49 protein-coding genes (2 of these 49 cut by a window edge) are annotated in these 57671 nt (G+C 41.1%); 11 read left to right on the top strand and 38 right to left on the bottom strand.

The genetic code is table 11. The annotated features are described in order from the left end of the window. The 8 genes from ACTU7M_RS01930 to ACTU7M_RS01965 all read right to left on the bottom strand — a co-directional run. Nucleotides 1-290: the 5' end (the start) of a hypothetical protein gene (locus ACTU7M_RS01930; RefSeq protein WP_443472685.1), read on the bottom strand. The gene continues 565 nt to the left of window position 1, outside the view; the window shows 290 of its 855 coding nt (coding positions 1-290); the start codon lies at nucleotides 288-290; its stop codon lies beyond the left edge, outside the window. Nucleotides 291-333: 43 nt separating this feature from the next. Beyond that, the gene (locus ACTU7M_RS01935) at nucleotides 334-1548 is read right to left on the bottom strand and encodes a restriction endonuclease subunit S (RefSeq protein WP_443472686.1); all 1215 of its coding nucleotides are present in this window, start codon (nucleotides 1546-1548) and stop codon (nucleotides 334-336) included. Between the two features lie 4 nt (nucleotides 1549-1552). Beyond that, nucleotides 1553-3178: a type I restriction-modification system subunit M gene (locus ACTU7M_RS01940; protein WP_443472687.1), complete on the bottom strand. Its 1626-nt coding sequence runs from the start codon at nucleotides 3176-3178 to the stop codon at nucleotides 1553-1555. Between the two features lies 1 nt (nucleotide 3179). After that, nucleotides 3180-3770 carry a hypothetical protein gene (locus ACTU7M_RS01945; protein WP_443472688.1) on the bottom strand — a complete coding sequence of 197 codons (591 nt, stop codon included), beginning with the start codon at nucleotides 3768-3770 and terminating at the stop codon, nucleotides 3180-3182. A gap of 102 nt (nucleotides 3771-3872) precedes the next feature. After that, nucleotides 3873-6722, bottom strand: coding sequence for a hypothetical protein (locus tag ACTU7M_RS01950; protein ID WP_443472689.1), 2850 nt, complete (start codon nucleotides 6720-6722; stop codon nucleotides 3873-3875). Between the two features lie 57 nt (nucleotides 6723-6779). Next, nucleotides 6780-9554, bottom strand: coding sequence for a type I restriction endonuclease subunit R (locus ACTU7M_RS01955; protein WP_443472690.1), 2775 nt, complete (start codon nucleotides 9552-9554; stop codon nucleotides 6780-6782). 475 nt (nucleotides 9555-10029) lie between these two features. Further along, entirely contained in the window at nucleotides 10030-11274 is a 1245-nt protein-coding gene (locus ACTU7M_RS01960) for a 5-methylcytosine restriction system specificity protein McrC (RefSeq protein ID WP_443472691.1), read from the bottom strand. Beyond that, nucleotides 11274-13514, bottom strand: coding sequence for an McrB family protein (locus ACTU7M_RS01965; protein ID WP_443472692.1), 2241 nt, complete (start codon nucleotides 13512-13514; stop codon nucleotides 11274-11276). Before ACTU7M_RS01965 ends, ACTU7M_RS01960 begins: the two co-directional genes overlap by 1 nt. A 346-nt stretch (nucleotides 13515-13860) precedes the next feature. On the opposite strand from ACTU7M_RS01965, the gene ACTU7M_RS01970 reads away from it, so the two are divergent. Both ACTU7M_RS01970 and ACTU7M_RS01975 read left to right on the top strand, forming a co-directional pair. Then, complete coding sequence (locus ACTU7M_RS01970) at nucleotides 13861-14295, top strand: MarR family winged helix-turn-helix transcriptional regulator (protein WP_443472693.1); 435 nt, start codon at nucleotides 13861-13863, stop codon at nucleotides 14293-14295. Between the two features lie 17 nt (nucleotides 14296-14312). Further along, nucleotides 14313-16145, top strand: coding sequence for an ABC transporter ATP-binding protein (locus ACTU7M_RS01975; protein ID WP_443472694.1), 1833 nt, complete (start codon nucleotides 14313-14315; stop codon nucleotides 16143-16145). 57 nt (nucleotides 16146-16202) lie between these two features. Here ACTU7M_RS01975 and ACTU7M_RS01980 read toward each other — a convergent pair whose 3' ends face one another. From ACTU7M_RS01980 to rlmH, 5 genes are all read right to left on the bottom strand, one after another. After that, nucleotides 16203-16886: a YcjF family protein gene (locus tag ACTU7M_RS01980; protein WP_443472695.1), complete on the bottom strand. Its 684-nt coding sequence runs from the start codon at nucleotides 16884-16886 to the stop codon at nucleotides 16203-16205. 311 nt (nucleotides 16887-17197) lie between these two features. Next, a complete protein-coding gene (locus ACTU7M_RS01985; RefSeq protein WP_443472696.1) occupies nucleotides 17198-17320 on the bottom strand; it encodes a hypothetical protein in 123 nt (40 codons plus the stop codon). 205 nt (nucleotides 17321-17525) lie between these two features. Continuing rightward, entirely contained in the window at nucleotides 17526-18473 is a 948-nt protein-coding gene (locus ACTU7M_RS01990) for a nucleoside hydrolase (protein WP_443472697.1), read from the bottom strand. 90 nt (nucleotides 18474-18563) lie between these two features. Then, nucleotides 18564-19448, bottom strand: a complete 885-nt coding sequence (locus tag ACTU7M_RS01995) for a ribokinase (RefSeq protein ID WP_443472698.1) — start codon at nucleotides 19446-19448, stop codon at nucleotides 18564-18566. 617 nt (nucleotides 19449-20065) lie between these two features. Beyond that, nucleotides 20066-20545, bottom strand: coding sequence for a 23S rRNA (pseudouridine(1915)-N(3))-methyltransferase RlmH (gene rlmH, locus ACTU7M_RS02000; RefSeq protein WP_443472699.1), 480 nt, complete (start codon nucleotides 20543-20545; stop codon nucleotides 20066-20068). A gap of 85 nt (nucleotides 20546-20630) precedes the next feature. Between rlmH and ACTU7M_RS02005 the strand changes: the two genes are divergently transcribed. From ACTU7M_RS02005 to ACTU7M_RS02015, 3 genes are all read left to right on the top strand, one after another. Further along, entirely contained in the window at nucleotides 20631-22010 is a 1380-nt protein-coding gene (locus ACTU7M_RS02005; protein WP_443472700.1) for a TrkH family potassium uptake protein, read from the top strand. An 87-nt stretch (nucleotides 22011-22097) separates the two neighbouring features. After that, complete coding sequence (locus tag ACTU7M_RS02010; RefSeq protein ID WP_443472701.1) at nucleotides 22098-23489, top strand: TrkH family potassium uptake protein; 1392 nt, start codon at nucleotides 22098-22100, stop codon at nucleotides 23487-23489. Between the two features lie 12 nt (nucleotides 23490-23501). Continuing rightward, nucleotides 23502-24170, top strand: a complete 669-nt coding sequence (locus tag ACTU7M_RS02015; RefSeq protein WP_443472702.1) for a potassium channel family protein — start codon at nucleotides 23502-23504, stop codon at nucleotides 24168-24170. 439 nt (nucleotides 24171-24609) lie between these two features. Here ACTU7M_RS02015 and ACTU7M_RS02020 read toward each other — a convergent pair whose 3' ends face one another. Both ACTU7M_RS02020 and trkA read right to left on the bottom strand, forming a co-directional pair. Beyond that, nucleotides 24610-26055: a TrkH family potassium uptake protein gene (locus ACTU7M_RS02020; protein WP_443472703.1), complete on the bottom strand. Its 1446-nt coding sequence runs from the start codon at nucleotides 26053-26055 to the stop codon at nucleotides 24610-24612. A 12-nt stretch (nucleotides 26056-26067) separates the two neighbouring features. Then, a complete protein-coding gene (gene trkA, locus ACTU7M_RS02025; protein ID WP_443472704.1) occupies nucleotides 26068-27420 on the bottom strand; it encodes a Trk system potassium transporter TrkA in 1353 nt (450 codons plus the stop codon). A gap of 433 nt (nucleotides 27421-27853) precedes the next feature. Between trkA and ACTU7M_RS02030 the strand changes: the two genes are divergently transcribed. Continuing rightward, on the top strand, nucleotides 27854-28480 hold the full coding sequence (locus ACTU7M_RS02030; protein WP_443472705.1) for a hypothetical protein: 627 nt from the start codon (nucleotides 27854-27856) through the stop codon (nucleotides 28478-28480). A gap of 44 nt (nucleotides 28481-28524) precedes the next feature. On the opposite strand, the gene ACTU7M_RS02035 is transcribed toward ACTU7M_RS02030, so the two are convergent. The 15 genes from ACTU7M_RS02035 to ACTU7M_RS02105 form a co-directional block, all read right to left on the bottom strand. Then, nucleotides 28525-29424 carry an MBL fold metallo-hydrolase gene (locus ACTU7M_RS02035; RefSeq protein WP_443472706.1) on the bottom strand — a complete coding sequence of 300 codons (900 nt, stop codon included), beginning with the start codon at nucleotides 29422-29424 and terminating at the stop codon, nucleotides 28525-28527. Nucleotides 29425-29511: 87 nt separating this feature from the next. Then, nucleotides 29512-30297 carry an enoyl-CoA hydratase-related protein gene (locus tag ACTU7M_RS02040; RefSeq protein WP_443472707.1) on the bottom strand — a complete coding sequence of 262 codons (786 nt, stop codon included), beginning with the start codon at nucleotides 30295-30297 and terminating at the stop codon, nucleotides 29512-29514. A gap of 33 nt (nucleotides 30298-30330) precedes the next feature. Further along, entirely contained in the window at nucleotides 30331-31473 is a 1143-nt protein-coding gene (locus tag ACTU7M_RS02045; RefSeq protein WP_443472708.1) for an acyl-CoA dehydrogenase family protein, read from the bottom strand. 26 nt (nucleotides 31474-31499) lie between these two features. Next, the gene (locus tag ACTU7M_RS02050) at nucleotides 31500-32684 is read right to left on the bottom strand and encodes an acetyl-CoA C-acetyltransferase (RefSeq protein ID WP_443472709.1); all 1185 of its coding nucleotides are present in this window, start codon (nucleotides 32682-32684) and stop codon (nucleotides 31500-31502) included. A 164-nt stretch (nucleotides 32685-32848) separates the two neighbouring features. Next, nucleotides 32849-33754 carry a LysR family transcriptional regulator gene (locus ACTU7M_RS02055; RefSeq protein WP_443472710.1) on the bottom strand — a complete coding sequence of 302 codons (906 nt, stop codon included), beginning with the start codon at nucleotides 33752-33754 and terminating at the stop codon, nucleotides 32849-32851. Nucleotides 33755-33887: 133 nt separating this feature from the next. Beyond that, entirely contained in the window at nucleotides 33888-34340 is a 453-nt protein-coding gene (locus tag ACTU7M_RS02060; protein WP_443472711.1) for a MaoC family dehydratase, read from the bottom strand. A 32-nt stretch (nucleotides 34341-34372) separates the two neighbouring features. Then, nucleotides 34373-35551, bottom strand: coding sequence for an acetyl-CoA C-acetyltransferase (locus ACTU7M_RS02065; RefSeq protein WP_443472712.1), 1179 nt, complete (start codon nucleotides 35549-35551; stop codon nucleotides 34373-34375). Between the two features lie 17 nt (nucleotides 35552-35568). After that, complete coding sequence (locus ACTU7M_RS02070; RefSeq protein ID WP_443472713.1) at nucleotides 35569-36918, bottom strand: acetyl-CoA hydrolase/transferase family protein; 1350 nt, start codon at nucleotides 36916-36918, stop codon at nucleotides 35569-35571. Nucleotides 36919-36939: 21 nt separating this feature from the next. Continuing rightward, the gene (locus ACTU7M_RS02075) at nucleotides 36940-37932 is read right to left on the bottom strand and encodes an acrylyl-CoA reductase family protein (RefSeq protein ID WP_443472714.1); all 993 of its coding nucleotides are present in this window, start codon (nucleotides 37930-37932) and stop codon (nucleotides 36940-36942) included. Between the two features lie 112 nt (nucleotides 37933-38044). Further along, a complete protein-coding gene (locus ACTU7M_RS02080; RefSeq protein ID WP_443472715.1) occupies nucleotides 38045-38821 on the bottom strand; it encodes an enoyl-CoA hydratase-related protein in 777 nt (258 codons plus the stop codon). Nucleotides 38822-38832: 11 nt separating this feature from the next. Further along, a complete protein-coding gene (locus tag ACTU7M_RS02085; protein WP_443472716.1) occupies nucleotides 38833-39687 on the bottom strand; it encodes a 3-hydroxybutyryl-CoA dehydrogenase in 855 nt (284 codons plus the stop codon). Between the two features lie 49 nt (nucleotides 39688-39736). Further along, nucleotides 39737-40942 (bottom strand): acyl-CoA dehydrogenase FadE, encoded by a 1206-nt coding sequence (gene fadE / locus ACTU7M_RS02090; protein ID WP_443472717.1) that lies wholly within the window; start codon nucleotides 40940-40942, stop codon nucleotides 39737-39739. 413 nt (nucleotides 40943-41355) lie between these two features. Continuing rightward, nucleotides 41356-42468 carry a lactate oxidase gene (locus ACTU7M_RS02095; RefSeq protein WP_443472718.1) on the bottom strand — a complete coding sequence of 371 codons (1113 nt, stop codon included), beginning with the start codon at nucleotides 42466-42468 and terminating at the stop codon, nucleotides 41356-41358. Nucleotides 42469-42504: 36 nt separating this feature from the next. Continuing rightward, nucleotides 42505-43212, bottom strand: coding sequence for an LrgB family protein (locus ACTU7M_RS02100; RefSeq protein WP_443472719.1), 708 nt, complete (start codon nucleotides 43210-43212; stop codon nucleotides 42505-42507). Then, nucleotides 43205-43597, bottom strand: coding sequence for a CidA/LrgA family protein (locus ACTU7M_RS02105; protein WP_443472720.1), 393 nt, complete (start codon nucleotides 43595-43597; stop codon nucleotides 43205-43207). Before ACTU7M_RS02105 ends, ACTU7M_RS02100 begins: the two co-directional genes overlap by 8 nt. Before the next feature lie 441 nt (nucleotides 43598-44038). Here ACTU7M_RS02105 and ACTU7M_RS02110 point away from each other — a divergent pair, with 441 nt between their 5' ends. Next, complete coding sequence (locus tag ACTU7M_RS02110) at nucleotides 44039-44932, top strand: LysR family transcriptional regulator (RefSeq protein WP_443472721.1); 894 nt, start codon at nucleotides 44039-44041, stop codon at nucleotides 44930-44932. A 302-nt stretch (nucleotides 44933-45234) separates the two neighbouring features. Here ACTU7M_RS02110 and ACTU7M_RS02115 read toward each other — a convergent pair whose 3' ends face one another. The 3 genes from ACTU7M_RS02115 to ACTU7M_RS02125 all read right to left on the bottom strand — a co-directional run bounded on the left by ACTU7M_RS02115 (nucleotide 45235) and on the right by ACTU7M_RS02125 (nucleotide 49337). Beyond that, the gene (locus ACTU7M_RS02115; protein ID WP_443472722.1) at nucleotides 45235-46470 is read right to left on the bottom strand and encodes a S1C family serine protease; all 1236 of its coding nucleotides are present in this window, start codon (nucleotides 46468-46470) and stop codon (nucleotides 45235-45237) included. A 159-nt stretch (nucleotides 46471-46629) separates the two neighbouring features. Further along, a complete protein-coding gene (locus ACTU7M_RS02120; protein WP_443472814.1) occupies nucleotides 46630-47442 on the bottom strand; it encodes an MBL fold metallo-hydrolase in 813 nt (270 codons plus the stop codon). A 71-nt stretch (nucleotides 47443-47513) separates the two neighbouring features. Next, a complete protein-coding gene (locus tag ACTU7M_RS02125; protein ID WP_443472723.1) occupies nucleotides 47514-49337 on the bottom strand; it encodes a DUF2207 domain-containing protein in 1824 nt (607 codons plus the stop codon). A gap of 166 nt (nucleotides 49338-49503) precedes the next feature. On the opposite strand from ACTU7M_RS02125, the gene ACTU7M_RS02130 reads away from it, so the two are divergent. The 4 genes from ACTU7M_RS02130 (at nucleotide 49504) to ACTU7M_RS02145 (ending at nucleotide 52262) form a co-directional block, all read left to right on the top strand. After that, on the top strand, nucleotides 49504-50217 hold the full coding sequence (locus tag ACTU7M_RS02130) for a polyphosphate polymerase domain-containing protein (RefSeq protein WP_443472724.1): 714 nt from the start codon (nucleotides 49504-49506) through the stop codon (nucleotides 50215-50217). Nucleotides 50218-50230: 13 nt separating this feature from the next. After that, nucleotides 50231-50902 carry a DUF4956 domain-containing protein gene (locus ACTU7M_RS02135; RefSeq protein WP_443472725.1) on the top strand — a complete coding sequence of 224 codons (672 nt, stop codon included), beginning with the start codon at nucleotides 50231-50233 and terminating at the stop codon, nucleotides 50900-50902. A gap of 18 nt (nucleotides 50903-50920) precedes the next feature. After that, nucleotides 50921-51280: an anti-sigma factor domain-containing protein gene (locus ACTU7M_RS02140; protein WP_443472815.1), complete on the top strand. Its 360-nt coding sequence runs from the start codon at nucleotides 50921-50923 to the stop codon at nucleotides 51278-51280. Between the two features lie 85 nt (nucleotides 51281-51365). Beyond that, complete coding sequence (locus tag ACTU7M_RS02145) at nucleotides 51366-52262, top strand: fructose bisphosphate aldolase (RefSeq protein WP_443472726.1); 897 nt, start codon at nucleotides 51366-51368, stop codon at nucleotides 52260-52262. Between the two features lie 48 nt (nucleotides 52263-52310). Here ACTU7M_RS02145 and ACTU7M_RS02150 read toward each other — a convergent pair whose 3' ends face one another. The 5 genes from ACTU7M_RS02150 to ACTU7M_RS02170 form a co-directional block, all read right to left on the bottom strand. Then, complete coding sequence (locus ACTU7M_RS02150) at nucleotides 52311-53249, bottom strand: two-component system regulatory protein YycI (protein ID WP_443472727.1); 939 nt, start codon at nucleotides 53247-53249, stop codon at nucleotides 52311-52313. Continuing rightward, entirely contained in the window at nucleotides 53239-54555 is a 1317-nt protein-coding gene (locus ACTU7M_RS02155) for a YycH family regulatory protein (RefSeq protein ID WP_443472728.1), read from the bottom strand. Before ACTU7M_RS02155 ends, ACTU7M_RS02150 begins: the two co-directional genes overlap by 11 nt. After that, nucleotides 54555-56402, bottom strand: coding sequence for a cell wall metabolism sensor histidine kinase WalK (gene walK / locus ACTU7M_RS02160; protein ID WP_443472729.1), 1848 nt, complete (start codon nucleotides 56400-56402; stop codon nucleotides 54555-54557). The genes ACTU7M_RS02155 and walK overlap by 1 nt, the downstream gene beginning before the upstream one ends. 4 nt (nucleotides 56403-56406) lie before the next feature. Further along, nucleotides 56407-57114 carry a response regulator YycF gene (yycF, locus tag ACTU7M_RS02165; RefSeq protein ID WP_443472730.1) on the bottom strand — a complete coding sequence of 236 codons (708 nt, stop codon included), beginning with the start codon at nucleotides 57112-57114 and terminating at the stop codon, nucleotides 56407-56409. A gap of 156 nt (nucleotides 57115-57270) precedes the next feature. Next, nucleotides 57271-57671, bottom strand: the final stretch of a protein-coding gene (locus tag ACTU7M_RS02170; protein ID WP_443472731.1) for a L,D-transpeptidase family protein. Its footprint extends 976 nt past the window's final position; the window shows 401 of its 1377 coding nt (coding positions 977-1377); its start codon lies off the right edge, out of view; its stop codon occupies nucleotides 57271-57273.

Raw genomic sequence — 57671 nt, forward strand, 5'->3', positions numbered from 1 at the left:
CTATCTTCTGCAATTTCTCTATCCTTGCTTGTTTCTTTTTTTGTATATTCAATGGTAATTATAATCCCAGCAACTGACGCAATAGAACCTAATATAGCCCCTACATAACTTCCTAAGAAAGACACCCATTCACTATTACTAATATTACTAGGCACATCATTTCCCACTATAAGCTTATCCATAATAAAAGGAAAGCCCACAATAATAAGGATACTAATAAACGACCAGCCCAACCAAATTTTGTACCTTTCCAATATTTTTCCTATCCTACACTTTAAATTATCTTTCATTTCAAATGCACCATATTCTTTCCAATTTAACCGATTCAGTAATTTATACAAACATCTGTTGTATAAATCCTTTTTTCAGTTCTTTTAATTTCAAAATTTTTATCTCAATCGTGATAATCTTTTCTTCCAGCTTATACAAGAAATTAGAGATTTTTTGTTGTTCCTTTTTACATGGCAGTAACACAGCATACTCCTCAAGATCCCCTTTTGAGATATTTGCTTGGGCAGCACCTTGTCCAGATTGAATCATCTTTGCTTCGAAAAGACCATTTTTTAAATACTGATAAATAAATTCATGATTCACTTTCTCACTTTCCAATTTCAAAAGACCTACCCTTTGGTTCAATACACAGTTCTCATCATTAACCATAGAAACCCTACCAACATTACCAGTTAAGGAAATTAATATGTCTCCTTTTTCAAGTAGTTGATGACTTTGTATATTTGGAGGTAACGTATTCATCTTGTTTGTTTCTGAAGTATTAGCATAACGTTGTCCGGTTACATTTGAAATGGTTAATACTTTATATTTTCCGTCTGGATTATATTCATTACTTTTAAACGCATATCCATTAAGCACTGAAGCTACCATCCCTAGACTAACTATATCCCACTCCGAATAATCATTCCCATCTTCATCTTTGAATCGGAGCTCTTGGCTGAAGATTTTTTGCTGCATGACATTCTTTAGTTCTTTGTAGTTAACCAGTTGTCGCTGATGAAGAGCGATAGTGTTGTCTAATTGTTTGAAGAAGATGCCGATTTTCTCTTGTTCCACTACAGATGGTGCAGAATAACTATACTGATTTAACTCATCTCGGTTGATTTTAGGCATACCTGTTCTCATAGATACAGAGACAGAATATTTGTAAAAAGAGGAGCCTTGAATAATGGTGAATAAAAATGTTTGGGATACACCATTCTTTGTATTTAAAACGTAAGAATCTGCACTAGCTAATCCTTCAAAATCAACCATAGCGTACTTCCCAAGCTGAGGATTAATTTTTCCATAAATAACGTCTCCAGGATAAAAATGGAACTTCCCACTAATCAAATTATCTTCTTTGACACTCTTAACATTACCTAGAATTCTCCCCGTAAATGATTCTATATTACCAGGGCCTATATGCGGTAGACTATCATATTCCCCCGTTTTTGGATTAACCATTTCTGTAGAAATATCAACAGTCTCAGACCACTTACGCTGTTCCCAAGCGTCAGTAAAACCGTTAAAGCGAATGGAAGGATTTTTTTTCATTTTGTTACTCATTTCCATCACCAACATTCATCAATTTCGCGAGCGCATTCTGTAATTCTCGTTCTGCTTCTTCATTCGTACCATGCAATTCTCCGAACAGCGCAAATAATTCTTTCTCTGCTTGAATGATTTCTTTTTGTGTCTGTTGGATTGCGGTTGCAACTTCCTCAAGTGAGATTGGTTCTTCTTCTTCGAATGTGTCCACGTAACGTGGGATGTTCAGGTTGTAGTCGTTCTCCTTGATTTCATCTAGAGTCGCTACATAGCTGTATTTGTCGATTGCTTCCCTGTTTTTGTAGGTAGCTACGATCTTTTCCACGTTTCCGTCGGTCAGGTTATTTTGATTCTTGGCCTTCTCAAATTCGTTGGAAGCATCGATGAAGAGAACGGTATTGTCGTCTTGGCGGCATTTCTTGAACACCAAAATACAAGTTGGGATGCTAGTTCCGTAAAACACATTAGCCGGTAATCCGATGATTGCGTCTAAGTAATTCTTTTCTTCAATGAGATATTGTCGGATAATCCCTTCTGCAGCGCCACGGAATAGGACACCATGCGGTAAAACTACTGCCATTGTACCGTTGTCATCTAGGTGATAGATCATATGCTGAACAAAAGCAAAGTCCGCTTTCGATTTCGGTGCTAGTTTGCCATAGTTACTGAAACGCTCATCATCCAAAAACTTCGCATCTGCACTCCATTTTGCACTGTATGGTGGGTTGGCCACAACAGCTTCAAAACGCATGCCATCAAATTGCGGATTTTCCAATGTATCCCCGATTTCAATATCAAAATCATGGAAAGATACCTCATGCAGTAGCATATTCATACGCGCCAAGTTGTAAGTAGTACTGTTTAGTTCTTGTCCATAATAGTGGCGAACATTTGCTTCCTTACCGATTCGAAGCAGCAATGAACCAGATCCACAAGTCGGGTCATAGACATTTTTAAGGTCAGTTTTGTCTCCTGTCACAATTTTTGCCAGAATCTTGGAAACTTGTTGAGGTGTATAAAACTCTCCCGCTTTTTTACCAGCATTCGCTGCAAATTGTCCGATTAAGTATTCGTAGGCGTCACCCAGCACATCGATTTCCGCATCATCATGCATAAAATCTAATGAGTTCAAATTAATCATAACCTTGGATATCAGGCTGGAACGGGCTTTGACAGAATTACCCAAACGCGATGAAGAGAGATCCATATCATCGAACAAGTGAGTGAAATCTTCTTGGCTATCGTGTCCCAATGTAGATTCTTCTATCTTGTTGATGGCTTTCTCAAGTACTTCCACATCGAAATTACCTTGTTCGCCTTTCTCAATTTCCTTAATTAGCGCGGAATACAGGTCATGCGGTTCGATTACGTACCCGATTTGCGCTATTAGTTCTTCCTTCAGTCCCTCTTGGTACTCTGGATCCTTCCATGCCTCTTCATAACTGATGAGGTCCTCTTCCAAAAGTTTGGCAACACGTTGCTCTGTTTTTTCGGAAAGGTAACGGTAGAAAATCAAACCTAAAATATAATTGCGAAACTCGCTGGCATCCATTGTCCCACGTAAATCGTTGGCGATTGCCCAAAGTTTTTTATGTAATTCTGCTTGTTGCACTTTTTGTTTTACTGATGTACTCATTTTAGTTTCTCCCTTGTAGGTATGTATTTAGTAATGCGTGTACGGCTAATTTTTCTAACTTGATTTTTTTCAGCTGCAATAGTTCTCTTTTTTGCTGCAGACGGTAGATGGCCCCCACTCGTTGTTGCTCTGCCAAATAGGGGCATGGCAGTTCAAACTTGCGCAATTGTTGAAGGTTTAAGCGGGATACAAGACTTGCCCCTTGTTCATTCATGGCAATTTGCTTCCTGATCGTATCCGATTCATTGTAGATGTAGCAGAAGTAATCGGGATCTATTTTGTTGCCATCATAAACGATTCGAATATAATTGGATGTCAGCAAGTGTCCAGCATGCTTTTCGCTGACAACCACGGCCTTGTTTGTCATCAGACTGATCAGAAGCATCCCCGCTTCGACAAGCATCACTTCCGCTTCAGTACGGATGACTTTATCATGCTTCCCATCATCCAAATTGGGCTGAAAAGAGTCTACTGAAAAGTGCTTTCCAGAATAGACAATGTACCCAGGCGCGTTCGTGTTATCTACTTCCCTAATCCGCGTCAGTAATTGCCCTTGCTGGAGCGTTGCGATTTCATCAATTCGACATTTCACCCTTTTCCCTCCTTTGTAATTTTTTGAAATATCACACTCTTAAATCCATCATACCTCAAAAAAATACAAAGTCAATAAAAAATCGAGTGTAATTTATCTAAATTACACTCGATTTTTTATGAATATATCTAAACCCAAATTTTTAGCAAGCAGAACGAGCTGTTTTCTCATAATTATATCTTCTTGCTCATTCATTTTTTTGTCAATGAGTTTTTCGATTTCATTCATGAAATCACAGACAATCTCTTTGTTGTATTCGGTAGCAAAGTGATAAAACATATACATAAATAACTGACTATCAACTATACCATTGGGAAGGCTTTTTTCCATCATCAGATTCTTGAAAGACAGTACCAATTCATAATAGGACATTGAATCTTTATCAGGATATGCCACCTGAATATTCTTCACAGCTGTTATCGTATCCATCTCACTAAGTTGGAATTTAGTTGCCAGTTTATACAGTTTTAGGGACAAAATCTGATTTTCCTGTGACACAGCATCCAGTAATTTCCCCACAACCGGACTGGCCATTACTGCGGATTCAGGCACACCATAATAAAGAGCATTGTCTATATTCCCATATAGTGCATCATCTTTGAATGGTATCTGGTAAGCTCTCAACGCTTCTACAATATACCGTTGTGTCGTTGGTTCTGTTTGTTGCGCAGCCAGGATCCTGATTAGCTCCGCTACGTATTTTTTATGGGCACCCTTCACCGTTATTTTCCCAACCAGCGCATCACGCAATCCGGATAGGATACAATCTATAAATCCCTCATCCACTTCCTGAAGGCATCCAATAAAAGTATCCTTGAAGCCAAGATAGTCATTCGTGAAATTTTGAATGAAGCTGTCAGCACCCGATTCCTTTAGCAAAACGCCGACAAACTTCTTAATGTCTTCACTCCAACAAGCGTACAATTGGTGTATGACTTTTTCTTTATCATCCCCCATCATTGTCTGTTTCGCTTGGATATCATACAAATATGTATTTTCAAACTCTCGAATCGCGATTTTTTTCTTCTCTTTGTTCATCTTCCCTAAATTCAGAATGACCTGGAGTGATTCCTTCTGATGTTTGAGGTATAAAGACAACTTGGTATCGTCTATTTTGGTTATTTTTTTGCTTCTATCCAACCGGGAAATACTATCTATTTGGACGTATTCCTTATTGAGAAACTGTACTTGTTGACAGCTGAATGACCACTCCGGGTCATAATAGAAGCGCTGTTGGACGTATTTCAATTGCACTCCTTTTATATTTATAAAGGCTTGCAGCATGTTTACGCTTTGCTTCTTTAATCCTTCTGAAATTTCCATGACATAAATAAAATCGCCATTATTCAACAACTTTACTTCTTTTAACATTTTTTTCCGAATGGTTAGTCCATCATAAGTCTCATCATTCACTTTTAACTGCAATTCATTCAAAGAATATGGAAACCTCATCACAATTCCGAATCTAACGGTGCCCGTCAAGATACTATATGAAGTATCATTAATGTATGCGGTCATCTCAGGGATGTACTGATTATTCGAAAAAGCGATCATCGTCTTGGGCGATTTGATGTTGTATTTCATCTTGCCATCATTTATTTCGGTACGGTTCATTGCCAAAAAGAAAAGACTCTCTTTTATTTTTTTTTGGTCCGCCTTTTCTACACCGACTCTATTTGGTGGTGAAATTTCATACACATACCCCGGTTTCAACTCGGCCAATGAAGATTCTACCCTTTCTCCATTCGGATGAAGCGTAAATACGCTGGTCTTCACCGAAGCTATCTCTTCCTCTTTAGCTTTTACAAGTGATGATTCTTTCGACTTCACTGCTTTACTTTCCTTTATGGTTTCTTCATAAAGTTCCTTTTGACTGTCAAAAATTTTTTCTTTTGTTGTTGGTTTCTCAATTGTATAGCGTAAATTCTTATGTTTTGCCCCAAATGTTAAATCAACCGGCTCACTTTTCCATCCGATTCCCCCCATGGAAATATTCAACTGTATAGTTTTCAACTTGTGCTGAAAATTAAACACATTAAGCACCACATTTGGCTCTTCATTAGGCTGGAAATCTATAAAATGTGTCGGCACATGCAAATGAACAGCTCTTCGCTGATACTCAATCCTATCTTTAAGAGGCATTTGTTTTGGCTTCTTAAGGATATAAGCACGGGTGTATTCATTTTCAAAGCCATTATTCCGTTTCAAACTATCCCTTATCTTATTTTCGAATCGTTCATTGATTTTAATAGGCTCATTATTTCCTGATTCCATCCATTCAAAATAATTAAAAATTTTCCTCAATACGGTAGCAACTGCCGACGGATTTAGCAAATAAGCATGCATGAAGGATTTCGGTATCTGACCGCGTATATATGCGATGCCGTTCAATTCATAATTAGTGGCGTTCTCCTCCACACTGCCTTCATATTTTCTAAATATTTTGCGTAAATAGGGGAAAAAGAGATCCAGTTTTTCTTTGGTTACTTCTTTTTCAAAGTCCTTCAGATAGATGACATATAGGACATAGATAATCTTGTCTCCTGAACTATCGTTTCCGATGACTCCATGCATCCGAATTGTTTCTACATACTCGTTTCTTGTTGTTTGATAGAAGCTCCAGCATCGATTCTCATAGGATATCTTCATTGCTTCAACGGTGATATCCCGCACATATTTTTCATCCAAGCCTAAGCGCACGGCTAAGGACTCCCAAAAACGCTCACCGGTGTACTCATACATGTCAAAAAGAATCGCATATAGCGACAAAATATCACTTTGTATATGATAAAGGTAAGGATGATTTTTGTAGCTCACCATTATATCCTTGGCCTGTTTCTCAACTAAAGCATATTCTTCAGGCGTGACGTCAATCAACCCGACCAGTGTTTTCTCTTTGTATCGTGTTTCCTTTCTTTTGATCCGTTCAAAAATAGGGGTTAAAGTATCCATACTCTCTTCCTTTAAAATAATATTCAATTATTGGGACCCTAATTAAGGGACAGCATGTTAGACGGACATGAATCTACGGGTGTTCTCTATTACAAACTTAAAAATCCGGTCAATTTTCCTGCGTTTCTTAATGAAATTGCCGTTAATTTGATCGGAAACCCGTTCCCGGTTCAGACTGCCGCTGTACTCATACTCAGCCAAAAATTCATTGACAACGTACGGCTGCAGCTCCACATTTTGGGAAAATTCATAAATCTCCCCTTCGCGCTCTTCCTCTTCGAACTCATTGTACGCCTCATCGAGATTGCTTTCCTTATCGAGCACCGGCACAACCTTATCCAAGAACTTACGAATCAAATCTGACTTCAAGCGCAAATCTTCATTATCAGCCTGATCCAATAGCCGGTGAATGGTAGCGACGTTTTTATCACGCTCATCTTCATCCTCCAGATTAATGTTACGAATCAGGTTCAGAATGTAGCTGACATTTATGGTGTCCGTTTGAATGACATCAATCGCGAAGTCCAGGTTGTCGAGAATGGAAACCTCTTCACCTTTCTCTTTCTTTTTCACCCTTTCATAAATCGCGAAGTACTTGCTCTTGAAATCCTGGTAGTTTTGCTCAACGATTCCGATCGTGTTTTCCGAAAAATCAAATTCGTCAAATGTCCGCAATTTCAACAATAACTTGGATAGTTCCCGGAACAGTACCACAAACTGGTATTGGTCCTCTTCGGCTTCCAACTGGTCCACTGATTCCGGTGTCGGTGCCAGTTGCAGTAGAGAAGCTAATGCTGTCCTGAATTCTGTCAAGTATTCCCCATAACTAGCCATCAGCACTGTGTTGGTATCGTTGGTCTGCGAGTACAACTTAATCGCTTCATCCGTTTGATACTTCAGATTGCGATAACATACGATGTTCCCATATGGTTTGGTTTCCTTTTCAATCCGGTTTGTGCGGGAGTATGCCTGCAACAACGTGTGGTATTTCAGATTCCGGTCCACATATAGCGTATTGAGCGGCTTGCTATCGAAGCCAGTCAAAAACATATCTACCACTATCAGAATGTCCAGTCTTTCGCCCGGAACACCTTTCTTAATACGCTTGGAAACATCGGCAAAATAGCCGTTGAAATTATCCGTTGCGAAATTTGTGCCGAATGTTTCGTTGTAGTCCTTCATGATGCGTTCCAGGCTATCGCGCGAGTGTTCCGTAGAAATGTCCTCATTTCCGGGTTCGTTTGCGCCATAGGTGAAGATACTCGCGACATTAATGTCTTCGGCATGTTGCTTGAACAAATCATAGTATTTGATTGCCATCTTAATACTTTGGACGGTGAAGAGAGCGGTGTATTGCTGGTTTTTGGTTTTTTTACGATGGTTCTTCAGGATATGCTTGGTTATGTCCTCCAGCCTTTCGTCTGCCATCCACACTTCGTTCGTGTTGATGCCAGCCACCCTATCCTGGTCCTCTTCATCGAACTGTCCCCGGAAGGTACTAATGTACTCCACGGAAAAACCTAATACATTTCCATCACGGATGGCATCTTTAATCAAGTAATGATGCAAGCACTTCTGAAAAATATCGGCTGTGACTCTGCCATCCTGGCTTGGATTCTCCGGGAAACGCGGCGTTCCGGTGAAGCCAAAGTACTGGGCATTTCTGAAATGCTTACGAATCAGTTTATGCATTTCTCCAAATTGGGTACGGTGGCATTCATCAATGATGAAGACAACCCGGTCTTCCTTGTAACTGTCAATCACCCTGTGACCCGATTTGATGGCATTGGACATCTTCTGAATAGTCGTCAAAATCAAAGGTTTTGTTCGGTCCCCCATCTGTTTCAAAAGCTTACGGGTGTCATCGGTCATGTCCACAGAATCCGCTTCGAATTTATTAAATTCAGCCAATGTCTGGGAATCCAAATCCTTCCTGTCCACCAGGAAAAATACTTTCTCGATGCTTTCTTCCTGGGCAATAATTTGGCTGGCCTTAAACGAAGTCAGCGTCTTCCCGCTCCCGGTCGTATGCCAAATGTAGCCATTATTTCTCGTTTCCAATGCCTGGCGCACTAGCGCTTCAACCGCATAAACTTGGTACGGACGCATGACCATCAGCACCTTGTCTGTCTCATTCAATACCATATAGCGCGCAATCATTTTGGCCAGGCGACATTTTTCCATGAAGCTTTCCGCGAATTCACTCAGCACATTGATGCGGTTATTTTCTACGTCCGACCAGTAGAACATATGGCTCTTCATGATTTCCCCATCACTATTGGAAAAATATCGCGTCTCTTGACTGTTGCTGATGACGAAAATCTGAATATAACGGAACAATCCGGTATAGGTATGTTTACGGTAGCGCATAATTTGATTGAACGCTTCCGTCATGTCCACACCACTGCGTTTCAGCTCCACCTGCACAAGAGGCAGTCCGTTAATTAGGACGGTCACGTCATAGCGGTTGGCGTACTTCCCTTCCATGCTAATCTGATTGGTGACTTGGAATGTGTTTTTGCACCACTCCTTCGTGTTGAACAGCTCCAAGTACAAGTTCGTACCGTCATCTCGTCTAAGTAGGACTTTATCCCTTAATATTTTGGCGCTATCGAAGATACTTTTCCCGTTTATTTGAGTCATCAGACGTTCGAATTCTTTATCGGTAAGGGGTTCTTCCCCTATTTTCATACTATTACGTTGTTCCAGCACCATTCGGAAGTTCTCAACCATCGTGGCTTCACTTTTTACTTCCGGTACCCATTCGTAGCCTTTTGATACAAGCTGCTCAATCAGTTTATATTCCAGTGCTGTTTCACTCTGGTATGCCATTCAACCACTCCTCATAATACGCAAAATATTCCGAATTACTTTCCTTCTATTATCTCAATATATTGGTATTATTTCAATAGTGATTGAATTTGGCTTTTAACTCATTATTTTGTACTTTATTGCAGTCTAGATTCCCTAAAAAATAAAAACGGGCAAGAAAACTATTCATAGTTTTCTTACCCTATAGCAAAATGTTCCCAATCAAGTCTTTTATAATAATCCATTGTATGCTATGGCTTCCTTATCTAGTTTAACTAAATCTTTCCGCGTTGATTGAAAACTATTGCCTTTTTCTCGAATTAAATGAACTATCTCTGAAAACCTATCTAAGCTTTCAGCATTATTCGAAAATCTATCACGTTATTTCTTCATGATTCAATGTAAATTTTCAGAAAAATCCTCCTCTTACACTACATCTGTCCGATGAATTTTTGATAGGCTAATACAAGCATTAGAAATCACGGAAATATAAATACTACATTGTATCCCTCAACATCCTATGAGCGAACCCCACTATCCCTTCATACCTACCACTCTCAATAAGCCTCTCTAATTCCATTAAATTCACACCACGCAGAATAATCTGTTGCTTGTTTTCCAACAATGAGATGTTTACTCGAATTTTTTGATCAGGGACGTCCCCCGTACTCGGATACAAGATAATGGGATTAATCTTCCCTTCACCAATGGACAAACCATAATTTGAGAGTTGGTACAAATCCGATGTGGATACATTGTTTTCAATCAAATTTTTATATTTAAAATCAATGATAGTATGTAGTTTGCCACCTTGAAAAACCATCAAGTCAGGTCGGATAGAAACCGGCGCTTTATTGAAAGGATTTGAATCATCCTCGTATTTAAAAATCGTTCGATTGGAAACCTCAGCCATAAATCGATATTCAGGGACATAAACATTAAAAACCTTGGTTAAGTAATTCTGGAATAAGCTGTTCATGTTAACCCAAATCGATTTACCGAGTCGATTCCCTTGTGCGATACCAGTAACCGTTAATAACCAGCTTAAATAATTCAGCGGAATTTTGTAGGCCTCTTCCAGTCTTGTTAATCGAGAAACTATCCCCTCAAGAAACTTGATACTGAGGGAGATGGTTGAAACGGAAGTGTAGTTTCGTAACAATAGATTGATTTTATTGACTATAAAGGGATTGCTACTCTCTTTTTTAAAGTACAATAGCCCGGATTTGATTACTTGATTCAGTGGTTGATTGGTTTGAAGCATTTGGTATTCAATCGGTGTCCGTTCTGTGACAACTCCTTGTTTTACGAGTTCTTTAAGGTTTATTTTACCTTTGATGTAAATTTCATTGTTGTGCACTGAAACGTACTTCTTTCTGATTTGAGCACTCAGCTTTTCAACTAAATCAAGCCATTGAAGAATTAATAAATCACGAAAAGAGTTTTCTCCCGCGCCTAATTGGGCTAAATTTTCTTCATTAGCTGGAATAAACCCATGCAGGAATCCAATCATTCTAATCATCGAGAGAGAGGTAATTTTAGGCTCGATTACTAATGAAAAAGACTGATTCGCTTCAAAGCCGACATTTGAATTAGCAGTAATTAGGATTCCTTCATTAGTGAGACTCGTTTTGATGATGTTTCTTTTTTGTAAATCGAGCAATTCCTGAAGTGTCGCATCATCATAATCTGACAGCTTTACTGTTTCCCATTCTTTCATATGGATTGTTTTTAAGACCATCATAGCACCTGTTCATCTAAGGCTTCGACCAAGTCAGAAAATTTCGTCTCTGATAGTAAATCATTTCTAAGACGATTTGATGAATCAAATATTTTTCGCCCTAATATTTTTTTTAGTTGATCGGTATTATTGTAGGTATATTCCTCCAGTAATGGGATAATCTCATACTTAATAACATCAACGAACTGTGCGGGTTCAGAAATTACCGCTCCTTTTGAAAGGAAATAAGAATGTCCAATTTGTAAATCCCTACCTTCTGATCCCAGTGTATCTACAATTCGTTCATTAACAGCAAGGAGCCAGTCACTTATGTTGATTTCAGCTCCTGTTGCTACTTTTTCAAGCTCCAGGTCTTCACCCGTTCCTTCTTCATCCCCTGATACTGGGGACTCTTGGATAACTTGATTTATTAGTTCGTAATCTGTTTCCAGGTTTATAAAACCGAACCGGCGCCTTAAAGCTAAATCAATCAGGGAGACTGATTTATCAGCATTATTCATTGTTCCAATTATGTAGAGGTTACTAGGTACCGTAAACCTATCTTTTGAAACTGAAAGGTCTATATACTCACCACGTTTGGTATTCTCGATTGAGTAAATCAATTCACCAAAAACTTTCGTCAAATCTGTCCGATTGATTTCGTCTAAAATTAAGTAATAATTTTTATCGGGTTTCAATGCAGCTTTGTTCGCGAATTCTTTTAATACACCTTCTTTTACATTAAAAACTAAATCACCATTGATATTTTCAGGACGTAAGCCTTCTACAAATTCTTCATAACCGTAGTTTGAATGCATGACAACTACTTTGATTTGTTCAGAACTTTTAACTTGGTCTTGTTCCTCAAAGCGTAAATTAACAAAACTATTCTGGTAGTTTTGTCGAGCCACTAATTCATACACCGTATTTAAGGCCCAATACGATTTACCGGTTCCTGGTGCGCCTGTCAGTATAATTTGCTTCTTCTTCATCAATAGCGAGTTGATTTCCCTCATAATCCCTTTAAGTGGTTTTATTTCTTTTCTGTTTGGCAAGATTGTAGAAGAAACCGTGTCGCCCTTCTCAACTGCCAGTTCCACGTTTACTTGATCTTTTATAGGGTAAATTCTGTTGATTAGTTTTGGCACTTTTCCACTGATTTCAAAAGTATCTTTGACTTTGTGCCAAACAATGGGCACACGGTGTTGAAAGGCTTCCTCGTTTATAAATTCATACTCCCCTTTTAAGACGCCAACATATTTAGCCTCCCGCTCATCAACAAGCAAAAGTACATCGTTACGCTTCAGGCCTATCGTTAATGAGTTGATTTGTGTAGCACTATACTCCCGATAATCAATTCCTTTAGTAAACTCTCTCAACTCTTTTGTGGAGGTAAAGTCAGACAAGTCTCTGTTTAATTTTATAGGTGGGAAGAAATATTCTGATTGAATCATCTTATTAAGGTCGGATGCAGAATATTTGTTGAGTTCCACTTTATAGTAATTTGTTGAACCTAACTCGAAGACGGAATAAACAATTTTGCTTAAATTTGGATGTGACAAGCCAATCCTTTTTACAAGTTCGTTATAAAGGAAGTCAAGAATATAGGTGTTATTTTCTTCCTCCACCGAAATTTCATTTACAAATGGATGCTTGAGCTTTACCAATAAGGATCTGAATGTGTTCATTGAGGAAAAATCTGAAATTTTTTCTGGATAAAAAAGATGGAAATATTTATGAACCCACCCATATTGATAAAAGCGAGCAAGTTCTTGATCCACTTCAATCGCTTTAATCATTTCGCGAACATCTTCTAAAGTTTCATGCGGGCTATTCTCAATGTGATGATGTAGTTTAACTAGGTTTTGTCTAATTTCATAAGCTCTTTCTTGTGCCGCCTGATCGGAAATAGGAACTTGAGAATTCCCCTCCCATTTTACCCATTGATCGAACTTATTAGAATGAAAAATCGTGAATTTACCAGCCGTTCCCCCACCGATGCCGCCAAAGTTACTTGTATTGAAATCCTCATCATTTTTAAATTCCAAATGATAAACCAGACTATCTCTATTTTTTGAGTTCATCAAGTTTTCAAGAGCTTCCTCCGGTGTCATCCTCTCTAATACTTCTTTCGAAAATTTGGTTGTAAAATAATTCCGTTGCTCTGCCAACAAATCATCATTTACAAAATTTATAGAGTTTTTTAAACGCTCGTATTGTTGACACAGGAAACCAACTATTTCTTCAATATTTTTTTCCATACTGTTCCTCCTTAATTATGATATTCATGACTCCCGCGCACGTTCACTTTTCATCATTTCTAGGAATCATTATGCAGTTATCCTTGTTTTTTGTTATCGTATTGTTTGCATAAAAACGACTTTATATTCAAGCCCATCAATGCCTACAGTGAGTATAGCTTGGATGACTCCCTTATCCTCTACCTGCACTGAGCCAAACGGATATTTCATTTTGTTTTTATTATCTCAATATTACTAAGCTTATTCAATGCTTCTTAACGCTCCCCACCTTGACAAATCATACTTAATCATTTATAATAGTTAACATATGTTAATCATTAACAAATATGAACTAAAGGATGGTTCGATGGAAAAAAATCCGAATACCCCTGTCACTGAAATACTCACACACATCAACCGCTTAAAGCTACAACGTCAATCCCAACAAAAAACTGGGCGCGGAACCGGAATCGTTCTTTCTTACCTCTATGACAATGACACTAACGTCATTCCCAGCGAGCTCGGAAAAATGATGAATGTCTCTACACCCCGTATCACGACTATTCTCAATAAACTGGAAGCTAAAAACCTGATTGAACGTAACATCTCACCTGAAGATCGCCGCAATGTTTTTATTACCTTGAGTGATGAAGGCCGAAAAATTGCCGCAGAGAAAAAAGCCCAACAGGAAAAGCTTATTCAAACGCTGGTGAGCCGGGTCGATGAACAGGACATCCAGGCTTTTATCCGCGTATTGGACGCACTGGAAATCGTTATCGATGAACAAGGTTGGGAACTTTAATAGAGGAGCGTGATTGATTGAGAAGAATCAATACAAGAGAACTGGACAAAGAAATTACTGCGCAGCCACCAAAAGTCACACGCCAATTGCTGAAACGCATCTATTTATATTTGAAACCTTATCAACTTCAAGTCGGCTTAAGTATTCTTGTTATTCTCTTTGCTTCTCTCCTCGGTGTTCTGCCCTCCATGCTGACCGGTCGGATCATCGACGAAGGCTTTATCGGCGGAAACTTCAACAAACTCGTCACCCTCATCGCAGCATCGTTTTTTGTTTTGATTTTGACAGGACTGGTCGGTCTTTTGCAAAGTTACTTGGGTTCCTGGCTGTCTCAAAACATTGGAAAAGATATGCGCAACCACCTGTACGGCCACCTTCAAAAACTCTCGCAAGGCTTTTACTCTTCCGGCAAACAAGGCGAAATCATTACCCGTATGACCAGTGATATCAGCGGTGTTCAAAGTTTCGTAACGGGAACATTGACGCAAACCATCGCCAATCTCGCAACACTCACAACCTCCATGTTCGCTATGTTCCAACTAAACGGGGCTTTAGCCATTGTGGCTATTTTGATTGTGCCGCTATTGATTTTTCCGATTAAAATGGTCGGCAAAAAGCGTTGGGAACTCACCAATGAATCCCAAGATTTGAACGATGAAGCCAACGAAATCTTAAACGAAACGCTGAGCGTCAGTGGCCAACAACTCGTAAAGCTCTTTACGAAAGAAGAGACTGAGTACACGCGCTACCGTACCATCAATGAAAATCTGACCAAAGTTAAAATAAAAGAAACAACAGTCGGCCGCTGGTTCAGGATGATTGCCCAGACTTTCGTCGAAGCCGGTCCGATGTTCATTTATTTGGTCGGTGGTTTTATGATCCTCATAAATAAATACCAAGGGCTGACAGTTGGGGATATAACCGTCTTGGTTGCCTTGATGTCCCGCATGTACAGACCGGTCATGCAACTGATGGATATCCAGATTGAATTTATCCGCTCACTCGCCCTCTTCACCCGTATTTTCGATTATTTAGATATGCCGGTAGAGATCGAAAACAAACCAAACGCCACACTTCCAACAGACATTACAGGTGATTTGCGCTTTAACAACGTCACATTCCATTACAACGAACAATCGCCTATTCTGAAAGGAATCAACTTCCAAGTGAACGAAGGCGAAACACTCGCGATTGTCGGTCCTTCCGGTGCTGGGAAATCAACTATTTTCAATCTTATCCCCCGCCTTTACGATGTGATTGGCGGCGAGATTAAAATGGGCGGTCACGATATCAGAGACTTGGATCTTCATTTCCTGAGACAAAATATCGGGATGGTTACCCAGGAAACGTACCTTTTCAACGCATCCATCCGCGAAAATTTACTCTATGCCAAGAGTGATGCGACTGAAGAAGAACTGATTCAAGCCTGTAAGGAAGCCAACATCCACACCTTCATTTCCAATCTGCCGGATGGTTACGACACACAAGTTGGAAATCGTGGCATTAAGCTGTCCGGTGGTGAAAAACAACGCCTATCCATTGCCCGCGTGTTTCTGAAAGATCCAAAAATCTTGATTTTGGACGAAGCAACATCCAGTTTAGATTCGCTTTCTGAAGGGTTGATCCAAGAAGCCTTAAGTTCCTTACTTAAAAATAAAACAAGTTTGGTCATTGCGCACCGCTTATCGACAGTCATGTCTGCCGATAAAATCATCGTTTTGGAAAATGGCCAAGAAGTCGAAAGAGGGACGCACCAACAGCTGCTGCAAAATGACGGCATGTACAAATTAATGTACGAAACCCAGTTCAAGCCATACCTCAATGAGGATAGGACGCTCGTGTCCGCGTAGACTAAACGAAAGAAGCCCCACCGTAATCAGATGTTGATTACAGTGGGGCTTCTTGCATTATTTACTCTTCTTATTTGATGCTTGGAGGGTCTTCAAGAGGATATCAAATTGCCCCTTGAAGGACGTGATATCATCAAAGATATCTTCACCTTCGTTCAATAATTTGACAGTTACCCAGCCCAATGCAGCTGTAATCGTACTGGCCACTGCACCGTTTATAGCCGCTCCGGCAACAGTCCCTACAGTCGGTACCATTTTCAAAAGATTCCCGACAACACTTCTGCCTAATCCCACGACAACAAGCTCTTTAGATAATGCAGAGCCTAAGTTCTCTGACCATGACTGCTCGAATGTTTTATGCAGGCGTGACATCATTGTCAGTTGAACAGGGACTAATAGAAACGCATCCGAGAAAGGAATTGGTGAACAACCAATAATTGCAGCTGTCAACGTCGCAGCATGAATAGTTTTATAACATTTATTCCGGATCTCAGGATCAACCCCTACAAGAAACTCATCAAAGATCTTTTCATACTGCTCTTTACTGTTCGATAATATTTTTTCAGCTTGTTGTTTAGATTTATCAAATGATCCCATTATTATCGTCGCTGTCTTTTGAGGCAGCTTCTTTAGTACTTCATTGAAGAACATGGAAAATTCATTGGTTTCTTCCATAATAACTTCTTCTCCATCTTCTTGTTTTTTCTTCTTGAATGAATTTTTATCAAACCTTTTTTTCATTAATAATCTCTCTTTCTATTATAGGATGTGTATTTCTTACGAATTCGCATACAATGAGAGCGTTTTATTTTTTCGATAATTATATCATATCAAAAATGAGACGCTAACAATTTTAATGATTGAAACTGATCACAGAAAAGAGGAATAGTGAATCTTCTAATTTCAACTTCCTGTGTTTCCTATAAACTTAACACATTATAAAAGACCTTATTTTGTAACTCTCACAAAACAAGGTCTTTTATATTCTATTTTTTTCACATCTAATCCCCAGCAGCTGAACTATCCGGTTATTCCGGATAGTTGCACAGTTATTAAATACCCTGCATAGCTACGAAAGCATCCCGCTTTAGTGTCACAGGCGTAACCGGCTCCGTTAATAATGCTAGGGCATTTTCCAATTCAGCCAGGAGTAGTCTATCAAGTATTATCTCCATGTTGTTTCAAGTCCTATCTTAAATATTCCAACCAGCAATATTTTTTGATTACGCAAAAGTCAGCCCCAAATCACCGACTTTTGCGTAAAGAATGCCACAATTGTGCAAAGGTCATCCTAAATCACCTAACTTTTGCACAACCAACCTGTCCTATCAAGAACGTCGCAGAAAGGAAGATGGATTACCGGACACCCCTAGATTACAATTAATGATTATTGGTATTTTGGACATATTTAATCACAGTCTCCTTAAACTCAGCTCTAAAACGTGCTAAGTCAACTCCCGTAATCATTTGTACATTCGGTTTTTGAGGAGCGCGAATCCGGGCATCCACATAAGTCATACCTCTTGTTTCACAGCTGTCATAACTGACATCAATTTTCAAATCCTCTGTTTCAAAAACTTCAGGATGAAGCAGGTGTACCAGAGGGACAACATCATTCGGGGTACAACTCATGCCAAAACCCAAGCTATTATAAATAGACATTGAATTCTCATTTATCGTTAACATAAACTGACCTAGTCTCTCATCATATGACGCAATCTCCAGTAAATCTTCCTTGTAGAGCCTTGCTAATTCAGTTACATCTAAACCTGCTAGGACAATAGGAAGACCAGAGTTGACAACGACGTGCGCAGCATGTGGATCAACGTAGAAATTAAATTCACCTGTCGTTGTAATATTTCCGCCTTTGAGTCCGCCACCCATAATGATTATCTTTTCAATTTTATCTGCCAGTTCTGGATAAGCTTTCAGTAAAATGGCGACATTCGTTAGCGGCCCAACCGCCGCTATGATTACTTTCTCCGTTGTATTTCGTAAGATAGCAACATATGATTCAAGAGCGGTTTTTTCGGATAAAGGCGCAAAGCTGTCAAATTCGTATCCACTCATCCCATTGGCACCATGGATATCATCCGCAAAACTTGGTTTTACCACTAATGGCATATTACTTCCCCGACAAATAGGTATATCATGGCGATTTAAAAAGGCCAATACACCCTGCGTGTTGTTGGTTGTATGATCAACATTTACGTTTCCCGCTACGGTATGAACGGCCAGAATTTCAATTTCTTCAGAAGCAATGGCATACAACAAAGCCATTGCATCATCTATCCCTGGATCACAATCAATAATAATTTTATGTGTCATTTTATCATTCTCCTATAATTTCGCTCGTCTCATTCGTACGCACACGCAAAAACCCTGCACCAATCATGGGCTTTGTGCAGGGTTTTGCCATCAGTCTTTGCCCAAAACCTCTTCTAATGTAGGAATGGAGTTGGACGCTCCCTTAATACCAATACAGAGACTGCTTGCGATACTTGCGACTCGCAACACTTCCTCCATGGGCTTATCTTGCATAATGCCACCCATCGCATAACCCGTGAATGTATCCCCCGCACAAGTCGTATCCACAACTTCTGTCTTGAAAGCAGCTTGCTTCACAGTACTTTGGCCGTCAAAATATATGACGCCATGCTCCCCGAGTGTCAAAATGATATGACTATTTGGGTAAACTTCATGCATTTTTCGAATGCTCGCATCTGCATCTTCCAAACTTGTAATCGCAAACGCTTCTGTTTCATTCAAAATAAAATAATTGACCTGATCCAAAGGTGCTTGTAGTAAAGTCGCATTCATAGGCGATGGATTTAAAAATACCGTGTGCCCAAACTGCTTTGCACGACTGATAATATAATCAATATTTGAAACTTCATTCTGTGCAAGCACATAACAAGGCTCGTCTTTGAATTGCTCAAAAACAAAATCGATTAAATCTTTTGATAATTCTAAATTCGAACCCCCATCAACAATAATGGCATTTTCTCCAGCCTGGCTAATTTGGATGACGGCATGTCCAGACTGAATGGGACTTTCAAAAATATAATCCGTATGAATGCCATTTTCATGAAGCATCTGTTTTAATTCGCTACCATCCGGGCCCACAACGCCAACATGGTACACGTCGCAGCCAGCGCGACTCAATGAAACAGATTGATTGAGGCCTTTACCACCTAAAAAATCCGAATACTTCAAACTTGAAATCGTCTGGCCAGCCTCAACAAACGCCTCTACTTGATAAGTACGGTCATAATTCAGCGAACCAAAATTTAATACTCGCATAAGACTCCTTCCTTTGTTAAGTAATTAAATACTACAGTTAACGAACACAACACCGTAGAATTGTATGTTTAAAAGATTTTCTAATCTGAAAATATCATATCACTTGAGCACCGTCAATCGCATTAAGATATAACTAGGTTCTATTATCAAGACGAATTGCATCCATATCTTCCTATATCGACCATTTCCGTGTCAATCTTTGCACAACACCAAATCGGGTTAATTTTGTATCTATATCAATTAACTCTACAGGGATATTCTGTTACCGAGTAAAAACGCCTGCTAATAACGCTAAGGCCTTCTCCAATTCAGTGAGGAGTAGTCTACCTAGTATTATCTCCATGTTATTTCAAGTCATTTCTTGAATATCCCAACCAGCAGCATTTTTTGATTACGCAAAAGTCAGCCCAAAATCGCCGACCTTTGCTTAAACAGCCTCACAACTGCGCAAAGGTCCACCTCCCAAGCCAGACCTTTGCGCGCTAAATGGCTTCTCAACGCAAAGGTCACCCTAAATCGCCTAACCTTTGCGTAAACAGACTGTTCCACCTACTCACGACCGGTTAGTGGTGCTCTATAAGGCATCGCCCAACCTAAATCATGAGTAATTTTTGTGTCTATTTATGATACGGCTCCCCTTTAATAATCCGAAACGCTCGATAAACCTGCTCCACTAAAACCAACCGCATCAGCTGATGTGGGAACGTCAACTTCCCAAACGAGATCTCCTCATTGGCGCGTTTGAGCACTTGCTTGCTTAATCCCAGCGAACCGCCGATAATGAAAGTGATATCACTTTTACCGGTGATGCCGAGGTTTTCAATTTTTTTAGCGAAATCAACGGAATCGTATTGTTTGCCGTTAATGGCCAGGGCGAAAACATAGCTTTGATCGCTGACTTTGGCGAGGATGCGTTCGCCTTCTTTGTCCTTGATCATTTCCATTTCTTTGTCACTCAAATTTTCGGGTGCTTTTTCGTCGTTGACCTCGATGATTTCGAGTTTACAGTAGCTGCCCAGACGTTTGACATACTCGGCGATGCCTTGCTTCAAATATTTTTCCTTTAACTTTCCAACTGTTATAATTTTGATATTCATATGATTACGCCCCTTTTTTAAATTCATCTTCATGTTAGAGAACTTTGGGCGTTCGTGCAATACCAAATCGAAAGGAGTGAAGGCTTTGCGCAATTGGATGGATGGTTGGCACACCTCTTTAAAAATTAGTGTCAGTTTTCTGGTCATGATTTTAATCGGTTTTATTTTCCTGATTCTACCTTTCAGCCAGGCTCCCGGTTCGGAAGCGACCTTGTTTGACCACTTTTTCCATGCCGTTTCACTCGTTACCGTGACGGGACTGGTTATTCATCCAGTCGCCCATACCTATTCCCTCTTCGGCCAGATTGTTTCATTAATATTGATGCAGGTGGGCGGGCTGGGACTCATGACCATCGTGGCCAGCGCCATTGCTTTTATGGGCAAAAAAATGAATCTGAGGGACAAAATGGTCGTGCAGGCCAGCATCAACCGCGAAGATGCGACGGATTTCAGATCATTCATGCGTTTGATTTTAAGGTACGTTTTTGTTTTCGAAGGTATTGGCTTTATCTTGTTATCATTCCGTTTCGTACCTGATTTTGGTTGGGGAAAAGGCTTGTTTACCGCTTTGTACCTAGCGGTTTCAGGATTTACAAACGGTGGATTTGATACGTTAGGTGCGGTGTCACTTACTGCGTATGTCCATGACCCCTTGGTTAATATTGTCATAGCCCTATTGATTTTCCTCGGTGGGATTGGTTTCCATGTTTGGTTTGACGTTTCCCAACTCATTCGCAAATGGCCACAACGAAGCCGACGCAAGAGTTTGCGTTATTTTTTCCAGGAACTCACCCTCCATTCCCGATTGGCTTTATCGGTCAGTTTATATTTGATTGTCTCGGGGACCCTTACTTTTTTGTTGGTGGAATTCAATAACCCGGATACCATCGGCAATTTTACGACCGGACAAAAATTATTGGCCAGCTTTTTCCAAACGATCACGATGCGGACAGCCGGTATGACTACAATCGATTTTACTGAAGTCCATTCCTTTACGCTGTTCTCATTTATACTTTCGATGTTTGTGGGTGGTTCGCCCGGGAGTACGGCTGGTGGAATCAAAACCACGACGTTTGCGATGGTTGTTTTATTGATCATCAATGAGAGCAAGGGGCAAAAGAACGTTAATATCTGGAACTATACTTTGCCTGTTAATCTGGTTCGAAACGCAGTGGTGATTTTCCTGATTTTCCTGGCGACGTTTATCGCCGGAACGGGCTTGTTGTCGTTATTGAATCCCGAAGTTAATTTCATCTTATTGATGTTTGAATCGGTTTCGGCTATTACAACGGTTGGGATGTCGGCGCGACTGACGCCGACTTTGGGCGTTATCAGCCGGATTATTTTGATGCTGATGATGTTCATTGGGCGGATTGGGCCGATCACGATGGCTGAAACGTTGGCACGTAAGGATAAAGAAACAAAAAACATCCAATTTACCGATGGAAAAATCATTTTAGGGTGAAATCTGCACAAATAAATAATTGCTATCTTTTTTCATTTTTTCGTATTAAAATACGTCTATCCTAAAACATTTTCAGAAAGAAAGGGAATGTTCATTTTGCTAAATAGAATGGAAAGCTGGACCGCCTCACAAAAAATTGCCTCCAGTTTTGCGACCGTGATATTCATTGGTTCGCTTTTACTATCTTTACCAATCAGTCAACTCCCGACCTCAAACGCTACTTATATAGATAATCTTTTCTCAGCTGTTTCGATGGTATGTGTGACGGGGTTGTTTACCGAGTCCATAGCGGATTCATATACGCTATTTGGGCAAATCGTTTCGATGATACTTATTCAAATCGGCGGGTTGGGACTGATGACCTTGATTGCTTACTTCATCACCCAAATTTCCAAACACAGAATTGGTTTCCGGAATAAACTTGCTGTCCAGGAGGGAATCAACCGCGGAGATGGGAAGGATTTCCGGACCTACATCGGCACCATCATCAAATATACAGCCGTTATCGAAGGAACAGGCATGCTTTTGCTTAGTTTATATTTTGTACCGGAATTTGGCTGGGCAAAAGGTTTGTTTACCTCCATGTTCCTGGCAATTTCCGCCTTTTGTAACGCGGGCTTTGACACGATGGGAAATATAAGTTTAATCGAATATGTTCACAACCCTCTCATTAACCTGGTTATTGCTGCCTTAGTTATTTTGGGCGGAATCGGGTTCTCGGTTTGGTTTGACGTTTCCAACATGGTCCATGCTTCCGTCAAAATGAAGCAAACACCGTCATTGATGCGTCGCCTACGTTCTTTAACCCTTCATACGCGTCTCGCCATTGCGATGACGGTGGTCCTCCTTGTGGGTGGAACATTTATGTTTCTCCTTCTGGAATATTCAAACGACGCCACTATCGGCACTTTTTCTTTCGGGGAAAAAGTACTGGCGAGTTTCTTCCATACAATGACGATGCGGACTGCGGGTTTTGCAACTATTGATTACACAACCATCACCCCTATTTCCATGTTCATGAGTGTGATTACTATGTTCATTGGCGGTTCGCCTGGAGGGACGGCTGGTGGGATGAAAACAACCACATTCGCGATTGTCTTGTTGATGATTTATAATGAAATCAGAGGGCAAAATAATGTGAATGTGTTCAATCACACAATTCCACAAAATGTGGTGCGACAATCACTTACGATTTTTATTGCTATGTCAGCTACGTTGGCACTGGGGACAAGTTTGTTATTAATGTTTAATCCGGACGTGAACCCATTGTATTTATTGTTCGAAGCTGTTTCGGCATTAGCGACTGTGGGTGTGTCAGCTAACCTCACCGTTACTTTGGAAATACCAAGTCAGTTTGTTATCATGTTTCTTATGTTTGCAGGCCGAATTGGTCCTATCACGTTAGTGGATAGTTTGGTTAGAAAAAATAGAATGGTTAAAGACATTGCCTATACAAAAGGCAACATTATCATTGGTTAGGAGAGTCACGTTATGAGTAAATTAATCGGCATCCTGGGACTGGGTATCTTTGGATCCACCATCGCCAAAACCTTGGCTGAGTTCGGTAGTGATGTTATTGCCATTGACATGGATCAGGATAATGTAAATCGCGTTGAACCTTATATTACTAAAGGGGTAGTCGGGGATTTCACTGATCTAGAACTATTGCGAACAATCGGTTTGGAAGACTGTGACGCGGTTGTTATCGCAACGGGAACCTATTTGGAAGCAAGTGTGCTGGGTGTTTTGAACTGCAAGAAATTGGGGATCAAACGTATCATTGCCAAAGCGAAAAACAAGAATTACCGTGAAGTATTGGAAGAAATTGGCTCGACCGTCGTGATTCAACCGGAAAAAGAAGCCGGTATTCGCGTGGCGAAAAACCTGTTACGGACGAATATTGAAGATATTGTGCGTCTGGATGAGTCAACATCGGTGGTGGAATTCTATCCACCAGAGCGTTGGCTAGGTAAAACTTTAATCCAGTTAGACCTACGTCGTAAATACGATATCAATATCATTGGCATGCGCCGTACTAAAAATGGCAAATTACTCGTTTCTTTTGATCCCAATGAACCCATTACTGAAGATTTTGTTTTAGTGGGGATTACGGAATCCGACAAGTTCGAACAAGTCGATTACTTGAATCAATTAAATTAATCATGTTGAAAAGCAGTTGGGAACTTATAAAGTTCTTAACTGCTTTTTATTTTGTGCATAACTGTTCAGTTTTCCACCTCTCCCCACAAGTTATGCACAGAAGTTATGCACATGTACACACGTTCGCTACTATATTTAGGAACTATTTTTGATTTCAATCAAGATGTTGTTTTCTGAAAATATCACTCTCCCATGATAAAAAATAGTTATGCCCAGACAACTTTCACAATCTTCAGGTTGTTTAATCAACGTTTGATACCGTTATTTCACAAGTCGAGTGGAGTTGTCAACATCGTTTGTGGAAAACTGTGGATAACTTTTTATCTTATAAACACCCGAATAACCGGCTTTCAAAAGGTTACTCACATGCTATTTATACTTTTCCTCCTATTTATCCACAAAAAAAGAAAAAAGACACTCGTGAGAGCATCTTTTTCCACTATTTTTTCCATGTCCGTGGAGCGAATAGAATTAAGATCGGAAATATCTCCAATCTGCCGGCCAACATACTGAAGGAGAGAATAATTTTAGATAAATCATTCAATTCCGCAAAACTATGCGCGGGGCCCACTACTCCCAATGCCGGGCCAATATTATTGAAAGTGGCGGCAACCGCACTAAATCCCGATAGGAAATCCGGTGCGTCCAACGTTATCAATACAAGGATCCCGGCAAAAAGGAGGAAATAAATGACAAGGTAATTTGCAACACTATGCTTCGTATTTTTGTTTAATGATTTTTTATCATACAAGACTGTCACTATGCGGCTCGGATTGGCCATTCGTTTAATTTCCGCTACAAATATTTTTGCGTAAACAACGACACGTGACACCTTCAACCCACCAGCAGTGGAACCCGCACAGGCTCCCACAAACATCAACAGCAACAAAATCATCTGGGAAAACAGAGGCCATTGACCAAAATCAGCTGTTGAAAACCCGGTAGTCGTAATAATGGAAGAAACAGTGAAGAATACATCCCGAATGAGTTTTAAGATAGAATCATAGGTACTTAACAAATTGAGAGAAATTAAGCCGATTGCCCCAATGACAATCCAGATATACCACTTCAATTCTTCACTTTGCCATACTTGTTTGAACTTCCCGATTAAAAAGAGATAAATAAGATTGAAATTTATCCCAAAGACCAACATCCCGAAGCCGATTACCCATTCGAAGTAAGGTGTTTCGTAAGGCGCAATACTCCCATTTCGAATCCCAAATCCTCCTGTACCAGCCACACCAAATGCATGGAGCAAGGAATCAAAGAAGCTCATGCCCCCGATATACAGGAGTAGCACGACAACCGCCGTCATAGCTAGGTAGATAATATAGAGTAGCCGGGCAGATGTAGATAATTTGGAAACCAGCTTTCCGAAGGTAGGACCTGGTGTTTCTGCCTTCATGATATTGACGGATTGGGAATCGATTTTTGGAAGGATAGCCAGGGCAAATACCAAAATCCCCATCCCACCGACCAGATGGGTAAAGCTGCGCCAGAACAAACTGGAATAGGCAAGTACTTCCACATCCGTTAGAATACTGGAACCCGTCGTAGTAAAGCCACTGCTCGTTTCAAAAAAGGCATCCACCAAGGATGGAATATCCCCGTTAATGACAAAGGGCAGTCCACCAAAAAAAGAAAACAGAATCCAGGACAATGCGACAATAACAAACCCTTCCCGGGCTGTCAGCCTTGTGTTGGTTGGCATTTTAAACGCCAATAATTGTCCCATAACCAACAAGAAAATAATAACCGCGAAGAAGCTCATTTTATAAATGGATGCTTCTTTATAAATAAAGCTCACAATCAATGGAAGAATCAAGAGAAGCGCTTCGACTTGCAATAATCGTCCAACTACATAACGAACAATTTGTTTATTCAAACTGGCATCCCCCTATTTTAAAATATCATCAATATCATCGAAATATTTTTCTTTGGTGATGATAATGACCTGATCCGAAGGTTGAATGCTATCTTGTCCTGTCGGGATGATTAATTTACGGTTACGGATAATATAGGCAACCAACAGGTTTTCCTTGGTCGCAAGTTTTTCCAAAGGAATGCCAACTGCCTTACTACCGCTTTTGACTTTGAACTGAATGGCTTCTACTTCGTTGTTGGCGAGACGATACAACGCCTCGACATCCGACACCGACGTATTGCCTAAGCTACGCACAAAGCGCAGAATGGAGTTGGCGATGACGCGCTTGGGCGTGATGATGGACTCCATTCCTAATGAATCAAAAATTTTCAACAAAATCTCCCGGTTTACCTTGGTAACGACTTTATCAACATTTTGTTGTAGGGCATAGAGGGAGGCAATAATATTCTCCTCATCTACCCCGGTCAAACTGATAAAAGCACTATAATTTTCAATGCCTTCTTGTTTCAGGACATCTTGATCCGTACCGTCACCGAGAATGATTTCCACATCGGGATAGCTCGCGCTTAAGTCTTCCGCGATTTCTCGATTTCGTTCAATGACTTTTATGGCCATATGGTGGTCTTTGAGCACATCCAACAGATAATACGTTAAACGTCCGCCCCCAATAATTAAAACAGACTGAACGTCTCTTGTTTTACGGCGAATCTTTTTATAGAACTTACGAATGGTGGCTTTATTTCCCAAAACAAATATATGATCACCGATACGAATTGTATTTTGACCGGATGGGATAAACGTCTCGTCCTTACGACGAATGGTACAAACAAGAACATCACCATATCGCGTTCTAAAATCATTCAAGGACATATTTGCCATAGGGCTGTCATTTCGAACCTCTAATTCAATCAATTCAACCTGGTCTTTAGCAAACGACTGGATGCTCAATATATTTGGAAATTTAATAATTCTGGCAATGCTTCGGGCTGATTCCATTTCCGGGTTAATCATCAGATTCACTCCGAGACTTTCACGGAAAGAATCAAAATGTCTGGAATATTCTGGATTACGAACACGTGCAATGGTATATTTAGCACCTAATTTCTGGGCCAAGATACACGCCATAATGTTTACTTCATCTTGCGGTGTAACTGCAATAAAAATATTGCTATTCTCAACACCTGCTTCTTTTTGAATATCGATGCTCGCCCCATTTCCGACAATACCGGAAATATCAACTTGGTTAATAAGTTGTTCAAGACGCATTTCGTTTTTTTCAATGATGATAATATCATTTTCGTCAGTCGCAAGTTCCGCGCATAGGACGGAACCGACTTTACCGCCACCTGCGATGATAATCTTCATGCCAATCTTCCTCTCCAATCACACAATATGTGTATTATGACATAACCATGGCACGTTTTTCATCTATTTTAATAAGAAAAATGGTTTGTTTATTTCTTGAATTTGGTTATTAAACCATTTGAGTGTTAATTTTTTCTTGAAATGGTTTAATTAACCATTATTAAACCATTTGACCGCAATTTTTTCCTTGAAATGGTTTTATTAATCATTATTAAACCATTTGGATCTAAATCCATCGACTAAATGGTTTAATTACTCATAATGGGTTGTTTCATGAGATTACACGACTGACTGTTCAATTTTGGGATCTGAGATGACGTAATTCAGAAAATAGCTTATAATAAAGTTGTAAGCGATTCCATTAATGAAAGGTAGGTTTAGATCAGGATGCCAAATATCTCGTTCATTCGTTTTCTCAATAGGAGGGAAAGTTATGCAAACATACTTATTATTGACTGCACTTATTGGAATTTCTATTTCCGGGGGCACTTTATCGGGTGGTTCAATGGAACGTATCAGCGCCATGGCATACCTGACCGAGCCCCCTTTAGTTGAAGAAGTTATTGTAATCGAAGAATCTTATTTACCTGAAGAAGATATATATATAGAAGAGTCTGAAGCGGAAGTCGAAGCAGTGATTGAAGCGGAACCTGAAGAAGAAAGTGTTGCGGAAATTATTGAGGAAAGTGTCGAGGTTGTTGAAGAAGTTGTTTCAACTGAAATAGTTGTCGAAGAGGAATCAGAATCGGAGGAACCTGTAACATTTAACCAGACCGATCAAAGCGATGTGGCGGAAGTGGAATCCGTTCAACCTGAAATTTCTGAAGAAGAATCGGTTGAAGATCAAGAGACACTCGGATTAGCAGCTATCATTGCTGCTTATGGGTTAACGGACTATGACTTCTTTATGGTCTCCTCTCCATCCTACAATGTTTACCAGTATGACTTTTATGCTGACTCCCCTGATGGCACTCATGTCAATCTCATCGGTATCTATCGATATGATGCAACTGAACAAACTACCTTACACATGAACCTTATAACAGGGGTATGGGAGTAGAAATAACTGTACCGGCTCAAAATTTGAGCCGGTATTTTTTGATATTAAACAATCCTATGGGTCTTATCCTGTTTTCCGGTCATCGGAATAACCGATTCCTGCGAGCATGGCATGGCGGATTGAATCGCCTTGCCGTCTTTGGTATAGGTGATAACCCGGTAAAATGGATCATGATAAAATATAAAGGCATACTCATTAGCAAGTGCTTCTTCCATCCACTTTTTCTTCGCCGCAATGGAATCCATTGGGTAATCGTCGACGCCACCAACCCAAAGCGGATTCGTTTGGACAGATGTGATTAAAAGGTCGGCCATATGTAAGAGTGTTTTGTCCTGTTGTTCAAAACGAATCAGGGAATGACCACGGCTATGGCCACCAGTATGAATCATGGTGATGCCCGGAGCCACTTCCAACCTTTCACCAAACGTTTGGACTTGATGTTGAATCGGTTCCCAGTTTTCCTTTAAGTAGGCGTTACGTGTCCGATCTGATGGGTTCCTGACGTCATCCCATTCTTTTTCTTGCACATAAATGATGGCATTCGGATAGGTAGAATGGAGCTTCCCTTCTTCCAAGAAAGTCAGGCCGCCTGCATGATCGTTGTGCATATGCGTCATCATGACTACATCAATATCTTCACGCGTTAAATCAAGGGTGCTCAGACTCGACGCTATATTTCCTATCCTTTGAATGCCGTTATTCCGTTTTGCTTTTTCGTCCATCTTGTCCGGTCCCAGACTTGCATCAATCAGGTAATTTTTTCCGTGATACTGAACTAAAATGGGATCCGTTTTTGCTGGAATACGATTTTGTTCATCTGAAGGATAGTACCGACTCCAAACAGCCTTTGGAACGGGTCCAAATATAATTCCCCCATCACTTAACATCGTCGTCCCATCCAGCCAAGTAAAAACCATGTCATGAAATGTATAGGTGTCCGCCATCTTTTCACTCCTTCTCTTCTATGCATTATATAATAAAAGCCATACAGCCACATTCAAAAAATGAATGACGGACCGTACGGCTTTAAATTATTGTCTTTTAAATGAAGCAGCACGTTTTTCAATGAAAGCTTGCATGCCTTCTTTTTGGTCCTGCGTACTGAAGAGGAAACTAAAGGCATTCTCTTCCAACGTCAACGCGTCGCTAACGGGCATTTCATAACTGGTATTAACCGTACGTTTGGCATTTTCGACGGCAAGTGGTGCGTTACGAACAATATCAGATGCCATCAAACGCGCCTCGTCCAACAAGTTTTCCGGTTCAACGACACGGTTGAAAAGCCCGACACGGAGTGCTTCGTCCGCTTTGATGGTCCGCCCGGTAAAGATATATTCCTTCGCTCGGGATAAACCGACAATACGACTGAGACGTTTTGTCGATCCAAATCCGGGAATTACCCCGATTTTCACTTCCGGCTGTCCCACACGGGCATTGGTAGAAGCAATGCGAATATCGCAAGCGAGTGCCAATTCTAAACCACCGCCGAGCGCGAAACCATTGATAGCTGCTATCACAGGCTGACGCAAATCAGCGATTTTAGAGAAAACAGTATTCCCCAATGTCGAAAACGTATGTGCTTCGATTGTATTTTTCGCCAGCATTTCGTTAATGTCTGCTCCAGCTACGAATGATTTATCCCCCGCTCCCGTGATAATTAAAACACGAATCGCCTCACTACGTGCGATGCTATCAAGAGCCCGTGCTAATTCGGTTAGTACTTCTGTATTTAAGGTATTAAGCGATTGGGGACGATTGATCGTCAATAAGCCAATCCCTTTTTCTACTTTTAATAAGAGGGTATTAAACTTCTCCATGAGCTCTCTCCTTACTTGCATCCATTAAGGCGACTAATACTCCTTTTGTCCTTCAAGCCATGGTTTTGTGATCATCCTTCTTTGAGAATCAGATGAACCACCATAGATAGCCGTCACCTTCGCATCGCGGGTATATCTTTCGATTTCACTATCTTTCATGTAGCCATAGCCACCCGTGAGCTGGATGATTGATTCGGTCGCTTCAACCGCAACATTGGCGGTCAGGAGTTTTGCCATTGCAACTTCGATTGAATTTTGTGTATCTTCCTTAATAACCATCCTCACAAATGCTTCCGATGAATAGATACTCGTTTTTATGTCCGCCATTTTTTGTTGGGTGGATTGGTTATCGATAAGTCGATTGCCGAATTTACGAACCAGGCTCATATAATCCAATCCTTTTTCAAAGGTTCCTTGTGAAATACCAACTGCCTGCATAGCTACTGACAATTTCATCAGATTCATCGTAAATTCCACTTGAGCTGATCCGTTTAGGGTATCTCCGAGTAATGAATCACGTGAAACCCTTACGTTTTCGAGCGTAACGGAAGCTACGGGTAAAGATTTTATCCCCATTTTAGCCATTGGTTCTGAAATCTTTACCCCATTTGCTTTAGAATCAATCAAGAAAATACCAAGTTCCTCCGTACCGTCACTTTGTTTACATTTAGCAGTGATAAACAATAGATCTGCGATTGGTGCGTTGGATATGTATTTCTTGACGCCATCAATAACCCAGCCGTTTTCTGTTTCTGTAGCTGTGGTATGAATATAAAAGGAATCGCCTCTTTCATTCTCCTCCGTCAGACCAAATCCTCCGTAAAGTTCACCGTTAACCAAACCCGTTAAGTACTTCTTTTTTTGTCCCTCTGTTCCGAATTGCGCGATGGGCGTGACAGCATAAAATCCCTGCGTCAACAAGATACTTGCTAAGGCCGCAAATTTCTTGGATACAATTCGGATGGTTTCAAAAAAAGCTGATAAATCTTCAGCGGAATTTGAAGTAAGCAATGAGAAATAACCATTTTGGAAGAAATAACGCATTTCTTCGTGCGGAAATTCATCCGTTTCATCATAATGACGCGCAATGGGAGCCAGTGTCTGGTTTGCATACTCTTCCACGGCTTCTATAAATGGTTGGGATTTTGAATGGTCTGAGGGCATCGAAAAAGTCATCAAGTTGCACCTTCCTTTTATTTTAATTAGTCACGTTTAAGAATCAACGCGTTACCTTGTCCGCCACCGATACACAATGTCGCAAGACCAGTCTTCGCATCACGTTTCATCATTTCGTGTAATAGCGTCGTGATAATACGCGTTCCACTGGCTCCAATTGGGTGACCTAGAGAAATAGCTCCACCATTTACGTTAACGATATCCGTATTCAAGCCTAGTTCTTGGTTCACACAGATTGCTTCTGATGCGAATGCTTCGTTTGATTCAATCAAATCTAGATCAGCAACAGTTAAGCCGGCTTTTTCAAGCGCTTTTTTGGAAGCAGGGATTGGACCTGTTCCCATAATTTGGGGATCTACACCCGCACTTGCGTATGAAGCGATTGTAGCCAATGGTTTGATTCCTAATTCTTCTGCTTTGTCTTTAGACATCAAGATCATGATTGCTGCTGCATCGTTGATTGTTGATGCGTTACCAGCTGTGACTGTACCGCCATCTTTCTTAAAGGCTGGACGAAGTTTTTGTAAACCTTCTAAAGTTGCACCAAAACGTGGGCCTTCGTCTTGGGTTACCATGATTGGCTCACCTTTACGTTGTGGTACGGCAATTGGAACAATCTCGTCATCGAATTTACCTGCTTTGATGGCAGCTTCGGCACGCAATTGGCTTTCCAATGCAAATGCATCTTGGTCTTCACGTGAAATATCAAATTTTTCAGCAATGTTTTCTGCCGTGATACCCATATGGTAATCATAAAAAGCATCCCATAGACCGTCATTAACCAAAGTGTCGATAACTTGACCATTTCCCATACGGCCACCCCAACGGTAGTCATTCATGACGAATGGCGATTGGCTCATGTTTTCAGTTCCCCCAACAGCAACGATGTCGTTATCGCCCGCTACGATGGATTGAACACCTAACATGACAGTCTTAACGCCTGATCCACATACTTGGTTGATCGTGAATGAAGGCACTTCTTTCGGAACGCCTGCATGCATGGATACTTGACGCGCCACGTTTTGCCCTAAGCCTGCACTCAGTACATTTCCGATGATGATTTCATCAAATTTCGCTGGATCCAGGCCGATGCGCTCATAAGATTCTTTTAGAACTTTAGCTCCTAAATCTACGGCTGAGACATTCTTAAACGCGCCACCAAATTTACCCATTGGTGAACGTAGTGCTGAAACAATTACTACTTCTTTCATAAAAAAAATTCCTCCTGATATACTTCAATTGATAAAGATTTTTATATTCGTCTGACTGAACATTACTCCTATTATATAAACCATGAAACGTGAATGAAACGATAAGGTTTTGAAATCGCTTTGTAATATATTATCCCATCTATAAGTCAGCATTATAACCCTGGCTAGTTATCAATCGGTTGGTAAAAATGATTGATGATATCACTGAAGACGAAGTTTTCGACAGAACTATACTTATCCTTAAAAGGTCTGCATAAATGGAAATTAAACGGGATAAAGTCACGAAAATGCTTCACTTTAATAATTTCGCCAGGGAAGAATTTTTCTACCGGACGTGGCAGCACCGAGACAATATCTTTATTACGGGTCGCTTCAATCAAGTAGTCCCACGATGAAGAAGTAAACTGCAATTGGTCCTGAATGCCATAATTCTCCAATTTTTGTGTCACCAATTGATTCGTCATAAAAGTCGAATTAAAGGTGGCAATTGGATAGCCTTTTAAATCAGACCATTCGAGTTTACCTTTTTGAGCGAGGGCATTATTCGGATCCATAAAAGCAGCCATCTCGTCAATTTGAATAACATGTTGTTCATAATTTTTCGTATCCAGACTCGTTGGTTCTATTAAGATTGCAATGTCAATTTCACCATTTATCAACTTTTTCCGCAAATCATTGCTCCCGTTTTCGATAATTTCCAAATGAACATTGGGGTTATCAAGAACCAGGCTTGGGAAATAGTCGGAAAAATAGACACGCAAAATCAAGGAAGGCAGACCGATACGAATTGTACCTTTTTGTTTCAACCCTTCAACACGCACGATTTCCTGCATCTCTTCATGCTGTTTGACAATCTGCAAGGCGTATTGATAAATAATTTCGCCGGCTCTTGTGAGACTGTGAAGGCGTCCTTGTTTCCGATTGAAAAGTAGTACGTCTTTTTCATATTCAAAATTTGAGATAAATTGACTAAGCGCGGGTTGGCTGATATGAATTTTCCTCGCTGCTAGCGATAAGTTGTAATCGCATTCAACGATGTTAATAAAGTAATACAGTTGTTGAATATCCATTCTTATCATGCCTTTTCTAAGTTTTCGTTTATTAGTTCTATCTTACCTAAGTTCAGCTTATAAAGCCATTATTTTTGACCGAACAATTTATTATGTGCGATTAACAAAATATTGCTATTCTATCTATAACTTATTATTGTTGAGGTCGGACGAACCCCAGTATTTTATTTTGCATGACCATGCGTATTTCTCCGTCTTGGTTTTTGGTTGTTGTTTCGATGGTTAAAATGCCTTGCTCCGGTTTGGAACGGGACATTTTAATATCTAAAATTTCCGTTCTGATTTGGAGAATATCTCCCGGCCGGGTTGGGCTTGGCCACTCCAGCTTCACTTCGACGCCGACAAGGTCAAACCCAAAAGGATTTGATTCGACTTGCAGTTTCATCATAATGCCGGCGGTCAACCACCCACTTGAAGCTAAACCTTTAAAAAAAGAATCTTTTGCTTTCTCAGCATCCAGATGAAAATGTTGTGGATCATACTGTTTGGCAAAAGTAATGATTTCTTCTTCCGTAACCTCATAAGTGTCGGAGACATAATAGTCCCCGACCTCACATTCACCGAGCCAAACATCTGTGTCTTTCATATTTGTATACACCCCAGTGTCCTTAACTTGTTTTAGCGTTTGACGATCACTGATACGCCTTGGCCGCCACCAACACAAAGTGTTGCCAGACCTGTTTTACTGTCACGTTTTTGCATTTCGTGAACCAACGTCACCAGAATTCTTGCGCCACTGGCACCAACTGGGTGACCAAGTGCAATCGCCCCGCCGTTCACGTTCGTGATGGAACGGTCAAAGCCTAATTCATTGATGACACTCAATGCTTGCGCTCCAAATGCTTCGTTTGCTTCAATCAGTTCTAAATCCCTAACTGTCATATTTGCTTTTTTCAAAGCTTTTTGAGTGGAAGGAATCGGACCTGTTCCCATAATACGTGGGTCTACGCCACCGATACCATAAGAAGCAATCGTAGCTAGCACTTCCAAGCCCATCGCTTCTGCTTTTTCACGAGTCATCAAGATTAAAGCTGCTGCGCCATCATTGATTCCTGAAGCGTTACCGGCTGTGACAGTACCGTCTTTTTTGAAAGCTGGTCTTAGTTTTGCCAAAGTCTCAGCAGTCGTACCAAATTTAGGGAATTCATCTGTGTCAATGACAATGGGATCCCCTTTTCTTTGTGGGATTGAAATAGGAACAATCTCGTCTTTAAAGCGACCGGATGTGATTGCAGCTTCAGCGCGATTTTGACTTTCAAGTGCCAATTGGTCTTGTTCTTCACGTGTAATCCCATATTTTTCAGCAATGTTTTCTGCCGTCACGCCCATGTGGTAATCATGGAACGCATCATGGAGACCGTCATGCAACATGGTATCGATAATTTCGCCATTACCCATGCGGCCACCGAAGCGATAGTTGGGAAGAATGTATGGCGCACGGGACATATTTTCTGCCCCGCCAACGACAACGACATCACTATCACCCAGCAATACGGATTGCGCCCCACTGACTACTGCCCTTAACCCAGAACCGCAGAGAATATTGACGCTTGTTGCGTGTGCTTCTTGGGGGATTCCGGCATTAATTAATACTTGGCGGGCCACATTCCCTTTATTCCCTGCACTGTAAACATTACCGAATACTACTTCTTTGACTTCTTTAGGATCCAGATTGATGGATGCCATCGCTGCTTTAACAGCAGCAGTACCTAACTCAACCGCAGTAACGTTCTTAAAAACGCCACCGAAACTTCCTATAGCCGTACGTTTCGCTGCAACTATAACAACTTCAGTCATTTTTTTACTTCCTTTTCTTAGTTTAATTGAAACGCGCGTTTATTTGAACGTCTCCAAATTCCCATTTGTTCCGCTTCTTTGATTAGATCTTCTCTAAATTCTGGATGAGCAAGGGAGATAATATCTTCGGCACGTTCCCAAGTTGATTTTCCTTTTAGGTTGACGATGCCGTACTCCGTTACGATGTTTGATACAAGCGAACGTGGTACCGTTACGATTGAACCTTGTGTTAGGAAGTTTTTGATACGTGAGTGACGCACTCCTGACTTATCTACATAAGAAGATGTCATTGCAATGTAGGATTTCCCACCATTTGATTCGTAAGAACCAATTGTAAAGTCTCCTTGACCACCGGTACCGGAAATTTGACGTGTGCCGATTGACTCCGAACTTACTTGTCCATATAAATCGATTTCCATACAGTTATTGATACCAACCATATTTTCTTGTTGTCTGATTACCATTGGGTCATTTACGTAGTCCACGCTATAAGCTGCAGCAGCCGGATTATTATTTAAGAATTCATATGTTTTATTCGTTCCCATTGCAAAGGTATAAACAATTTTCCCTTTATCCAATTGCTTCATGTTTCCAGTTAAACAACCTGCTTCGTACATATCCACAAAAGCATCCACAAACATTTCTGTATGCACGCCTAAATCTTTCAAGTCAGATTTAGCAATAAGCGAACCTACAGCGTTTGGCATCCCACCAATACCCAATTGAATACAAGAGCCGTTCTTGATTTCTGGAATGATCAAGTTTGCGATCATTTCATCTTCTTTCGTTGGTTTTGCATTCGGTATTTGCGGAATTGCCCAGTTCGCCTCTACGATATAGTCAATTTCAGAAATATGAACGTTTTCATTGTTTCCACCCATAACACGTGGAAGGTTTGGGTTTACTTCTAGAATAACGATTTTTGCTTTTTCTACAATCGCACGGCTGGATGCCACGGAAGTACTGAAGTTGAAGTAACCATATTCATCCATAGGTGTTACTGCCAGGATTGCTACGTCTACATCCAGGTAGTTTTTGTAGTAGCCTGGTTTTTCATGGTAAAAAATCGGAATAAAGAAAGCAGAGCCTTGATCTTGTAATTTACGGTCGTAACCACTGTAGTGGAAATTATTGTAGGTAAATACTTCTTGGTGTGGGTCAGCATTCACGACTGCCAAAGGTGTCGTTCTTGTCGTTGCACGAATTTTTACATCTTGCAGCTCGTCTTTACGTTTTGCTAATGCTTCGTCTACTAATTGTGTTTGGCAAACAAACTGGCCGTAATCAACCCAATCTCCCGATTTAACAACTTTAGCTGCCTGGTCGGCAGTGACAAGCTTTTGCCTGTACTCATTTACAAATTGCATATTATCACCCTTCTAACACGATTATTTTATTTTGATGATGGTTCTTCCAATATGTGCGCCTGCCTTGATTTTTGTAGCGGTTTCCGACACTTCATCAAGTGCTATTTCGTTATAGTGCAATTCCTCTGTAACATTCCATTCATTCGCTAATTTATTCCACAGAAATTGACGTTCTTTCATGTCCGTACTTACTGAATTAATGCCCAATAAATTAACGCCTCGTAAAATAAACGGTAAAACGGTTGTATTAAGTTTGATGCCGCCAGCGTTCCCACTGATTGCGACACTTCCGTATTCGTCAACTTTAGATAAAATATCTGCTGTTAAATCGCCACCTACTGCATCCACTACATATTTGAATTCGCGACGGTTTAAGGGACGACCATTCGATGTTACTTCGTTAATATCCCAAATTTTGGTGGCACCGAATGCTTTTGCTTTTTCTGCTTGGTAATCTTTACGGATGGTTGCTGTGATATTTTTGTAACCGAGCTTTCTTAAAATCTGTGCCGCAACACTTCCGACACCACCGGTTGCACCAGTTATCAAAATTTCAGGCTGTTCTTCTACGCGCATCCCGTTCTTTTCCAAAGCGGCAATAGAAAGAGCTGCAGTAAATCCTGCTGTACCGTACATCATCGCTTCTTTAGTCGATAAATTCTCTGGTAATTTCACAACCCATTCACTTGGTACGCGGGCAACTTCACTAAAGCCACCTGTATGTTCCGTTCCAAGTTTATAACCTGTAACCAAGACGCGGTCGCCGGGTTTGAAACTCGGGTCTTCTGATGAAATAATTGTTCCTGCCAAGTCAATTCCCGGTATCATCGGGTAGGTGCGAATAACGCCACCCTTTGTTTCCATTCCCAACATATCTTTGTAGTTGATGGAAGAATACTCTACTGCAATCAATGTATTTCCTTCACCTAAAAATGATTCGGTTACTTCTTCGATCTGATGGGTCACAACATTATTTTCGTTTGCTCTAACAACATAACTTTTAAATGGTTCCAATGTGGTAATCCCTCCTTGATAGCTCTCATTGATACAGTCAAAGGCGTTGCGTCAGCGATATGCAACGCCTTTTAACTTTTATTGGTGTCTGTAGGTTTCAATCACTATTTCTTTATTTAAAATCTGCGGCACGTTTCTCCAGGAAAGCGGTCATGCCTTCTTCTTGATCGGCGTTTGAGAATAGCGTGCCAAAATTTGCGGCTTCATAAGCCAACGCATTTTCTAAAGGAATATCATAGCCACGGTCCATCGTCTTCTTAGCCATTTGGACACCGGCTGCTGATTTACTTAACATTTTTGAAACAAATTTTTCAACTTCTTCGATTAATGTTTCTGGTTCAACCACTTTGTTGATAATCCCTAAGCGATAAGCTTCTTCAGCGTTAATTGTCTCGGCTGCGAAAACAAGTTGTTTCGCTCTCCCAAGTCCGATCAAGCGTGCCAAGCGTTGTGTTCCACCGTAACCGGGCATAATACCAAGCCCAACTTCGGGTAGACCCAGTTTCGCATTTGTTGAAGCAAAACGAATGTCGCAAGCCAATGCCAATTCCATTCCCCCACCTAGTGCAAAACCGTTTACTGCGGCAATCACTGGTTGTGGGAGCTGACTCAGTTTAGAGAAAATTGCATTCCCGAATTCAGATTGTTTGGCTGCACCAACACTATCCAGTTTTTGCAATTCGGTAATGTCTGCTCCAGCAGCAAATGCTTTTTCCCCTGAACCTGTAACGATGACAGCTTTTACTGCCGTGTTGTTTTGAATCATGTCAATGGCTTTATCAAGCTCCGTTAACACTTGTTGATTCAGGGCATTCAGTGCTTTAGGACGGTTTAACGTAATATACGCAAGGGAGTCTTTCACTTCGTAAATAATTGATTCAAATGTCATCATTATTCTCCTTATTTCGTGTAGTCGTAGAAACCTTTACCTGTCTTACGTCCTAATTGTCCAGCTTGAACATATTTTGCCAATAATGGTGCTGGACGGTATTTTGTGTCTTTAAATTCAGTGTATAGTGTGTTCATAACTGCCAACACAACATCCAAACCGATGTAGTCAGCAAGGGCAATCGGTCCCATTGGGTGATTTGCACCCAATTTCATTGCTTCATCAATTTCTTCTGCTGAAGAAATGCCTTCGCTTAGGACAAAAATAGCTTCGTTGATCATTGGTATCAAAATACGGTTCACTACGAAACCAGCCGAATCTTTAACCACAACAACTGTTTTGTTAAGTTTTTCGCCTACTGTACGCATTGCTTCAAGTGTTTCTTCTGATGTCAGCAAGCCCATGTTCACTTCAATCAGCTTCATGACTGGAACTGGGTTGAAGAAGTGGAGTCCGACAACTTTTTCAGGACGGCTTGTTGCAGCGCCGATTGAAGTAATTGAGATAGAAGACGTGTTTGATGCTAGGATTGTATCTTCTGATGTCAGTTCATCAAGTTTTTTGAAAATATCAAATTTAATTGTTGGGTTTTCAGTTGCAGCTTCAACGACAAGTTGGCAGTTTTTTGCGTCTTCATAGCTTGTGGAAGCAGTGATACGACCTAAAACTTCAGCCTTTTCACTTTCAGTCATCTTTTCTTTTTTAACAAGACGGTCAAGGTTTTTGTCGATGTTTGCCATCCCTTTACTGACGAACTCATCTTTAATGTCATTCAAGTAAACGTCATATCCAGCTTGAGCAAAAACTTGTGCAATCCCATTGCCCATTTGACCGGCACCGATAACCATTACGTTCTTAATTTCCATCTATTTCACTACTTTCGTATTCATTATGTATTAAGGGGAAAGAGGCGTATTAGAACGCCCCTACTCCTGTGATTGCACGACCTACGATCAATGCGTTGATTTCGTGTGTACCTTCGTATGTATAAACCGCTTCAGCATCCAAGAAGAAACGAATAACGTCTGCTTCAAGCGTAATACCATTTCCACCACAGATTTCACGTCCCAATGCTACGTTTTCACGCATATTTAGTGAGTTGTGCATTTTAGCCAATGCAGAGTTGGTCATCAATGGTGCGCCTTCTTCTTGCAATTTAGAAATTTGTACGGAGTATCCCAAGTTAGCTACGAAGTTAGATTGCATACGAACCAATTTTTCTTGAACAAGTTGGAAGCTTGCCAATTTTTTACCGAATTGTTCACGTTGTGTCACATATTTGTGAGCAGCGATGAATGATCCCGCAGAAACACCCATTGCCAAATGTGCGATGTCTGCACGTGTGAATGTTAGGATCTCATTTACAGATTTGAAGCCTTCGATGTTTGGTAGGCGATCTGCTTCAGAAACTTCAACGTTTTCTAATGTGATGTGTCCGTTATGGATCATACGTAGCGAACCTTTTTGTTGGATAACGTCTACATTCAATCCTTGTGCACCTTTACGAACGATAAAGCATTTGATCTTGTTGTCTTCTGTGTCACGAGCAAAGATTGGAATAATATCTGCTGTATCAGATCCACCGATCCAACGTTTTTCACCATTCAAGATCCATTTGTCGCCATCGCGTTTAGCTGAAGTTGCCAAACCACCTGCGATATCAGATCCGTGATCAGGTTCTGTCAGACCAAAACATCCTTGGTATTCGAATGAACGTAGTTTTGGAACGATTTCATTGATTTGTTCTTCTGAACCACCAACCAAAATTGTGTTTAAGCACAAACCACCGTGTACGGTGAAGAATGTTGCAACTGATGCGTCAAAACGTGCCAATTCTAGGTATAGGAACATATTGAATAATTCAGTTGTTTTTAGGCGATTTTCGCGACCTTCGAATAGACGGTCGTCGTTCATGAAGTTAACATCGTTTACAACTTTGTAGAATTCATCAAAAGGAAATGTTCCTTTTTCGTAATATTCATTTACAACAGGTCTCAAGTGTTTTTCCAATGCAACGCGTAATTCACTAAGTACAGCAATTTCTCCTTCTGTTAAGTCGTGTGAATAACCTAATAAGTCCTCTGGGTAAAGTTCCTTAAGTGTTTGAATTTTTGTTGTCATGCTGATTCATTCCTTCCAAGTTTTTAATTTTTTTAGGTTTAAATATTTCCTTTTTCGGAAATCGCTTTCAACCTTTTCTGTAACTTCAGTTTAGAACCAGAAAGCCTTTTCAACAACTTACTTAAAATTACGCTGAGTATAAGCTGAACTTATAATGTTGATACTAAAGTGTTTTCAGGGGTTTTTCATAAGTGCCGTTTTAATGAAATTCATTGTTTTTTAATCTAATTTTCTCTTGCCATCTGTTGAAAACGGCTATTTAAATGGTTTTGAGCGCTTAAAAATTGTATAAGTAAAACTTAGACGATGTATTTTTGAAGCTCGATCAGTAACACAGCGGTTAATGATTAGAACCGGTTATACAAAAAGAGAGACTCGGGAGTTTCCCGAGTCTCTCTTTTTGAATGTTTGATTTATTTTATATCTACTAAACGTGCTTTTTTAACATCTTCGATGGTTTGTGTCCCGGCTAACTGCATCACACGTTTTAAGTCTCGTTCGAAATATTCGAGAACGGATTGAACACCTTTCCAACCACCCAATGCCAAGCCATAAAGAACAGGACGTCCCAATGCCACAATGTCTGCCCCGCTTGCTAGCGCCTTGAAGATATGCTCTCCACGACGTACACCACTGTCGAATACAATCGGAACACGACCGGCTACCGCTTTGGAAATTTCTTCCAATGTTGCAAATGATCCTGGTGCCCCATCCAATTGGCGACCGCCGTGATTGGATACCCAGATACCGGCTGCACCAGCCCCAATTGCAAGCAAGGCATCTTCAGCAGACTGTACGCCTTTCACAAATACTGGCAATCCCGAATACTCAGAAATGAATTTCACGTCAGCTGGCGCAATTTTTTGCTTGGATTGTGCGTAGATATTGTTCAGGGACATATTTTTACCTGTACCGGTTAAGTAACGCGAAACAATCGGCATACCGAATGGGTAAACGAATTTATTGCGTTCGTCTCTATGGCGATTTCCGCTCAAGGTTGCATCTGCAGTTAAAATGATTGCAGTTGCGCCATCTGCTTTAGCTTCATCCAGGATATTTTTGTTCAACTCGTCGTCTTTACTCATGTAAATTTGGAACCAACGCGGACTGCCTTTCAACCCCTCTTCTATTTCATGGAAGGAGGCACCGGAGTATGCACTGATGGACATGATTGTGCCGAATTCGGAAACACCTTTTGCGGTTCCGGCTTCTTTTGTTTCGTGGGCCAGACCATGCGCTGCGATTGGAGCCATGATGAACGGAACTTTAATGTCATGACCAAAGATTGATGTCGCTGTATCGGGATTTTCCACATCCGCCATTACGCGGGGAACGATTCCTTTTTTATTCCAAACCTCATTGTTTTGACGTAAGGTAAATTCATCTCCCGAAGCTCCGGAGATATAATCGAACCCGCCTTTAGGTACGATTTCGCGTGCTGCATCCTCTAGTTCGTAAGCGTTGATGACCTCGATTGCTTTGATTTCAGTTGGTGCGCCATAGTGATTTGTTTCTACTGTTGCCATATATTTCCACTTTCCCTTCTTTATTTTATATTATTTTTAACCAAAGAATAGTTGTGTGATGGGCTGCGTCAGTGGCGCCAGCATCACGACGACAATACCTGTAACGACGATGGAAAGTCCGGACATTGCGCCTTGGACCTCGCCCATTTCGATTGCTTTTGTCGTTCCCATGGCGTGGGAGGAACTTCCCAACGCCACGCCCTGTGCTACAGGATCGTCAATTTTGAATAGTTTGAAAACGGTTGGTCCGACTACTGCTCCGATGACGCCGGTAAAGACAACGACGGCGACGGTCAGCGAGACGATTCCACCGAGTGATTCCGAAACCCCAACTGCAATGGCGGTGGTGATGGATTTTGGAACCAGGGTTGCGACCATTTCTTTATCGAAACGGAATAGGAAGCCAAATAGGTAAATCATGATAGTATGCAGGACTACGCCGGAGAAAATTCCCGTCAAGATTGCTGAGTAGTATTGTTTAAGGTAAACAAAGTTTTTTTCAAGCTTGATCGCCAAAGCTACCGTTGCTGGCGTTACAAACAGGGAAAGGAATTGTCCCCCGGTATTGTAAGTTTCAAGCGGCGTGTTCGTAACGAGTAAGATCAGAATCACCATGATGATTGCGAATACCAGCGGTGTGAATAAAGGATTCGGCCATTTTTTGTTTAATTTGGCTGCCATTAGATACAGTCCGACAGTTAAGGTAATCCACAGCAAGGGACTGGAAATTAATTTATCAAGCATGTGTTTCACCTCTTTCTTTCGCTACGAAACCCTTTTCAACTTTGGCTTTGACAAATTGAACGATTTTGCCAACGAAGGCCATCATCAAAACGGTTGTGATTGCCATGATGATTAATAGTTGCCACCAAGTGTTAGCTAGTACGCCAAAGTTAGCCATTAAGCCCACCCCCGCTGGAACAAAGAATATGCCCATATTGTCAGTGAGCCACGTTCCGATTTCATCGACTTGCTCAAGTCGTAATACTTTCGTATGGAGGGCGACGAATAACAGAACCATACCGATTACACTACCTGGAATAGCGATGAATGAAGAAATGGTGGCGGATACAATTTCGCCCAGGTACGAAAATAAGAAGATCCAGAATAACTGTTTATAAATTTTCAAATGTGCTGCTCCTTTCGGCTTATTAATTACAAGTTGTTTGATGCATTCAATATAGCACTTGATTCGAATTAGAGATAAATATTGAATTTTTATGGTATTATAAATATAATTTATATGTAACGGTTTATTTATACATATTATTTATGATAACACTTTCACAAAGTAAGCAAGTTGGATGAAGATAGCTGAATAGGGAACGTAACCATTAAAAGAAATCGATTTCACAAGCTGGAGGTATTTTAGGGGGGAGAATCGGAAAATGATTTTGTTTTTCTTCCGAGTTTTAAATGAAGTCGGAAGGAGAGCAGCAGAAAAAAGTTTCTTCTTCCGAGTTTTTGAAAAAGTCGGAAGAAGAAACTGAAATTTTGTTTTATAATGCCGATTTACCCATTTGTTAGAATGACAAAAGCAAGGATACTATAAAACACGAGGTGAACTCCCATGAATTTACAAGATATTATTTACTTTAACCATTTAGCTGAGAGTCTCAGTTTTACTGATACTGCCGAGCATTTTTATGTCTCCCAACCGTCCATTTCCATGTCATTAAAACGACTTGAAGCAGAGCTGGATACCCTGTTGATTGACAGGAAAAGATTTCATAAACGCTTGCGCTTAACGGAGTCAGGAGAAATATTACTCAAACATGCGCAGGTTATTCTCCAGTCATTGTCTGAGGTAAAAGAAGAGATTCATGATTATAAAAATCAAATCGTTTATTTCGGGTTCTTGCCAACGATTGGGGGACACTTCATGTCTGGGCTTTTGCCTCGGCTGGGGAAATTTACTTCTTCAGTTAAATTTATCGAGGAAGAAAGTTCTGATATCATGCATGAAATGGTGCGCTCCGGTGAAGTGCCGATTGCTATTACGGGTAGCGACGTCCCCCTTTTCAACGATGGGGACTTGATTCAAATACCCATTGCCACGCAAGAATTATCTTTGTGGGCTTCGCCCGATAACCCCCTGGCCCAAAGGAAAAAGTTGTCGGCTGCGGATTTGAAAGATACCGTCTTTATTTCTCTGGAAAAAGGCTATACGCACGAGCGTATCTTTAGCAAATGGAGCCAGGGAAAATTTACCCATCCTCCTAAAACCTTGTATACGAAAGAAATCCAGACCGCCCTTTCGATTGCATCATCTACCGATATGGTTGCGTTTATGATTGATATCCTGGTCAAGGATTCCAAGGATTTAGTTAAAATACCCCTTTCTGATCCACCACTTTTTTATATTAGTTTGATACTCAATAAAGATAGTCATCAAAACAAGTTCCAGAACGAATTTAACGAAATGATGATTTCATTGGCAAAAGAGTTGGCAGAAGTCGCTTAATAAGGGTTCTTGGTTATCTGGTGTTGGTGAAGGAAATGCCCTTCGGCCTGCGTGTTTGCTTGTGTACTGCCGTGGGACCGCCCGGAGCCTGTAGTCTCCGGGCTTGCAAGCCTCAAAGGGACCGTAGACGCTGAAGCATCAACGGTCCCTACTTTCGCATTGCATCCTTGACACGGCCACAAGCAACCCCACCGTCCTTCGGGATTTCCGAGAAGAATACCTACCAACACCATAAATAATAGAACCTAAATAAGTAAAAAACGGCCCTTCCAAGCGTACGCGCTCGGAAGGGCCATTTTTAATTACAATTTTTCTTGCCCATCGTTAAGGGTCACATCAATGGTCATTTTTTCGCCGCCACGATACAACTCCACTTTAACGGTACTACCCACTTCTTGACGGTAAAGGATCTTGCGCAGTCCCACCATGTTGGTGATTTCTTCGCCATCCATACCGACAATGACATCATATTGCTCAATACCAGCTTCACTTGCGGCAGACATACCTTGTACATCTGCTACAACTACACCCGCCGTCACTTCTTCCGGCAGATCCAGGATATTACGTTGTTGCGAAACAGAAACTTGTTGCAGGTCCATCATGCTTACCCCAAGAACGGGACGAATCACTTCACCATGTGCTTCTAATTCTGCAATGATACTTACCGCATCGTTACTTGGTATCGCAAATCCCATTCCCTCTACATTTGAGGAGGCAATCTTCATCGAGTTGATTCCGATAACCTGACCACCAATATTAATCAACGCACCACCCGAGTTACCCGGGTTGATGGAGGCGTCGGTTTGAATCGCCGTTACGTCCCAATCGACCACACCATCGCCGTCAATATCCGTTTCAACCGTTCGTTCAGTTGCGGAAATAATCCCTTGCGTTACCGAGGTTGCAAACTCAGTTCCCAGAGGCGAGCCAATAGCGATTGCCGGTTCGCCTACATTCAATGCCTCAGAATTGCCAAACTCCGCAATGACATCAACTTGGTCAGAAGGAATCGCCAATACCGCCAAATCCGTCCAGACGTCCGCACCGACTACCTCGGCTTCAAGTTTCGTGCCATCCTTCATTAACACTTCCACGGCGTCCGCACCGTTGATGACGTGATTATTCGTGACCACATAGGCGGTCCCGTTATCTTTTTTATAAATAACCCCACTACCCGTACCATTGGTAACCAAACCACTGTCATCCGTCTCTGTTTGTGGAATGACAAAACCAAACGGGTTCCCGGAATTTTCCTTTAGATTAATAACAGAAACGACCGCTTCCTGAACGCCTTCCACCGCTTCCGTTGTGGCAGTATTTACATCCAGGCTGATTGTTGTTGTTTGGGAGCCATCCGATTCCGTGATAGTAGATGTATTTATATCATTGCCATTATTTTCCATATCCAACGCACCTGAACCGAACAAAATTCCCGTTCCCAACAAGGCTACGGTAGCCCCACCAATGACACCACCCAATAGGCCACTTTTCATGCTTGATTGTTTTTTTGGTTTTTTATTTGAATATCTCTCACTCATTCGTTTTCTCCTCTCTTTCCTTGTCTCTTTCTAGCTTATTATATAAAACAACTTTGAAAAAAATATGAAGAATTTGGTAAAAACAGTTTTCCTGTACAACTATAAGTATACGAAAAAAACCAAGAAAATGCTTATCCAACGCATTTTCTCGGTCTCATTTTAAACAGGAAATAAATCAGTTGGTACGTTAGGGTCGGTATCCAATACGCGAAACGCTTCATTAACACCATGACCCTTGGAAAGTAAAATACTTTCGGCCGTTTCATGGGCCAGTGCCTTGATATTATTATCCTGGCTCAAATGGCCCAAATAAATACGTTTCGTATTATCACCTATCATCTCTGCCACGGCTAAAGCACCATCATCGTTGGACAAATGTCCATGGTCGCCTAATATCCGTTGCTTCAGTGACCAAGGATAGCGTCCCATCCGCAACAATTCCAGGTCATGGTTACTTTCGATTAAATAGGCATCGGCATTTTTCAACAAACCGCGCAGACGATCGCTCACATATCCCGTATCCGTCAACATCACAAATTGTTTGTTTTCATAATGGAAGGAATAGAATTGCGGCGCTGCTGCATCATGGGAAACCCCGAAGCTTTGTACATCAACGTCACCGAGAGTCAATACTTCGCCCATTTCAAAAATGTGCTTTTGTTCTGTTTTGATTTCCCCGATTGTCGTTGGCATGGCGCGCCACGTTGCTTCATTCGCATAAACATCAAACCCATAGCGGCGTGCCAAGACACCCAGGCCATGCACGTGATCGCGGTGTTCGTGGGTTACCAAGACGGTATCGACTTCAGCCAAGTCACGTCCCACTTGGTTCATCAAGGCTTGAATCTTCTTGCCACTCAGGCCACAGTCCACCAATATTTTACGTTTGGGCGTTTCGATATAGGTACAGTTACCTGAACTGCCACTCGCCAGCATACTGACTTTAAAGCCGCTCATGTTATCTAATTCCATCACTCAGATTCCCTCCAATTTGTCCTATCTATTCTAACGCATCTGAGTGAAAAAATCACTGACTTTAAACTTTAAAAAGCACCGCCGCCTGATCCACCACCGGAACCTCCCGAGGAACCGCCACTAAATCCGCCTCCCGAACCACTGGAAGAATCAGATTGCGGCGTGGAAGCATCAATTCCTCTTGCTATCGGATCATTGACACCGTCAATATAACCCGGATTGTGGTAGTAGAAAGGATAGAAATAAGATGTTCCGTAAATGACATCATCTGGATACTGAATCGCCATTTGTTCCAGAACATGATAAGCAATCCCCATTGCCGTTGCGTAGACGAGATATGTATCCCACAATTCAACCGAACCAATGTCCTGCATCGTAAAGTCCCCAACATCCTCCAACATCCGTTCAAAGGCACGCCAATCTTTCTTGGCTTTATCGCCTTCAGGGGTCACAGCAGGATGTTTCACATGATAAAGCAGCACATAGATGGCCAATGCCAATCCCGTGAATCCCAGCAAAAATAGCCAGATAGGCAGCTGATACGCAAAGACACCGATTGTTAAGAGGATAAAGAAAATATTGTTTGCAATTAGAGTAATAATCGACCAAGTCCTCGCTGTCGTTGCATGAGGGGCACGGTATCTTTCTTCATATACTTTCGCGTCGTCGCGAACAGCTTGTTGCCATGCCATGCGCGCTTTGTAAAAACGTTCCCCCAACTTGGTATCATAATTAATGGACTCAATCCTGCCAAAGGTAACAGCCTTGCCATCTCCTCCAATTTTCAAGAACCAACGCATCAGTTGCTTCTCGTGTTTCAAAAGTCCGCTGTCCGGCTCTTTTAATTTCCGCAATTCATAATCGAAGCCATCTTCCAACGGGATTTCTTTCATCTGTAGATAACCACGGCGAACCAGATCGAGAATGGTCGCAGAAACAGCTTCGGAATCCGGTTCTTGATTAAATATCGCCTTGTTCATGACAGCAGGCGACATGTCTTCCGGCAATTCATAAACGTAATCCGGTTCTTGATAAGGCACCGGGTTGGTTTCTTTATATTTCTTCCGTAACCAAAACAGAACTGCCAATGCCAAAAGCGGGCCAATTACGCCGAAAACGGCACCCACAATCACCAGTAGCCAGTAACGTTGTTCCTCTGCTCTTTCAATTGCTTCTTCGTTCGCAATGATTTGATCAAGGTTATTTTCATTCACTGTATTGGGATTATTCCACGTCACATAAGTTGGGAAAATGACATTTGCCTCCACAAATGTGTTCGCCGGATTACGGTTCAGGCTTAAGTTGACAACCCTGTCCTCTTCCAAGGTCACATTCCCATTGGCATCACCATGTCCCCAGGCTTTTAACTCACCAGGCTCCACTGCAGCCGGCAATTCAATCCGGATATCGACATCAAGGAGTTCGTCATCCCAAGCCGAACCAATCACTTTACGGTTAAATTGGGCGACATCATTATAATTCGTTACCATCTCTGGAATCCGGTATGAATAAATAACGGTCATATCATCATCCGTAATGGGATTGTAGACCGTGAAATTTAAAAACGTCCCTGTATCCGTCATTTCATAGGTGCCTGGCTGTTGCGTCGTATCTTGACTATATGGAACAGCTGCCTCCCCCTCTTCCTCAATCGCAACCGAAACATCGGTTGGAGTTGGGTGCGGCGAATAATCCAGGTTGAACAATACCCCATTAAATTCACCATCAAAATAATAGGTAATGCGCTCCGTAAACAAGGCGCTCCCATCTTCCTGGATATTTACCTGCACATCGTAATTATTGATTTCATACGACCTGGCCGCTACTTCTGGTGGGGAAAGGCCAAATAATAGAAAAAATGTAAAACTAATGATAGCCATTAACTTTTTCATCCGAATTCCTCCTTTCCTAAATTATAGTTGAAAGCCCGTCATGATGCGAATATATCCCTTGTATAAACAAAAAGTAAATATTTTTTCAAAAAGGACCCCGAAAATTTACAAAGACCTCCGTAATCTATTACTATCACCCAAAAATGAGAGAGGAAGGCACTTACTTATGGAGCAATTATTAAATAAAATCACCGTTTTCCGCAGTGAAAGGAAATACTTACTCGGTTTGGAAGACCGCATGCAGTTGATTAAGTCCTTGCATGCGATCCTCGTTCCCGACGCTTACGGTGGCTACAATGGCTACAGCGTCAGAAGCGTCTACTTCGACAGCCTGGATAATCAGGACTATAACGAGAAAATGCAGAAGTTTGAATTCGTTAAACGGGTTCGGCTTCGCATCTATGATATCAAGGATCAGATGGTCAAGTTTGAAATCAAGAAAAAGAAACCTGGAAACCAAATCAAGGATACATTACTCGTTACCCGTTTAGACGCAGAGGAAATGTTAAAAGGGAACTTCGAAGTATTGAAAAATTATGAAGGGGACACGGCCGAGCTTGGTTACGAAATTTGTACGACGATGGGCTACCGGCCGATTTCCATGGTTGAATACAAACGCCGTGCCTTTACCCATCCCTTTTTCAGCACCCGGATCACCCTTGATAACGAGTTGAAGTATTGTAATTTCGATTATGACTTGTTTGCGGAAAAGCCAAACTATCACTATGCCATGCCTTTGACGGATACCATCCTGGAAGTAAAATACGATCGCTTCCTGTTTCCGCAATTGCAGGATGTACTGACTAGATGTAATTTGAAGAAATGTCCAATCAGTAAATTCGGATCATCAAGACAACTATTGGAAAATTATTATTATTAGGAGGAATTTACAAATGAATCAAGTATTCGATCTTATCCAACAAAACTCAGGAACAATGACAAACACGGTGACTATAGCAACGGTATTGGTAAGTTTGGGGTATACCCTCTTCCTTTCCGCTGTCATGTTTTTCACTTTCAAGAAATGCCACGCAAAGATGTCTTACGATCACAAATATAATATCACTTTGGTGATGTTGGCAATTGTCTCAACAATTCTGATGCAACTGATTAAACAAAACGTTGCGCTCTCTTTAGGTATGTTGGGCTCTCTTTCCTTGGTGCGTTTCCGTACCAACATCAAGGACCCGCGCGATCTTGGCTTCGTTTTCTGGGCGATGGCGATCGGTATTGCTTCATCCAGCGAAGGTTGGTTCATCGGCTTTATCGGTTCCCTTCTCTTAATGATTTTTATGATTGCGACTGGCGATAACATTGCTTCTTCAAATACCATGTTGTTGGTTATCCGCGGCAATAAGGCAAATATTCCGTATATTTCCGATATCGTGTTCGATACGCCTGGCAACAGCCGTTTGAAAGCACAAAACTTGTTGCAGGATTCTTTTGAACTTGTTTATGAAATTAAAACGAAGCATGCAGATGAACAACGTTTGGCAACAGAAATCATGTCGGTCGAAGGCGTGGATACGGTGAACGTCTTGGCACCGAGTGCAGAGCTGGCTTAGAAAAGGAGCGTGAAAGTGATGTACAAGAAAACCGTTATTGCGGAAATTAGGCAACATTATGGCCTCGTTATCGACGAGGAAGGGAGTCTGCACCGGATCAAGTTAAAAAAAGGCATGCGGATTGGAGATCGTATTTCATACCGCGACGAAAAGCATTACCATTTGATCGACCAAAATAAACGCTTCACGGTACCAAAATGGGCTACAACCGTTTTAGTCGCGAGCACGCTTTTCATCGCCACTGGTCTTGCAATATTTGTTGATTCCATTCCCGAACCAACCGTTGCACCACCTCAAGCAGCTGCTGCTTTGGAAGAATTACCTATTCAAACAGCAGACGAATCCTACAGTGTGACGATTGTAGTGGGCGAGAACTAAAAGGCGCTACTCTTGTTTTCTTTTCCCCTAATTCTTTTTTGTGCGTTATAATTAAAATAGAATGAGAAAGGGAGGAAAAGAAATCATGAATAACAAACAGCTACAAAAAGTACGTGATGGCAAAGGATTTATTGCAGCTTTGGATCAAAGTGGAGGTAGTACACCTACAGCACTGGAGAGATATGGCATCTTGAAAGGTAGCTATGCCACGGAAGATAAGATGTTTGATTTGGTACATGAGATGCGAACGCGTATCATCACCTCTCCTGCCTTTGATTCAAAATATATCCTTGGGGCCATTCTCTTTGAACAAACCATGGATCGAAAGATCGAAGGACTCTATACCTCTGAATATTTGGCCAAGAAAAAAGACATCGTTCCTTTCTTAAAGGTGGATAAAGGATTGGCGGAGCTGGAGAATGGTGTTCAGTTGATGAAACCCATGCCAGAACTAGCTGGTTTATTGCAACGGGCGAAAAAACATAACGTATTTGGTACCAAAATGCGCTCGGTTATTAAGGAATTGAATCCTAAGGGGATTAAAGCCGTCGTTGATCAACAATTCAAAGTTGCCAAACAGATTATAACAGCTGGCTTGGTGCCGATTATCGAACCGGAAGTAGATATTTACAGCCATAAGAAAGAAGAAATCGAAGCGATTTTGAAAGAGGAAATCCTGGAGCATTTAAATACTCTCGGTAAGAATGAATGGGTCATGTTGAAACTCACGATTCCGACAGTAAAAAATGCCTACAAGGATTTGATTGAGCATCCAAATGTGGTGCGCGTGGTTGCCTTGTCAGGGGGCTATTCGCGTGAAGATGCCAATGAGAAATTAAAAAATAATCACGGCCTCATTGCCAGCTTTTCAAGGGCTTTATCCGAGAATCTACGGGCGAAACAGTCCGATGCTGAATTTAATGAAACCTTGAAAGAAGCAGTCACTTCAATCTATGATGCTTCAGTAAATAAAAACACTTAAGCAATTTCCATAAAAAAATCCAGGAGCCCAACGAGGTCCTGGATTTTTTTATTCACTTATTAAGAGGCGTTCAGTTAATTCTTCAACCGGCTCCGTACTGCTGCTCATTTCACTCACAACATTCTCAGTTTCGGCTTCGCTTTCTGCCTCGGAACTTTCTTCCTCTTCTTCCTCTTGAACGACTGGTGCGGAAATGATATTTCCTGTTAAGGCATCCACGCGCTTGATTTGTACGGGAACATTTTCCCGGGCAATTTCGACATACCACATCGGGCTGTAGATATTCATATCAGTCAAACTAAGCGTTTGATAATAGGACAACGTCAGCAAGCGAATGGTTGAATTATCAGGAATCTGATTATTCAAATACAAGGATTCAATCGCAGCTTGCTCGGAAATAACATTCCGTTGCCGACCTTGCGGTTCCGCCGAACCCACATAGGTTTGTTCATAGGAAATGACTTCATGATCGGAATTCAGATGAAAAATTAAAGAAGCTGTTCCATCCGCAATGGGTATCCCCTCTTTGGTATATTGGACATAAACCACGCGCTGATTAACCGCTTGATAGGATAAGTAGGCATATTCATAACCATTCAGAACATTACCATCATCAATAAAAACTTGGATGGGTTCCAGTCGTTGCGATAAAGGGACATTATCGGTCTCAAAATCCAACGCAATGGGATCAGACAAAACACTGAATAACAAATTGTTCTCCATCCGCGTTGTTTGATTTTTCAATGAAGCGGCATTTTCACGGAGGTACGTATTCTTATCCGTTTTAATGACGGGTATTTCTTCTGCTTCACGACTCAATTCCGGACTTTCAATCTTATCGTTTCGCAATCCTTCTTCAAGGTTGACGGTAGCACTAGGGTCTCCGAAATTTAGTTCATCATTCTTCTCTAAAAAAACAGCCAGAAGATAAATATTCAATATAGAGAAGGTAATAATCAAGATAACCTGAATTCTTTTATAATCCACTAGCGTCACCCCTTCGTGCCACAGTAATCCAACCATCAATGGTATTCCATGTTCCATCGAGTTTTATAAACCATCTTGGAACCAAACTTGCAATGCGGGTACTTTCGTCATTACTGATCCATTCATAGCCGATTGCCATATTTTCAATGGCGCTATATGGAATATCAGCTTTAGCTAACTTATCAATCATTTCCTGTGGTTTTGGCAAAACAACCTTCTCTTGGCGATCTTCCAAAGGGGTTTGAATGATTTCGGTTGGATAATACAATTCCACCAAACCACTGTTTTCCATCTCCATCCGGATTAAACCACGGTCCAATGCACCAGCAATTGGCAAACCGTTTAAATAGCGGCGATAAGTAACTTGGCCACTTTCTTCATCAAACCCTTCAAAATAAGAAGCTTGGGTCCATGTATCCAAAAATTTCAGAGCATGAAAGCTATCACGAATTTGTTGGAAGACACTTAAATTTTCTTGATCCAGGTTATTGCGGTAATAATACAATATCCCTGTTTCTTTATGGATACGCAGTTCAGAAATGTTATCACTGTATATCGTAAAAACATCATTACTGTCATCACGTAACTCAGTTGTATCTTCGAATAACTGTCCAATAAAAAAACTGTTCGGTTGTTTCTCTACCAGGTAATCCAGTTTATCCAACTGGATTTCTGTTTGCGGTAAATAAGTGATGACATCCTTAAAAGAATAGGCATTGGAATTAATATAGGACTCTTTATTACCAGAGTAGAGCTTCATAAGCGGTTCAATCGAATCTTTCGACCGGGTTGCGGTGTAGACATTTTTACTGCCGTCATCCAACAAATAAATCGGATCAGCATTCACTGTTGTAATCAAAATACGGGTAATGGTACTACTTTCCAACTCTTCCGGAACTGTGTCAAAATAACGCGATAACATCCCTATAGGCATAGGGCCCGGAAACCGTATTTCGATTCTATTTCTCTCCAAAATGAGCGCGTCATAGTCCTCTTTTGTATAGGCTGATACGAATGTCACGTCCTGCATCTTCCACTCCTCCAGGAAGGCATCAGCCTGGTTCACAATCCTTTCGTCCTGTGAGACAAAGGTATTCAGTTGGGTGTGGAAAGTCAGGCGATGGGGCGCGAACATATCATCGATATTTTTCACATTGGAAATACTGGTCGTTGATTGAGTAGGCGCAATACTTTGGATATTGGCTGCCCCAGAAGGAACGCTCAAGATGCGCCATGTTAAAAACAAACTGATTGCAACCAAGGTATAGAGGGTGAAACTAATCCATTTTGAATCTATCTGTTTCATCACCACTCCTCCTCTTCAAACGATTCATATGGTAAGGAAATAAAGAATGTGGAACCTTTATTTTCCACACTGGTTGCCCAGATGCGGCCACCATGAAGCATCAAGACTTCTCTGGAAATAGCCAAGCCTAAGCCGGTCCCTCCCATGGAACGTGCGCGCGCTTTATCAACACGGTAAAAACGCTCAAAGATATGCTGCAAATCTTTACGAGGGATTCCCAGCCCTTCATCGGTGATGCTGAGGACCACACTGTTATGTGTTTCCATCAACCGGCAGGTAATCGTTCCGCCGTCCGGAGAATATTTCAAAGCGTTATTCATAATATTATCGATTACTTGCGTAATCTTGTCCTGATCGATATCCACCCACAATGTCCGTTGAGTGAAATCGCGCTGGATTCGATAATTTTTATCACGGTAAGCTTCGGATTGAAGAACCATATCGAAACGGTCCAGAATATGCGTAAACAAATCATTCATGCTGACATATTCCAGTTCCAGTTGCATTTTCCCTTGGTCCATCCGGGATAGATTCAGCAAATCTGTAATCATACGAATCATCCGCTCGGTTTCAGTTGCAATGACTTGCAGGAATTGCGGTGCAATTCTTTCGTCTTTCCAGGCACCATCCTGTAAGGATTCTGTATAGCTCTTCACACTGGTCAACGGTGTACGCAGCTCATGCGATACATTGGAAACAAAATTGCGTCGTTCCTGCTCTACTTTTTCTTGCTCGGTAATATCCGTCAGTACACAAACGACCCCACTGATGAAGCCGGTATCCCGTTGAATAACCGAGAACTCGCCTTGTAAAATACTATCCGTCTTGTCATCACCTTCGTCGATATGAATAACGAGATCTTCATTTGCTTCAAGCAATTGTCGGAATGTATAGCCTTTACTCAAATCCAAAACTTTCATGATGGATTTTCCAACAGCCTCTTCGCGGGTAATGCCCAGCAAATCAACAGCCCGGTTATTGATGATAATGATTTTACCTCGGCGATCCGTAGCAATAACTCCGTCCGACATGTGCTTCAAGACACTGTCCAGACGCTGCCGTTCCGCTTCGGTTGTTTCCTGTGCTTCTTTAACTTTTGTTGACAGGTGATTGATGGTATCAGCCAACTGACCCAATTCATCATTTCCGTAAATACGTATTTTTCCCGAATAGTCTCCTTGTGCAATCGCCAATGTTTGCGTCCGCATCTCAGCGATTGGCTTGGATATCCCCTGGGAAATAATGATCGCCAATACAATCGTCACGACAATCGCAAACAAGGATGCATTGACAAATATTTTCACAATTTCACTGATTTGGGTATACACAGTCTCAATATTTGACTCCATCATAACAACACCGATGACTTGACCTGGATTGGTGGTCGCAAACATCGGTGAGACGGTTTTGAGGACACGGTCCGATTTTTCCTCGTCCATGTATTGGTATTTGCGTTCACTTTCCAATAGAAGCGCTTGTTGAACATCACGATCCGTTGACTTTGTTCCCACTATTGATTGACGGGTCTGGTCATTCGTTCCGATGATATACCCCTCGGAATCAATAACCTGGATTTCCAAAAAGTCGCCACCAATATAGTCCTCCAAAATACTTTGGACATTTTCTGGCGTGTCGTTTTGGTCTTCATCTTCAAATACAGGAACAAGTGAATTTTCCAAAAAGCGTACATTCAAGCTCATTTGACTGTCAAAGTTATCAATCAAATCCGTTTCAAGTTGCCGGATAAAATAAGCCCCAATAATTTGTAAAGATACCAATAGCAGAAAGATAAACAGCATTGGTATCTTGAAATGTATGGATTGAATCCAATTTATTTTTTTTTGCATCGTATTACTCCTGATCTGGATTTCTTAAGAAGTAACCGACTCCTCTACGAGTAATCAACCAAGTTGGATGACTGGGTGTATCTTCAATTTTTTCACGTAGACGTCGTACAGTTACATCAACAGTACGGACATCACCAAAATAATCATAACCCCATACGGTTTGCAATAAATGTTCACGGGTCATGACTTGCCCTAAGTGCTTGGCTAAGTAATGTAATAATTCGAACTCACGGTGCGTTAATTCGATTTCTTCACCACGTTTGGAAACGGCATAAGCATCTTCATGAATTGTCAAAGTACCGACATGGACTTCATTGGCAACTTCTTCTTCAGGTTGTGCTTGCGCATTCGTTCCAACGCGTCGTAAGTTGGCTTTGACACGTGCTGCCAATTCACGGTTGGAGAACGGTTTTGTAATATAATCGTCTGCGCCTAACTCCAAGCCCAATACTTTATCAATTTCAGAATCTTTGGCAGTCAGCATAATAATCGGAACATCACTTGTCTTCCGGATTATGCGACAGACTTCCAAGCCATCCATTTTTGGTAACATCAAGTCCAACAAAATTAAGTCAGGCCCAACAGCTTCGAATTGTGCAACGGCTTCTTCTCCGTCAAAAGCTGTGAAAACTTCGTATCCTTCCTTATCAAGGTTGAAGCTAATAATATCGGAAATCGGCTTTTCATCATCGACTACAAGTATTTTTTTCATAATTTATCAGACTCCTTAAAGGATAAATTCCTTTTTTCAGTGCTTCCCTTACATTATACAGGTGTTCAAAGGCAAGTGCAAAACTCTTTGTGTAAACGTTTCAATCCGGTGTTCGGCTTCTGTTGCTGGTGCCAAACCCCGGATTGGAATGTACTATCAGAAGAATACGACAGGCGTCCCCACTTCGATAAGTGAGAATAGTTTTTCCATGGCGCCTGGCGGAGTATTGATACACCCATTAGACCCATCATGTTTCCATTGATCGGGAGCAAAAGATGTTTGCCATCCTGCATCATGAATCCCTACACCCGTCCAGTCAACTGGAATCCAGTAATTTACCGGTTGTGCATAATCATTGCCTCGTCTTGGGTTGTAACCAATCAGCTCTGCATCTTCTTCCTTATTCCACGCATAAAATACTCCGACTGGCGTTGGGGTGGTTGCATGTCCGGAAACAATAGGTGTTTCTAATTCGCGTTTACCATTTTTATAGACATACATTTTTTGATTTTGAAGATCGACTTCAACGTAAGTATCACCAATATCGGTGCCATCTT

It is taken from the genome of Jeotgalibaca sp. A122, from assembly GCF_052266715.1.
Lineage (GTDB): Bacteria > Bacillota > Bacilli > Lactobacillales > Aerococcaceae > Jeotgalibaca.

Coding starts and splice junctions, on each gene's coding strand:
- ACTU7M_RS01960 (WP_443472691.1), bottom strand. CDS start 11,274: ATGGTCTTAAAAACAATCCATATGAAAGAATGGGAAACAGTAAAGCTG.
- ACTU7M_RS02015 (WP_443472702.1), top strand. CDS start 23,502: ATGAGTAAATTAATCGGCATCCTGGGACTGGGTATCTTTGGATCCACC.
- ACTU7M_RS02045 (WP_443472708.1), bottom strand. CDS start 31,473: ATGACTTTTTCGATGCCCTCAGACCATTCAAAATCCCAACCATTTATA.
- ACTU7M_RS01950 (WP_443472689.1), bottom strand. CDS start 6,722: ATGGATACTTTAACCCCTATTTTTGAACGGATCAAAAGAAAGGAAACA.
- yycF (WP_443472730.1), bottom strand. CDS start 57,114: ATGAAAAAAATACTTGTAGTCGATGATGAAAAGCCGATTTCCGATATT.
- ACTU7M_RS02155 (WP_443472728.1), bottom strand. CDS start 54,555: ATGAAACAGATAGATTCAAAATGGATTAGTTTCACCCTCTATACCTTG.
- ACTU7M_RS02070 (WP_443472713.1), bottom strand. CDS start 36,918: ATGCAATTTGTAAATGAGTACAGGCAAAAGCTTGTCACTGCCGACCAG.
- ACTU7M_RS02140 (WP_443472815.1), top strand. CDS start 50,921: ATGTACAAGAAAACCGTTATTGCGGAAATTAGGCAACATTATGGCCTC.
- ACTU7M_RS01980 (WP_443472695.1), bottom strand. CDS start 16,886: ATGAAAAAAAGGTTTGATAAAAATTCATTCAAGAAGAAAAAACAAGAA.
- ACTU7M_RS01985 (WP_443472696.1), bottom strand. CDS start 17,320: ATGGAGATAATACTTGATAGACTACTCCTGGCTGAATTGGAAAATGCC.
- ACTU7M_RS02040 (WP_443472707.1), bottom strand. CDS start 30,297: ATGGAGAAGTTTAATACCCTCTTATTAAAAGTAGAAAAAGGGATTGGC.
- ACTU7M_RS02010 (WP_443472701.1), top strand. CDS start 22,098: ATGTTCATTTTGCTAAATAGAATGGAAAGCTGGACCGCCTCACAAAAA.
- ACTU7M_RS02085 (WP_443472716.1), bottom strand. CDS start 39,687: ATGGAAATTAAGAACGTAATGGTTATCGGTGCCGGTCAAATGGGCAAT.
- ACTU7M_RS02130 (WP_443472724.1), top strand. CDS start 49,504: ATGGAGCAATTATTAAATAAAATCACCGTTTTCCGCAGTGAAAGGAAA.
- ACTU7M_RS01970 (WP_443472693.1), top strand. CDS start 13,861: ATGGAAAAAAATCCGAATACCCCTGTCACTGAAATACTCACACACATC.
- ACTU7M_RS02110 (WP_443472721.1), top strand. CDS start 44,039: ATGAATTTACAAGATATTATTTACTTTAACCATTTAGCTGAGAGTCTC.
- ACTU7M_RS01940 (WP_443472687.1), bottom strand. CDS start 3,178: ATGAGTACATCAGTAAAACAAAAAGTGCAACAAGCAGAATTACATAAA.
- ACTU7M_RS02135 (WP_443472725.1), top strand. CDS start 50,231: ATGAATCAAGTATTCGATCTTATCCAACAAAACTCAGGAACAATGACA.
- walK (WP_443472729.1), bottom strand. CDS start 56,402: ATGCAAAAAAAAATAAATTGGATTCAATCCATACATTTCAAGATACCA.
- ACTU7M_RS02120 (WP_443472814.1), bottom strand. CDS start 47,442: ATGGAATTAGATAACATGAGCGGCTTTAAAGTCAGTATGCTGGCGAGT.
- ACTU7M_RS02145 (WP_443472726.1), top strand. CDS start 51,366: ATGAATAACAAACAGCTACAAAAAGTACGTGATGGCAAAGGATTTATT.
- ACTU7M_RS02100 (WP_443472719.1), bottom strand. CDS start 43,212: ATGCTTGATAAATTAATTTCCAGTCCCTTGCTGTGGATTACCTTAACT.
- ACTU7M_RS01995 (WP_443472698.1), bottom strand. CDS start 19,448: ATGCGAGTATTAAATTTTGGTTCGCTGAATTATGACCGTACTTATCAA.
- ACTU7M_RS01935 (WP_443472686.1), bottom strand. CDS start 1,548: ATGAAAAAAAATCCTTCCATTCGCTTTAACGGTTTTACTGACGCTTGG.
- ACTU7M_RS02115 (WP_443472722.1), bottom strand. CDS start 46,470: ATGAGTGAGAGATATTCAAATAAAAAACCAAAAAAACAATCAAGCATG.
- ACTU7M_RS02065 (WP_443472712.1), bottom strand. CDS start 35,551: ATGACTGAAGTTGTTATAGTTGCAGCGAAACGTACGGCTATAGGAAGT.
- ACTU7M_RS01955 (WP_443472690.1), bottom strand. CDS start 9,554: ATGGCATACCAGAGTGAAACAGCACTGGAATATAAACTGATTGAGCAG.
- ACTU7M_RS02030 (WP_443472705.1), top strand. CDS start 27,854: ATGCAAACATACTTATTATTGACTGCACTTATTGGAATTTCTATTTCC.
- ACTU7M_RS01990 (WP_443472697.1), bottom strand. CDS start 18,473: ATGACACATAAAATTATTATTGATTGTGATCCAGGGATAGATGATGCA.
- fadE (WP_443472717.1), bottom strand. CDS start 40,942: ATGACAACAAAAATTCAAACACTTAAGGAACTTTACCCAGAGGACTTA.
- ACTU7M_RS02080 (WP_443472715.1), bottom strand. CDS start 38,821: ATGACATTTGAATCAATTATTTACGAAGTGAAAGACTCCCTTGCGTAT.
- rlmH (WP_443472699.1), bottom strand. CDS start 20,545: ATGAATATCAAAATTATAACAGTTGGAAAGTTAAAGGAAAAATATTTG.
- ACTU7M_RS02035 (WP_443472706.1), bottom strand. CDS start 29,424: ATGGCGGACACCTATACATTTCATGACATGGTTTTTACTTGGCTGGAT.
- ACTU7M_RS02055 (WP_443472710.1), bottom strand. CDS start 33,754: ATGGATATTCAACAACTGTATTACTTTATTAACATCGTTGAATGCGAT.
- ACTU7M_RS02060 (WP_443472711.1), bottom strand. CDS start 34,340: ATGAAAGACACAGATGTTTGGCTCGGTGAATGTGAGGTCGGGGACTAT.
- ACTU7M_RS02125 (WP_443472723.1), bottom strand. CDS start 49,337: ATGAAAAAGTTAATGGCTATCATTAGTTTTACATTTTTTCTATTATTT.
- ACTU7M_RS01965 (WP_443472692.1), bottom strand. CDS start 13,514: ATGGAAAAAAATATTGAAGAAATAGTTGGTTTCCTGTGTCAACAATAC.
- trkA (WP_443472704.1), bottom strand. CDS start 27,420: ATGAAGATTATCATCGCAGGTGGCGGTAAAGTCGGTTCCGTCCTATGC.
- ACTU7M_RS02095 (WP_443472718.1), bottom strand. CDS start 42,468: ATGGCAACAGTAGAAACAAATCACTATGGCGCACCAACTGAAATCAAA.
- ACTU7M_RS02050 (WP_443472709.1), bottom strand. CDS start 32,684: ATGAAAGAAGTAGTAATTGTTTCAGCACTACGTTCACCAATGGGTAAA.